Below are 45,907 nucleotides of genomic sequence, written 5' to 3'. Positions count from 1 at the left end.
CGCCTGTCATGCGCGGCCCTTGCGCTTTCAGGACTGCCGCGTCGCGCGCGCGTCCACGTTCTGCCAGCCCAGCTCGGCCGATACCGCATCGGCGCAGCGCTTGATGTCCGCGACCAGGGGGCTGTTCCAGCGCGCGTCGAACACGCCGGCCGCGCCGATCGCGGTGATCACCAGCACCACGTTGCCATTGGAATCGAACACCGGCGCGCTCAGGCCGTTGATGCCGGGGATGGGGTCGCCCACGGCGCGCGCGACGCCGCGCTGGCGCACCTCGCGCAGCGACTGCTCGAACTTCTCGGTATGGCTCAGCGTGGGCACCGCGCCCAGCCGCAGGAAGTCCTCGTGCAGCAGGCTTTCGATCTTCTTGGGCGGCAGCAGCGCCGCGAACACCTTGCCGGTGGCGGTGTTGGTCAGCGACATGACCGTGCCGGTGCGCATGTTCACGTGGATCGGGTAGTTGGATTCGTGCAGGTGCACGATGACCGGCCCCAGGTTGCCCAGCACCGCGATGGCGATGGTCTGTCCGGTGCGTTCGGCCAGCTCGCGCGTCATGGGCACGGCGATCTTGATGGGGTCGAGCCGGTGCAGCGCCGCCAGGCCCAGCTGCAAGGCCAGCGGCCCCAGCTCGTAGTGGCCGGAGGCGGGATCCTGGCGCACCAGGCCCAGCGTGCCATAGCTGACCAGATAGGCGTGGGCGTTGGCGCCGGACATGCCGGCGGCCTTGGCCAGCGCGCCCAGCGGCAAGGAAGAGGAATGCTCCAGCAAGGCCAGCAGCAGCTTGCCGCCGACTTCGATGGACTGGATGCCGCGGCGCCGGGGCGCGGCGGCCTGTGCGCCCGCGGGCGCCTGGCGTTTGCCGGAAGAGGTGTGGGCTACCATTTTGCTTTGTCGAACTCAGTTGTCTATGTTGGTAGTTTCGCTAATAGCGAACAGTATTGACATTATCGAACCGTCTGTCTACAGTCGCAACCATAACAAGGCCCGTCCGTTTCGAGCGGATGCGGGCCAGCCCCGGCGGGGCGATAAGTGGGTATGGAGACAACGTGGAAGATACTCGGCAATACGACTGCGACGTGCTGGTCGTGGGATCGGGCGCGTCCGGCATGGCCTCGGCCATCACCGCGGCCAGCGCCGGTTTGAAGGTCCTGATCATCGAAAAGGAGCCGCGCTTTGGCGGCTCCACCGCCCGCTCCGGCGGCTGGCTCTGGATACCCGGCACCGCGCTGGCGCGCGTGCAGGGCATCCATGAAACGCCCGACGAGGCCCGCGCCTACTTGCGTCACGAGGCTGGCGACAGCTACAACGGCGAGCGCGTCGACGCCTTCCTGGCGCACGGCCCCGAAGCGGTGGACTTCTTCACCGCCAATACCGACGTGCAGTTCGACATGCCGCTGGTGTTCCCCGACTATCACGCGGAAGCCGCCGGCGGAAAGCAGGGCGGGCGCTCGATGGTGGCGCGTCCCTACGACGGCCGCAAGCTGGGCACTCACGTCAAGGACCTGGCGCCCGCGCTGCCCGAGCTGACCGTGTTCGGCATGATGCTGGGCTCGGGCAAGGAAATCGTGCACTTCATGCGCGCCACGCGCTCGCTGGCCTCGGCCTGGTACGTGGCCAAGCGCCTGTCGCGCCATTTCCTGGACGTGCTCAAGCATGGCCGGGGCATGACGCTGACCAATGGCAATGCGCTGGCGGGCCGGCTGGCGGCCAGCGCATTCAAGCTGGGCATACCGCTGTGGCTGAACGCGCCGGCCAAGTCGCTGATCATCGAGGACGGCGTGGTGAAAGGCGCGGTGGTGCAGCGCGACGGCGCATCGGTGCGCGTGCGCGCCGCGCGCGCCGTGGTGTTGGCGGCGGGCGGCTTTCCCTACGATATCGAACGGCGCAAGCAGCTCTACGCCCACGCGCCCACCGGCGTCGAGCACTACTCGCCGTCGCCCATGGGCAATACCGGCGACGGCCTGCGCCTGGCCGAGAGCGCGGGCGGCAGCGTGAACACCGGTCTGCCCAATGCAGCGGCCTGGGTGCCGGTGTCGGTGGTCACGCGCAAGGACGGCAGCCCCGGCTACATGCCGCACTTCATCGACCGCGCCAAGCCCGGCGTCATCGCCGTCACGCGCAACGGCCGCCGTTTCACCAACGAGGGCGCCTCGTATCACGACTTCGTGCAGGACATGGTGCGCGCCTGCCAGGACGGCGGCGAGATCTGCGCCTGGCTGGTCTGCGACCACAAGACGCTGCGCAAGTACGGCCTGGGCAGCGCCGCGCCGTTCCCGATGCCGATCAAGCGTTATCTGCAGACCGGCTACCTGCTGCGCGGATCCAGCGTTGCCGAGCTGGCGCAACGCGCCGGCATCGATGCCGGCAGCCTGCGCCAGACGGTAGAGGCCTTCAACGCCGAAGCGCGGCTGGGCCGCGATCCGCTCCACGGCAAGGGCAGCAAGGCCTACAACCGCTACCAGGGCGACGCGCTGCACGGCCCCAATCCCTGCGTGGCGCCCATCGAACAGGGACCGTACTACGCGATCAAGGTCATGATCGGCGATATCGGCACCTTCGCCGGCCTGAAGGTCGACGCCGAGGGCCGCGTGACCGATGCCGGCGGCGCAGCCATCGACGGCCTGTACGCGGTGGGCAACGACGCCTGCAGCATCATGGGCGGCAACTATCCCGGCGCGGGCATCACGCTGGGTCCGGCGCTGACCTTCGGCTATATCGCCGGCCGCAGCATCGCCGGCCAGCTGGCGACCCGCAAGCCCACGCGCGCCGCGCAAGCCGAGGCCCAGGCATGAGCCGGGCCGCCAGGCGCGCGACGCACGCGCCCCGCATTCGCTGACGCGACGGAGAAACACATGGACAAGGAAGGACTGCTGCAAGGCAAGCTGGCGCTGGTGACCGGCGCCGGGCAGGGCAACGGCCGCGCCCTGGCGCTGGGGCTGGCCGCCGCCGGCGCGCGCGTGATGGCGGCGGACCTGCGCGCGGACAGCGCGCGCGACACCGCCGACGCCATCATCGCCGCGGGCGGACAGGCCTGGAGCCTGGCGCTGGACGTGACCGACGCCGAGGCCTGCGCGGCCGCCGCCGCCGGCGTGCAGCTGCACGCCGGGCCGATCGATGTGCTGGTCAACAACGCCGGCATCCTGATCCGCGAAGGCCTGGACAGCCCGCGCGCGGCCGAGAACTGGCGCCGCGTGCTGGACGTGAACCTGAACGGCAGCTTCAACATGATCCACGCCTTCCTGGGCGCGCTGCGCGCCACGCGCGGCGTGATCATCAACGTAGGTTCGATCGCCTCGTTCGCGGGCGTGGGCGCGGCGCTGGGCTATTCGCCATCCAAGGGCGGCGTGAAGATGCTGACGCAATCGCTGGCGCGCGACCTGGCCGCCGACGGTATCCGCGTGAATGCCATCGCGCCGGGCGTGATCGAGACGCCGATGACGGCGTCCACGCGCGAGGACCCGGCCAAGCTGGCCAGCTTCATGCAACGCATTCCGCTGGGCCGCGTGGGGCAGCCCGAAGACCTGGTCGGCCCCGCGGTATTCCTGGCTTCGTCCATGGCGCGCTACGTGACCGGCGTGTCGCTGCCGGTGGACGGCGGCTTCCTGGCGGTCTAGCCGCACGCCCGGCCACGCCGGGCCGCAATCCTTCATCGACACGCAGCACCTTCCATAAAAAACACAGGAGACAACGATGAACACCAAGGGGATCCTCTCCCGTCTTTCCAGAACGGCGGCGTGCATCGCGCTGGCCGCGGGCGCGCAGCAGGCGCTGGCCCAGGACATCAAGATCGGCTTCAACGGCGACCTGTCGGCCTCGCCTTCGGCGCAGAGCGGCCAGGCCGCGGTGCTGGGACTGAAGACCGCCATCGAGGACATCAACGCCGCCGGCGGCCTGCTCGGCCGCAAGGTGGTGCTGGTGGTGCGCGACGACCTGTCGCAGCCGCCCAAGTCGATCCAGAACATGACGGACCTCATCGACAATGAAAAAGTCGTGGCCGTGTTCGGACCGACCAACTCGGGCAACGCGCTGGCCTGGAAGCACATTCCCAACCAGAAGAAGGTGCCGGTGATGGGCGCCATCGGGTCGGGCACCGACATCACCAAGCCCATGCGTGCCGGCGCCGACAACTACATGTTCCGCGTCGGCATGGTCGACCGCGAACAGGTCGAGGGCGTGATCGATTACCTGAAGCGCAATCCCAAGGTCAAGAACGTGGGCTTCATGATCGAGACCACCGGCTACGGCCAGAGCGCGCTCAAGGACCTGGAGGAAGTGGGCGCGGCGCAGGGCGTGAAGGCCGTGGCGGTGGAAAAGTTCGGCGTGGCCGACACCGACATGACCTCGCAGCTGAACAAGCTGAAATCGGCCGGCGTGGACACGGTGGTGATCTGGGCGCAGAGCACGCCCATCGCCCACGTGTTCCGCAGCATGGAGAAGATCAACTGGTTCCCGCTGACGCTGACGTCCTGGGCCGCCGACAACATCGCGTTCTACGACACCGCCGGCAAGACGCTGTCGGAAAAACCGTTCTTCCTGCGCACCATCACCGACAACCGTTCGCCGGCGCAGCAGAAGCTGTACGACCGCGTCTCGGGCCAGATGACCTCGCCCACCGCCTTCGGCTTCCTGGCGCACGCCTATGACGGCATGCACCTGATGGCCATGGCGGTCAAGCAGGCCGGCTCCACTGATGGCGACAAGCTGCGCCAGGCGCTGGAAAACCTGCAGGGCACCTATGACGGCGCCATGAAGACCTACACCAAGCCGTTCTCGCCGACGGGGCACGACGCGCTGCTGGTGGGCGACTACAAGTGGGCGCACTGGCAGGACGGCAAGCTGGTTCCGTACGCGGACGACGTGACGCGCGCCGGCGCCAAGTAAGCGCGGGGCCGGGAAAGAAGAGGGGGCCATCATGATGGCGACGTTGTTGCAGGCGCTCGTCAGCGGGCTCGCCGTGGGAGGCGCGTATGCGCTGGTGGCGCTGGGATTCAGCATCACCTTCACCACGACGCGCACGCTGAATTTCGGGCATGGGGAGTTCGTGTCCGTGGGCGCGTTCGTCGGCGTGGGGGCCTTGTTCCTGCTGGCCGGCAAGCCGGCCACCACGGCTGCTTTCACGGGGCTGGACCTGACCGGCTGGCAGTATCTGCTGGCCGCCGTCGCGGCGGCGCTGGCGATGGGATTGCTGGGCGTGCTGCTGTACGTGTTCGGCGTGCGGCCCTTCGCCGCGCGGCCGGGCATGGCCTGGGTCATGAGCACGCTGGGTTTCGGCATCCTGCTGCAAAGCGCAGCCTTCGCCGTGTGGGGGCCGGCGCCCGTGACGGTGCCGGCGCCGTTTGGCGACGAGGTGATCCGCGTGTTCGGCGCGGGCGTGCGCACGCAGGAACTGCTGCTGCTGGCCGTGGCCGTCATCGTGATGCTGGCGTTCGACCGCGTCATGAACGGCAGCATGCTGGGCCGTGCGATGCGCGCCGTCGCCGCCAATCCGGCGGTGGCCAACCTGATGGGCATCAACGTCAACGCGGTGATGATCGGCGCCTTCTTCGCCAGCTCGGCGCTGGCGGGGCTGGCCGGCTTCCTGGTGGCGCCGATCACCTCGGCCTCGATTTTCATGGGGCTGGCGATCGGCCTGAAGGGCTTTTCCGGTGCCATGATCGGCGGCCTGACCAATCCGCGCGGCTGCGTGCTGGGCGGCTTCGTGCTGGGCCTGCTGGAATCCTATGTGAACCTGTGGCAGTCGCAGTGGCGCGAGGTGGCGATCTTCGCGCTGGTGATCCTGGTGCTGGCCGTGCGTCCCACGGGCCTCTTCGGCAAGCGCCTGGTGGAGAAGGTATGACGCGGCGCGGACAAACCCTGACCACGCTCGTGGTGGCGGCGGCGCTGGCCGCCTGCGCGGCGCTGGTGGACAACGACTACTACCTGCGCATCCTGTTCATGTCCTGCGTGTACTACCTGTGCGCGGCCGGCGTGAACGTGCTGGTGGGCTACGCCGGGCAGAAGTCGCTGGGGCAGGCGGGCCTGTTCGCCGCCGGCGCCTACACCGCGGCGCTGCTGACCTCGCGCTGGCAGGTGGATCCCTGGCTGGCGCTGGCGGCCGCGCCCGTGGTCGCGGGCGTGTTCGGCGTGCTGATCGCGTTGCCGTCGCTGCGGGTCAAGGGACCCTACCTGGCGATGGTGACGCTGGCCTTCGGCATCGTGATGGAGAAGATCGTCACCGAATGGGTGGACGTGTTCGGCGGCCCGTCGGGCCTGTTCGGCATCCTGCCGCCGACCTGGAACGGCAATCCGCTCAGCAACCAGCAATGGGTGTGGTTCGCGCTGATCCTGTGCGTGGCCACGCAGCTGCTGCTGGCCAACGTGCTGCAAGGACGCTTCGGCCGCGCGCTGCTGTCGGTGCAGGCCGACGAGATCGCCTCGTCGTCGGTGGGCGTGCGGGTCTATCGCGCCAAGGTCATCGCCTTCGTGGTGGCGGCCGTGACCTGCGGCATCGCCGGCGCGCTGGTGGCGCAGCAGAACCAGTACATCAATTCCGATTTCATCAGCTTCAACCTGTCCATCTTCATCCTGCTGCTGGTGCTGTTCGGCGGCGCGGGCTCGAAGGCCGGACCGGCGGTCGGCGCCATCGTGCTGACCGTGGTGGACGCGCTGCTGGCGCGCTGGCCGTCCGTGCAGCATTTCTTCTACGGCGCGTTGCTGCTGTTCGCGTTGTACGTGATGCCGGGCGGGGTGATGGGCCTGTTCGCGCGCCGTCCGCGCCGTGTCGACGAGGAGGATGCGCAACAGGGCGCCGCGCCGCCGCCCGCCGCGACGGCGACGCAAGACGCCGCCAAGCCGTGCGCGCCGGCGCGGGAGGACCTGCTGCTGGTGGTGGAAAATCTGTGCAAGTCCTATGGCGGCGTGAAGCCGGCGCAGGACATCTCGTTCTGCCTGCGGCGCGGGCACGTGCACGCGCTGATCGGTCCCAACGGCGCCGGCAAAAGCACGCTGATCAACATGCTCAGCGGCGTGGTCCTGCCCGACAGCGGCGTGATCCGCTATCGCGGCGCCGACATCGCCGGCGCGCGGCCGCACGCGATCTGCGCGTTGGGCGTGGGCCGCAGCTTCCAGAACCTGCGCCTGTTCGGCGAGTTGTCGGTGCTGGACAACGTGCTGCTGGGCCGCCACAGCCGCATGACGAACGGCTTCTGGGTTTCGCTGCTGGGCCTGCCCGGCGCGCGCGAGCAGGAACGGTTGGCGCGGGTGCGCGCCCGCGAACTGATCGCCATGGTGGGCCTGTCGCATCTGGCCGACACGCCGGCCGGCAGCCTGCCTTACGGCCTGCAGCGGCGCGTGGAGCTGGCGCGCGCGCTGGCGACCGAGCCCTCGCTGCTGCTGCTGGACGAACCCGCCGCCGGCCTGAATCCGCAGGAAACCGCCGAGCTGGGCGCCTTGTTGGCGCACATCAGCGCGACCTGCGGCATCACGCTGTTGATGGTCGAGCATCACATGGACCTGGTGATGGCGATCTCCGATCATGTGATCGTGCTGGACTACGGCGTCAAGATCGCGGAAGGTAAGCCCGCCGAGGTGCAGGCCGACAAGCGGGTCATCGAAGCTTATCTCGGCGCCGGCATGGCCTGAGGCGGGAACGAAATGCTGAAACTTGAATCCCTGCGCGTGTCCTATGGCGCGATCCAGGCCGTGCGCGACGTATCGCTTGAGATCCGCACGGGCGAGATCGTCACCATCATCGGCGCCAACGGCGCCGGCAAGAGCACGCTGCTCAAGGCCGTGGCCGGACTGGAGCCGGCCCAGGACGGCCGCATTACCTTCATGGACCGCGATATCACGCAGCTGCCCGCGCACCAGCGCGTCGGGCTGGGCCTGGCGCTGTCGCCGGAAGGGCGCGGCGTGTTCGCCGACCAGACCGTCTACGACAATCTGCTGCTGGGCGGCTATGCGCGGCGCAAGGACCGCGACGCCATCGCGGCCGGCGTGGAGCGGGGCTATGCGCTGTTCCCGCGCCTGCGCGAACGGCGCGACCAGCTGGCCGGCACGTTGTCCGGCGGCGAGCAGCAGATGCTGGCGATGGCGCGGGCGCTGATGTGCGAGCCGCGCCTGCTGTGCCTGGACGAGCCCTCGCTGGGGCTGGCGCCGCTGATCGTGCAGGACATCTTCGCGGCCATCCGGCGGTTGCGCGACGACGGGCTGACGATCGTGCTGGTGGAGCAGATGGCGAACCAGGCGTTGGGCGTGGCCGACCGCGCCTATGTGCTGGAGACGGGCCGCGTCACGCTCAGCGGGACCGGCGCGCAGCTGCTGTCCGACCCGAAGGTGCGCGCGGCCTACCTGGGATCGCATTGAGCCCGACGGGCCGCCGCGCTACCATGTCGGCGGCGCCGCGCGGGCGGCGCGCTTCATCCGCAACCCACCCTACGCGCAGGCCGACGCCGTGACGTCCCCAACCCTTGATGCGGGCAATGACCGCGTCGGCTTCATCTATCTGCAACTGCTGTTCGTCATGGCCACGTGGGGCCTGAACATCGTTGCGGTCAAGTACCTGACGCAGTACATGGACGCGCGCATCCTGGCGGCCGTGCGCATCGTCATCGCGCTGCTTGTCGTCACCCTCATCATCAAGGCGCGCGGCGGCCGCATTCCGAAGCTGACGCGCGCGCAGCTGGGCTGGCTGGCGCTGGCGGGATTCCTGGTGGTGTACGCGCACCAGGCGGCGCTGGTGGCGGGGCTGGGCCTGACCTCGGCCGCCAACGGCACGCTGATCATGGCCACCAGCCCCTTGCTGTCGGCGGTGTTGGCCGCGGTGTTCTATCGCGAGCGGCTGACGCCGGCGCGCGTGTGCGGCGCGCTGCTGGGCCTGGCCGGCGTGGCGCTGGTGGTGCTGGGCAGCGGCAAGGCGCTGGGCGCGGCCGGCTGGGGCGATGCCATGGTCTTCCTGGCGGTGGTGGTGTTCGTGTGCGGCGGGCTGGTGATCCAGCGCATGTCGCGCAGCATGGCGCCGCTGGCCATGCTCTGGTACATGTACCTGGCCGGCGGGCTGATGCTGGCCGCGCACGCCGGTACGGCGTCATCGACCTACCGGGCCGAGTCCTGGAGCATGGCGTGGTGGCCGTGGCTGGTGCTGATGTTCTCCGCCGTGGTGGCCTCGGGCATCAGCAACATCCTGTGGAACGGCGGCATCGCGCGGCTGGGCATCAGCCGCGCCTCGCTGTTCCTGAACTGGCTGCCGATATTCGGCCTGCTGTTCGCGGCGCTGTTCCTGGGAGAGAAGGTGGGCGCCACGCACGCGGCCGGGCTGGCCTGCGTGCTGGGCGGTACCTGGCTGGGATTGCGGCGCGGCGCCGGCGAGCCGGGCAAGGCCCGGCCCTGAGCGCGGCTCAGCGCGGACGCGAGAGCAGGCGCGCGGCCTCGATGGCGAAGTAGGTCAGGATGCCGTCGGCGCCGGCGCGCTTGAACGACAGCAGCGCTTCCATCATGACCTTGTCATGGTCCAGCCAGCCATTGGCGGCGGCGGCCTTGATCATCGCGTACTCGCCGCTGACCTGGTAGGCGAAGGTCGGCACGCGGAAGGCGTCCTTGACGCGGCGCAGCACGTCCAGGTACGGCATGCCGGGCTTGACCATGACCATGTCGGCGCCTTCCTGCAGGTCGGACGCCACTTCGCGCAGCGCCTCGTCCAGGTTGGCGGGATCCATCTGGTAGGCCATCTTGTTGGACTTGCCCAGGTTGGTGGCCGAGCCCACGGCATCGCGGAACGGGCCGTAGAACGCGCTGGCGTACTTGGCCGAGTAGGCCATGATCTGCGTGTGGATGTAGCCGTTCGATTCCAGCGCGCGACGCACGGCGCCGATGCGGCCGTCCATCATGTCGCTGGGCGCGACCATGTCCACGCCGGCCGCGGCCTGCGTCAGCGCCTGCTTGACCAGGATCTCGACAGTGGGCTCGTTGACCACATAGCCGTTGGCGTCGATCACGCCGTCCTGGCCGTGGCTGGTGTACGGGTCCAGCGCCACATCGCACAGCACGCCGAGTTCGGGGTAGCGTTCCTTCAGCGCGCGCACCACGCGCGGGATCAGGCCGTCGGGATTGGTGGCCTCGATGCCGTCGGGCGTCTTGAGCGCGGGATCGATGGCGGGGAACAGGGCCAGCACCGGGATGCCCAGCGCCACGCATTCCTCGGCCACCGGCAGCAGCGTGTCCAGCGAGTAGCGCACCACGCCCGGCAGCGAGGGCACGGCCTGCTGCAGCCCTTTGCCTTCGGCCACGAAGACCGGGTAGATCAGATCGTTGACCGTCAGCGCGTTCTCGCGCACCAGGCGGCGGGTGAAGTCGTCGCGGCGCAGGCGACGGGGACGGGAAACCGGGAACTCAGGGGTGATGATCTGCGGGCTCATGGTACGACCTTGGGGGAAATCCAATTCTCGATGTGGGAGGCGGCCTCTTCCAGGCCGATGCGCTCGGTGGCCGAGAAGGGGATGGTGTGCAGCGCGCCGATGTCCGCGAGATCCTTGCGGACCGCGAAGATGGTGCGCATGCGCTGGCCATACGGCAGCTTGTCGGCCTTGGTCAGCAGCGCCAGCACCGGGCGTCCGGTGGGGGCGATGAAATTGGCGAGGCGGCGGTCCAGCTCGGTGACGCCGCGGCGGATGTCGATCAGCAGCACGATGCCGGCCAGCGATTCCCGGTCGCGCAGATAACCGCCCAGGATGTCGGCCCACTTTTCCTTTTCGTTGCGGGCCACCGACGCATAGCCGTAGCCGGGCAGGTCGACCAGGAAGCCGATGTGGCCTTCGGGGTCCAGCGGATCGGGCAGGCCGAACATGTTGATCAGCCGCGTGCGGCCCGGCGTCTTGCTGGAGAAAGCCAGCCGGCGCTGGTTGCACAGCACGTTGATCGCCGTGGATTTACCGGCGTTGGAACGGCCGACGAAGCAGACTTCCGGCGCGCTTGCGGCCGGCAGCTGGTCGAGGCGGGCCGCGGAAGTGAGGAAGGAGGCGCGATGGAGGAGGGACACGGCAGGGCTTTTGGATACGGTTGGTTTCAGCCCCTATTGTATAATCCGGCGTTTGCAACAGTGGTCCCGTGCGCGGAGCCGTCTTTTTTGCCCACTGCCAGCAACGGTTTTCGGCAGGCAAAACTGGCAGAACAGGTTCGTTACGGCTTTCCAGGGTGTGCGGGCAGGCGTGGGCGCCATTTGCGCCTTGATCGTGCGATTGTCGCGAGGTCTTCATGAAGCGTGTGCTGTCCCGGATGTTGGTTGCGAGCGGGCTGTTGCTCGGCGCCTCCGCCTTATCTACCGCCAGTTTCGCCGCCGAGGGCGCGGCCGGTCCGGCCAAACCCGATGCTGCCAAAGGTGGCCAGCTGTTCGACCAGGGAGACGCCTCGCGCGGCATCATTGCCTGTGCCTCCTGTCATGGCGCGGCGGGCAACAGCACCATCCCGGTGAACCCCAACCTGGCCGCGCAACCCCACGAATACCTCGTCAAGCAGCTGACCGACTTCCAGGTCAAGCAGGGTGCCAAGCTGCCCGTGCGCAATGGCGCCGGCGGCAATCCGACCCCCATGACCGCCATGGCGCAGAACCTGACGCCGGCCGACATGCAGAACATCGCGCTGTACCTGGCGCAGCAGCCGCTCAAGCAGCCCGCCACGGCCGGCCAGGAGAAGCTGGTTGATCTGGGTCAAAAGATCTGGCGCGGCGGTTTGCCCGAACGCAACGTGCCGGCCTGCGCGGCATGCCATTCTGCCAATGGCGCCGGACTTCCCGGCCAATACCCCCGTCTGTCGGGCCAGTTCCCGATGTACATCGAAGAGCAGCTCAAGCTGTTCCGCAGCGGCGACCGCGCGAATGACGTGATGCACGCCATCGCCGATCGCATGTCGGACGCCGACATCAAGGCCGTGGCCGACTACGCCGCGGGCCTGCGCTAGCGGACCATCCTGCGCGCGGCTCGTCCGCGTCGTCAACACGGGCGCGAGGAACCAGATCGCCTCGCGCCAGTCTATGAGGGGGGCAGCCGACAGCGCGGTCCCCCTTTTTTCATGAATTCGACCCGTACCCATACCCGTCCCTCCCTGCGCAGCCTGCCCGGTGACTTTTTCGAGTTGCTCGGCTCGATGCGCTTTGCCGTCAGCCTGCTGATGTTCATCTGCGTGGCCAGCGTGGTCGGGACGGTGCTGCAGCAGAACCGCTCGTCCAGCAACTACATCGACCAGTTCGGTCCGTTCTGGTACGAGGTGTTCGACAAGTTCTCGATCTGGCACGTCTACAACAGCTGGTGGTTTCTGCTGATCATGGCTTTCCTGGTGGTGTCGACCACCGTCTGCCTGATCCGCAACGCGCCCAAGATGCTGCGCGATGCGCGCTCGTTCCGCGAGCACGTCCGCGCCAGCAGCCTGCGCGCGTTCCCGCACCGCGTCGAAAGCCAGGAACCCACCGACGTGCCGAGCACGGTGACGGGCCTGAAGACGCTCCTGGGACGCTTCGGCTACGCGGTGCGCGAGCGCCACGACGGTGACGGCGTGCTGCTGGCGGCCAAGAAGGGCAGCGCCAACCGCCTGGGCTATGTGTTCGCCCACGCGGCCATGGTCATCATCTGCATCGGCGGGCTGCTCGACAGCGAATTGCCGGTGCGCCTGCAGGTCATGTTCGGCGGCAAGAAGCCCATCGTCGAGAACATGCTGATCTCCGAGGTGCCCGAGAGCGGCCGGCTGTCGGTCAACAACCCGAGCTTCCGCGCCAGCGTGCTGGTGCCCGAGGACGGCCAGGCCTCCACCGCCGTGGTCATGGTGGGCGACGGCGCGCTGGTGCAGCCCATGCCGTTCACGCTCAAGCTCAAGAAATTCGTCGTCGATTACTACTCCACCGGCATGCCCAGCCGCTTCGCCAGCGAAGTGGTGGTCACCGATCCCGACACCGGCAAGAGCTTCGAGTCCACCATCGAGGTCAACGAGCCGCTGCGCTTCAAGGGCATGACGGTCTACCAGTCCAGCTTCGATGACGGCGGCAGCACGGTGGCGCTCAAGGGCTATCCGCTGGTGGGCGCGGGCGACGCCACGTTCACCGTGGACGGCACCGTGGGCAAGACCACCGAAGTGTCGGCCCAGACCGCGCGCGGTCCGCGCAGCATGGGCGTGGAGATCACCGCGCTGCGCCCGATCAACGTCGAGGACCTGACGCGCGGCGATCCCAAGGGCGGCAACCAGAGCTTCGCTGAGCACGTGGCCTCGGTGGCCGGCAGCGCCGCCGGCAAGAAGAACGAGAACCTGCGCAACGTCGGCCCCAGCGTCGAGTACAAGCTGATCGACGACGCCGGGCAGGCCCACGAATTCCAGAACTACATGCTGCCGGTCGAGCTGGACGGCGCCACGGTGTTCCTGGCCGGCGTGCGCAACAACGCGTCCGAGGCCTTCCGCTACCTGCGCATCCCGGCGGATGACGACAGCTCGGTCGCCGAATTCATGCGCCTGCGCGCCACGCTGGCCGATCCGGCGGCGCGCCAGGAAGCCGCGCGCCGCTTCGCCGAGCGCAACAGCCCGTCGGGCGCCGACCGCCAGCCGCTGCAGACGGCCGCCGAGCGCGCGCTGGAAACCTTCGCCGGCGGCGGCCTGCAGGCCGTGGCCGCGTTCCTGCAAGCCAACACGCCGCCCGCCGACCTGGAGCGCGCCGCCGACGTGGTGATCCGCCTGATCGGCGCCAGCATGAACGAGCTGCGCGCCATCGAGCGCGAGCGCGCCGGCCTGCCGCCGGTGGCGACCTCGGGTCCGGATGGCGAGCGCGCCGCGGTCTGGTCGCGGCTGGCCGTGGCGGCGCTGTCGGACCTGACGGTGTATCCGGCCCCGGTTTTCCTGTCGCTGGCGGACTTCAAGCATGTCCAGGCCAGCGTGTTCCAGGTCAGCCGCACGCCGGGCAAGAGCGCGGTCTACCTGGGCAGCCTGCTGCTGGTGCTGGGCGTGTTCGCGATGTTCTATATTCGTGATCGCCGCATCTGGATCTGGGTCAAGCCGCAGGATGGCGGCAGCGGCATCCTGGCCGCCATGACATCGCAGAAGCGTACACTCGACTTCAACCAGGAGTTCGAGCGGTTCAAAGCGGCGCTGCTGCGCCAGAAAAGGTCCTGAGGGTTCCATGTCCACGACGACCACCACCACGCATTCCTCCTCGCCTGAAACGCTGTGGCAGGACGGGCTGTCCGAAACCGGCGACGGCCGCGCCCAGCGCGGCCGGCCCGACTGGACCGACCTCGTGTTCTTCCTGCTGCTGTCGGCCGGCGCGGGCTATGCGCTCATGCGCCATGGCGGCGCCATGGACTACTACGAGAAGATCATCCTGTGCGGCACCGTGCCGGCGCTGGCCTGGCTGGGCTGGCTGTGGCGTCCGCTGCGCGGCCTGATGGTGGCCTGTGCCATCGCGGCCGGCGTGGCGCTGATGCTCTACGGCAACGACCTGGCGCGCGCCGAGCAGGTGTTCTTCCTGAAGTACCTGTTCTCGTCGCAATCCGCCATCCTGTGGATGAGCGCGTTGTTCGCGCTGGCCATGGCCTGCTACTGGATCGGCTTCTTCAGCCCCACGGCCGCCTGGTTGGGCACGGCGCTGACCTGGGGCGCGGTGTTCGCCGGCACCACCGGCATGCTGGTGCGCTGGCGCGAAGGCCACCTGATGGGCCCGGACCTGGGCCACATCCCGGTCAGCAACCTGTATGAAGTGTTCGTGCTGTTCGCGCTGATCACGGCGCTGTTCTACCTGTACTACGAACGCAAGTACGCCACCCGTGCGCTGGGTGGCTTCGTGCTGCTGGTGGTGACCTCGGCGGTGGTGTTCCTGCTGTGGTATTCGTTCACCCGCGATGCCGGGCAGATCCAGCCCTTGGTGCCGGCGCTCAAGAGCTGGTGGATGAAGCTGCACGTGCCGGCCAACTTCATCGGCTACGGCACCTTCTCGCTGGCGGCCATGGTGGGCTTCGCCTACCTGGTCAAGCAGCATGGCCAGACCTCGTCCTGGCTCAAGCTGGCGCCGCTGTTCGTGCTGGGCGTGCTGCTGTGCGCCGAACCCATGGTGTTCCGCTCGGAAGGCCTGTCGGCCACCTGGATGCTGTATTTCGGCATCGGCGCGGTGATCGTCGGCGCCATCCTGCTGGGCCGGCGCCGCATCGCCGCCGCGCTGCCGTCGCTGGAGGTGCTGGACGACATCATGTATCGCGCCATCGCCATCGGCTTCGCCTTCTTCACGGTCGCCACCATCCTGGGCGCGCTGTGGGCGGCCGACGCCTGGGGCGCCTACTGGCAGTGGGATCCGAAGGAAACCTGGGCGCTGATCGTCTGGCTCAACTACGCGGCCTGGCTGCACATGCGCCTGATCAAGGGCCTGCGCGGCACCATGGCGGCGTACTGGGCGCTGACCGGCCTGCTGATCACCGGCTTCGCCTTCCTGGGCGTGAACATGTACCTGTCGGGCCTGCATTCCTACGGCCAGCTCTGATCGGCCGGGATCGCGCTCCAGCAAAAAGCCCCCATGCGGGGGCTTTTTGTTGCCTGCCGCGCCCGGCAGCCCAGGCGCATGCGGTCCTTGCGCGTCAGGGCAGCGCAGGCGCGGGCGGGATGATCGGCTGCTGTTGTCTCTGCTGCTTGGCGGTCGACGGCGGCTTGCCATCGGGCGTCGGCATGTATAAAGGACCCTTGTAACCGCAGGCCGCGACCAGGCCGGTCGCCACGAGCGTGGCTACAATGCGAAGAGCCATGCGGCTAGATGCCAATTGGGACACTGGGAACTCCGTAATTCTTGCAGGCTCGATTATGACCGAAACCGAATTTCTTGCGTTGATCGACCAGGTGCTGAACAGCATCGAAAGCCAGGCCGATGACTGGGCGGCTTCGCTCGACGTCGATGTCGAAACCAGCCGCAGCGGCAATGTGCTGACGATGGTATTCGAAGACAACACCCACGTGGTGGTGAACAGCCAGGCCGCGATGCAGGAGCTGTGGGTCGCGGCGCGCAGCGGCGGCTTCCATTATCGCTTCGACGGACAGCACTGGAATGACACGCGGGGCGGTCCGCAGCTGCCGGACGCGCTGTCGCAGATCTGTTCGGCCGCCGCCGGCGTGCCGGTGACGATCCGCCTGTAGCCGTTCCCGCGGGGCATCGCGCCGTCCGCCGCGCGGGCGCCTCTCGAGGCCCTTGCCCGACCGGACGCGAACGCCCGTCGGGCGGCGGTCCGGCCATGAAAAAGCCGGCTCTGTCAGAGCCGGCTTTTTCACGTTCAGAACGGTATCTTCTGCGACCAGGGGGCGGAGCCCTGGGCGCCGACGCCCGGCGCCACCTTGATGCTGTTGTCCTCGCCGCCGCCACCCAGGCCGTTGAGGAACTCGCCCAGCGTGTCGGCTTGCGGCAGGCCCAGGCGGGCCACCGCCTGTCCCGGCGGGAATTCCGAGAAATAGTATTCGCCGTTCTCGACGATGATACCGTCCGGGCGGGGGCGCGGCTTTTCCTCGGGCACGCCCTTGAGCGCGGTCTGCATGTAGTCCACCCAGATCGGCATGGCGACGCCGCCGCCGGTCTCGCGCGAGCCCAGCGACTTGGGCTGGTCGAAGCCCAGCCACGAGGTCGCGACCAGCGAGGGCGTGTAGCCCGAGAACCAGGCGTCCACCGATTCGTTGGTGGTGCCGGTCTTGCCGGCGATGTCGTTGCGCTTGAGCAGCACGCGCGCGCGGGCGGCGGTGCCGTAGGTGGCCACGCCGCGCAGGATGTCGTCCATGATCCAGGCGGTGCGCGGATCGATGGCGCGGGCCGCTGCGTCGCCGGCCACGACCGGCTTGGACTGCATGATGACCTTGCCGTTGCTGTCGGTCACGCGGTCGATCAGGTAGGGCGTGATGCGGTAGCCGCCATTGGCGAAGACTGCGTAGGCGCCGGCCACCTGCAGCGGCGTGACCGAGCCCGCGCCCAGCGCCAGCGGCAGCACCGCGGGCTGGCGGGCCTTGTCGAAGCCGAAGCGGGTCAGGTAGTCCTGGCCGTACTGCGGGCCGATGGCCTGCAGGATGCGGATCGACACCATGTTCTTGGACTTGTACAGGCCCTGGCGCAGTGTCAGCATGGGCTCGTACTGGTTGCCGTAGTTCTTGGGCGTCCAGGCCTTGGAGCCGGTCTGGGCCGCCGACAGCTCGAACGGCAGGTCGGAGATCTGCGTGGCCGGCGTCAGGCCGCGTTCCAGCGAGGCGGCGTAGATGAAGGGCTTGATGTTCGAGCCCGGCTGGCGCCAGGCCTGGGTCACGCGGTTGAAGTTGCCGCGATAGAAGTCGAAGCCGCCCACCATGGCGCGGATGGCGCCGTCTTGCGGCGACAGGGCGACGAAGGCCGCCTGCACGGCCGGCAGGTTGATGATTTCCCAGTTGTCGCCGAACTTGCGGATGTAGACCACCGAGCCGCGCTTGATGCGCTGTTCGGGCTTGGCCTTGTCGTTCAGCGCGCGCGCCACCACGCCCAGCACCTTCTTGTCGGTGATGGTGATGATCTCGCGCGAGCTGCGCGCCAGCTTCACTTCGGTGGGGCTGGCCGACAGCACCAGCGCGGTCAGCAGGTCGCCGCTGTCGCTGAACTTGTCGAACACGCCGTCCAGGAAGTCGTCCAGCGCCTGCGGGTTGCTCTCGGTGCCGGCGGGCAGGTCGAGCTGCTCTTCCGGGCCGGGGTAGGGCGCGCGGCGGGTGTATTCCAGCACGCCCTCGCGCACGGCGCGGTAGGCGGCTTCCTGGTCCTTGGACTGCACCGTGGTGTAGATGTTCAGGCCGCGCGAATAGACGTTGTCCTGGTACACGTTGAACAGCAGCTGGCGCGCCAGCTCGGCCACGTATTCGCCGTGGATGGCGTAGCCGCCGGCGGGCGTGCCCTCGGCCGACTTCATCACGATGGGCTGGGCCATCGCCTGCTTGTACTCGGCCTCGGTCAGGTAGCCCAGCGACTGCATGCGGCCCAGCACGTAGCGCTGGCGCAGCTCGGCGCGGGGGCGGTTGGCGATCGGGTTGAAGCGCGACGGGGCCTTGGGGATGCCGGCCAGCATGGCGGCCTCGGCCGGCGTGATGTCCGACAGCTGCTTGCCGAAATAGGTGCGCGACGCGGCGGCGAAGCCGTAGGCGCGGTGGCCCAGGTAGATCTGGTTCATGTACAGCTCAAGGATCTGGTCCTTGGTGAGCTGGGACTCGATCTTGAATGTGAGCAGCAGCTCGTAGAATTTGCGCGAGTAGGTCTTTTCCGACGACAGGTAGAAGTTGCGCGCCACCTGCATGGTGATCGTGCTGGCGCCCTGCGTCTTGGACATGTTGACGAGGTTGGTCAGGCCGGCGCGCACCACGCCCACCCAGTCGATGCCGCCGTGCTGGTAGAAGCGGTCGTCCTCGGCCGCCAGCACCGCGGACTTCATCACGTCCGGGATTTCGTTGAAGCGCAGCACGTTGCGGCGCTCTTCGCCGAACTCGCCGATCAGCACCCGGTCGGCCGTGTAGACGCGCAGCGGCACCCGCGGACGGTAGTCCGTCATGGCGTTCAGGTCGGGCAGGTTGGGCCAGGCCAGCGCCAGCGCCATGCCGGCCAGCAGCACGCCGCACAGGAACAGGCCCGCGCAGAAAATGCCCGCCTTGACGAAAAATCGCAGGAACGGCGAACCGCCTTTGGCGGGCTTGTCTTTCTTGGAGGAATTCTGGGGCTTGCTCATCGCGGCGATTTTACGGGTATCTCAGGTCCCGCCTGGGAGCGGGAAGCCGGTTTCTGTAACAATATCGTTCAGTGTGGCACGCGGGCAACTGGCGGCAATGTGATAATTGCCGTCATGAACGTATCCGCAAGCTCATGTCCGGAGGCTGACCCGGACCTGGCGCCCTCCGGCGAGGCGCCCGAACTCCAGCCCTGCGCCGCCGAATGCGCCGGCAAGACCGTGACCCTGCCGCATGACCTGCCCGTGTTCCTGGTGGGCATGATGGGGGCGGGCAAGACAACCATAGGCCGCAGCCTGGCGCGCGCCCTGGGGCGCGACTTCGTCGATCTGGATCATGAGCTGGAGGCGCGTTGCGGCGTGCGTGTGCCGGTAATCTTCGAAATCGAGGGTGAGGCCGGTTTCCGTCGCCGGGAATCCGCCGCACTGGAAGAGTGTACCCAACGGCGCAACATTATTCTCGCCACCGGCGGCGGGGCCATCCTGGCGCCGGAAAACCGCCAGCGGCTGCACGAGCGCGGCATCGTCGTCTATCTGAGGGCCAGCGTGGATGAATTGTTCCGCCGCACCTGCCGCGACCGCAACCGCCCGCTGCTGGCTACGGCCGATCCCAAGGGCACGCTGCGCGACCTGATGACCCGCCGCGAGCCCTACTACCGCGAAGTCGCCGACCTGGTGGTCGAGACCGGTTCCACGCCCATCCAGACCCTGGTCAAGGGTCTGCTGCCGCAATTGCAAGCTTTCGAGAAGCGCACATGAATGTAGTCGAGGTCGACACTCCCGGGGGCAGCTACCCCATCCATATCGGCCCCGGCCGCCTGGACCGCCTGGACCAGTGCATCCCGGCCGACGCCACCGCCATCGCCGTGGTCACCAATCCGACCGTGGCGGCGCTGTACGGCGAGCGCGCCGAGGCGGCGCTGGCGCGCACCGGCAAGCGCGTGCTGCGCATCGAGCTGCCCGACGGCGAGTCCTACAAGGACTGGCAGTCGCTCAACCTGATCTTCGATGCGCTGCTGTCGCAGCGGCTGGACCGGCGCTGCGTGCTGGTGGCGCTGGGCGGCGGGGTGATCGGCGACATGACCGGCTTCGCGGCCGCCGTCTACATGCGCGGCGTGCGCTTCCTGCAGGTGCCGACCACGCTGCTGGCGCAGGTCGATTCCTCGGTGGGCGGCAAGACCGCGGTCAACCACCCGCTGGGCAAGAACATGATCGGCGCGTTCTACCAGCCGGTGGCGGTCGAGATCGATACCGACGTGCTGAACACGTTGCCGGCGCGCGAAGTGTCGGCCGGGCTGGCCGAGGTGATCAAGTACGGCCTGATCCTGGACCCGGACTTCTGGGCCTGGTGCGAACAGAACGCGCCCAAGCTGCGCGCGCTGGATCCGGACGCCGTGACCTACGCCATCCGCCGCTCCTGCGAGCTGAAGGCGCAGGTGGTGGGCAAGGACGAACGCGAGTCCGGCCTGCGCGCCATCCTGAACCTGGGCCACACCTTCGGCCATGCCATCGAGGCGGGCCTGGGCTATGGCGCCTGGCTGCACGGCGAGGCCGTGGGCTGCGGCATGGTGCAGGCGGCCGAGCTGTCGGCCGACGTGGCGGGCTTTGCGCGCGCCGACGTCGCGCGCGTGCGCGCGCTGGTCGAGGGCATCGGCTGCCCGGTCACCGCGCCCGACCTGGGCGCCGACCGCTGGCTGGACCTGATGCAGGTCGACAAGAAGACCGAGGGCGGCTCGATCCGCTACGTGCTCATGACCCGCATCGGCAAGGCCGTGACCCGCGCGGCGCCCGACGAGGCGGTGCGCGCCGTATTGGCCCGGACCACCGGCTAGATCGACAACCGTGACAGGAGACGGTGCAGTGCAGATGAACGAATTGGCTTCCTATGCATCCGACCCGTCCCGATCGCGCGGCCGGACCCATGCCGAGCCTCCGCCGGAAAATCGGACCGAGTTCCAGCGCGATCGCGACCGCATCGTGCATTCCGGCGCGTTCCGGCGGCTGGAATACAAGACCCAGGTCTTCGTCAACCACGAAGGCGACCTGTTCCGCACCCGCCTGACCCACAGCCTGGAAGTGGCGCAGATCGCGCGCACGCTGGCGCGCAGCCTGGCCCTGTCGGAAGACCTGACCGAGGCCATCTCGCTGGCCCATGACCTGGGCCATACGCCGTTCGGCCACGCCGGCCAGGACGAACTCAACGCCTGCATGCGCGAGCTGGCGCCCGAGGCCGGCGGCTTCGAGCACAACCTGCAGAGCCTGCGCGTGGTGGACGAGCTGGAAGAGCGCTACGCCGATTTCAACGGCCTGAACCTGTGCTTCGAGACGCGCGAAGGCATCCTCAAGCACTGCTCGGCGGCGCACGCGCGCCAGCTGGGCGCGGTGGGCGTGCGCTTCCTGGAGCGCACCCAGCCCTCGTTGGAGGCGCAGCTGGCCAACCTGGCCGACGAGATCGCCTACAACAACCACGACATCGACGACGGCCTGCGGTCGGGCCTGATCACGGTCGAGCAGATGCAGGACGTGGCCATCTTCGGCCGCCATCACGCCGAGGTGCTGGCGCGCTATCCCGATCTGCCGTCGCGCCGCGCCGTGTCGGAAACCATCCGTCGCATGATCAACACGCTGATCACCGACCTGACCCGCACCTCGCTGGCGCGCATCGCCGAGCATGCGCCGGCCAGCGCCGACGACGTGCGGCGCGCGCCGCCGCTGGCCGGCTTTTCGGACGAGATCCGGCGCGAGGCCGACGAGCTGAAGAAATTCCTGTTCGACAACCTGTACCGCCACTACCGCGTGCTGCGCATGACCGCCAAGGCGCGCCGCATCGTGCGCGAACTGTTCGCGGCCTTCCTGGACGACCCGCGCCTGCTGCCGCCCGACTATCGCCGGCCGGCCTTCAACGAACAGGCGCGCGCCATCGCCGATTACATCGCCGGCATGACCGACCGCTACGCCATCCGCGAACACAAGCGCCTGTTCGAGATGGCGTAGACACGGATCGGTCTCGGTCCCCATGGCGCGATTGCGCCGCATGCGACAGGTATCACCCCATCGGGATGCCATGGAGCCGGCTTTGCCGGTCCATAGGCATGCCCCCTTGAGGGGGAAGCGCGTTAGCGCTTCGGGGGTGGGCCTACCCCTCCAGGAAGCGCTGCGTCAGCAGCACCCAGTACGCCGCGCCCACCGGCAGGCTGTGGTCGTTGAAGTCGTAGCCGGGGTTGTGCACCATGCAGGCGCCGTGGCCGCTGTTGAAGCCGTCCGGCGAGCCATCGCCGTTGCCGACCAGCAGGTACGAGCCGGGCACTTCTTCCAGCATGAAGGCGAAGTCCTCGCTGCCGGTCAGCGGCCGCGTCTGCGGCACGACCTTGTCCGCGCCCACCAGTTCCAGCGCCACCTGGCGCGCGAAATCGGTTTCGGCGACGGTGTTGACCAGCACCGGATAGCCGCGCTTGTAGTCGATGGTGGCGCGCACCTGGTAGCTGGCGGCCTGGTTGTGGACCAGCTCGGTGATGCGGTCTTCCAGCAGGTTGCGCACGTCGCGGTCCAGCGCGCGCACGCTGAGCTTGAGCGTCGCTGTCTGCGGAATGACGTTGTTGGCCTTGCCGGCGTTGAAGGCGCCCACCGTGATCACCGACATGTGCAGCGGATCGACGTTGCGGGCCACGATGCTCTGCAGGCCCATGACGATGGCCGCGCCGGCGACCACCGGATCGGCGGCGCAATGCGGCATCGCGCCGTGCCCGCCCACGCCTTCCAGCGTGATGGTGACGTTGTCCGAGGACGCCATGGCCGCGCCGTCGCGCAGTAGCAGGTGGCCTTGCGGATGGCCGGGCATGTTGTGCATGGCGAAGATGGCGTCGCACGGATACTTGCTGAACAGCCCGTCCTCCATCATGCGCTTGGCGCCGCCCAGGCCTTCCTCGGCCGGTTGGAAGATCAGGTTCAGCGTGCCGTCGAACTCGCCATGCTTGGCCAGGTGATGCGCCGCCGCCAGCAGCATGGCGGTGTGGCCGTCGTGGCCACAGGCGTGCATGATGCCTTCGTTGCAGCTGGCGTGTTCCAGGCCGGTGGCTTCCTGGATCGGCAGCGCGTCCATGTCGGCGCGCAGGCCCAGGCGCTTGCTGCCCTTGCCGCGGCGCAGCTGGCCGACCACGCCGGTGCCGCCCAGGCCGCGCTCGACTTCATAGCCCCATTGCGTCAGGCATTGCGCCACCAGGTCGCTGGTGCGGAATTCCTGGTAGCCCAGCTCGGGATGACGGTGGATGTCGCGGCGCAGCGCGACGAATGCGTCGGCGCCCTGGGTAACGGTTTCAAGAATCGGATGCATGTCGGGGTTGTCTCCGTTTGAGTGTGTGGCGCGCGGGGCGGTCAGGGCGCGTCGGCCAGTTTCACATGGCTGGAAATTTCGCGGAAGCGCACGGTCTCGGCCTGGTACATGGCGTCGGCCTCGGCCGGGGTCATGGGCGCCGACACCTCGATGTTCTGCGTCTCCAGGCCGCGCTTGACCTCGGCGTCCTGCATCGCGGCGTTGAGCGCGGCGTGCAGCCGCGCCACCACGTCCGCCGGGGTATCGCGCTTGACGAAGTAGCCGGTCCAGGTGGTGAAGTTGAAGCCCTTGAGCAGCTCGCCCTCGTTGACCGAGGGCACGGCCGCCAGCGCGGGCAGGGCGCTGCGGCGCGGGCTGAGCGTGCCCAGCAGCTTGACGCGGCCCTGCTCGGCCAGCGCCACGTGCTGCTGCGCCAGCGGCAGGATGGCGAAATCGACCTGGCCGCCGCCCATGTCCTGCATCAGCGGCGCGCCGCCCTTGTAGGGCACGTGCATCATTTCCGCGCCGATGGTGCGCGCCATGTGTTCGCCCAGCACGTGATACAGCGAGCCCACGCCCACGCTGCCGAAGCTGAGCGGCTGCGTGGCCGCGCGCGATCGCGCCAGCTTGACGAGTTCATCGGCGTTGTTGGCCGGCAGGTCCTTGCGCGCCACGATCACCAGCGGCGCCAGGCCGATCATCTGCACCAGCTGGAAGTCCTCGCTCTTGAGCTTGACGCTGGCGTTGGCGAGGGGCGCCAGGATCAGTTCGTTGGGCGAGCCCTGGAACAGGTAGTAGCCGTCGGCGCGGGCCGACAGCACTTTCTGCGCGCCCAGCGCGCCGCTGACGCCGCCCAGGTTTTCCACCAGCACCGGCTGGCCCAGCTGCTTGGACGTGGGCGCCGCCACGACGCGGGCGATGGCGTCCGATGCGCCGCCGGCGGGGTAGGGGACCATCATCATGACGGGGCGGCTGGGGTAGTCCGCCGCGCTCGCGCCCTGGCTCATCAGCGTCGCGCCGAGCGCCAGCATACAGCCGGCCAGGCGCAGGCATCCGGATAGCGTGCCCATACTTGTTTCCCTTGAAGTGTTATGAGTATCCGGAATCCTAGGGACAGTGCTCGCTAGTTGTCTAACGACTTGTTATTCTGGGATGTAGAAAAAAAACTCATACTTGGACATGAACCTCAAGCAGCTGGAGCACCTGTTGGCCGTGGCCGAGGCCGGTTCGTTCAGCCGCGCGGCCGAGCGTCTGCACCTCACGCAGTCGGCGCTGAGCCGCAGCATTCGCCTGCTGGAGGAAGACCTGGGCACGCGGCTGCTGGACCGCATGGGCAAGCGCACCGAGCTGACGCCGCTGGGCCTGACCGTGGCCAGCCGCGCGCGCCGCATCCTGTTCGAATCGGCCGAGCTGCGCCGCAGCACCGACCTGTTGACGCAGGGCGGGCAGGGCACCATCAGCATCGCGCTGGGCTCGGGGCCGGGCGTGCTGCTGCTGACGCCGCTGCTGGTGCACGTGGCGCAGCAGCACCCGCAGCTGCGCATCGAGGTAATGCGCGGGTCGCAGGAAGCGCACCTGGGCATGCTGCGCACGCGCAGGCTGGATGCGCTGGTGGTGGACATCCGCGGCATCGCGCCGTCGGCGGACCTGCGCATCGAGCCGGTGTCGCAGATGCGCGCGGGCTTCATCTGCCGCAGCGGCCATCCGCTGGCGGGACTGCACAGGCCGCCGCGTTTCGCCGAGGTGGCCACGTACCCGCTGGCGTCCACCTTCCTGCCGGCGGATACCGCGCGGATCCTCATCGACCGCTACGGCATCGGCGCCGATCCCACGACCGCCGTGCGCCTGCGTTGCGAGGAGATCGGCAGCCTGCTGGAAACGGTGCGCGCCTCGGACGCGGTGTTCCTGGGCATCGTGGCGGCGGCGCGCGAGGGCATCCTGTCGGGGGAGCTGATCGAGCTGATGCTGGATCCGCCGCTGGACAGCCATGCGCAGTTCGCGCTGGTGACGCTGGCCGGCCGCACCGAGGCGCCGGCGATGGGACTGCTGCGCGCCTTCGTGAGCGATCGCCTGCGCGATTGAGCGCGCGCCGGTTTGGTGCGGACCGGCTGCGCGCCGCTTCGCGGCCAGGCGTTTCAGCGCGCCTTGGTTGCGGTCACGCGGCCGCTTCGGCCTGCGAGTCGCGGATCCATTCCTGCATGGCCGGGTGCGCCAGCACGGCATCCATGTAGGCGCGCGCGTCGCCGGTGACGCTGACGCCATAGGTGGTGAAGCGCGACACCACCGGCGCGTAGAACGCGTCGGCGATGGAGAAGGCGCCGAACAGGAAGGGACCGCCCTGGCCGAACTGCGCGCGCGCGTCCTGCCAGAGGTCCAGAATCCGGGAGATGTCCTGCCGGACGGCGTCGGAGAATTCGGCGGCGGGCAGGCGCGCCGCCACATTCAGCGGCATGGCCTGGCGCAGCGCGGCGAAGCCGCTGTGCATCTGCGCCGCCAGCGAACGCGCGCGGGCTCGCGCCTGGGGTTGCGCCGGCCACAGGCCAGCCTCGGGATGGCGGTCGGCCAGGTATTCGCAGATGGCCAGCGAATCCCAGATCGCGAATTCGTCAGCCAGCAGCACCGGCACCAGCCCGGCGGGCGAGACTTCGCCCACGCCGCGGGCGAACGCCTCGGTGTTGAACGCCAGCTTCTGCTCGGTGAAGGCAATGCCCGCCGCGCGCAGCGCCAGCCAGGGGCGCATGGACCAGGAAGAGAGATTCTTGTTGCCGATGATCAGGGTGTACATGTGTCGCGTGCTATGTGGGTGAAAAATCAGCCGGCCGTGCGGCGCAGCACCTTGCCCAGGTAGTGGCCGGTATGGCTGGCCTCGGTGGCCGCCACGGTTTCAGGCGTGCCTTGCGCGACCACGCGCCCGCCGCCGTCGCCGCCTTCCGGGCCCATGTCGACCAGCCAGTCGGCCGTCTTGATCACGTCCAGGTTGTGTTCGATGATGAGCACGGTGTTGCCGCTGTCCACCAGCTGGTTCAGCACCTGCAGCAGCAGTTCGATGTCGCGGAAGTGCAGGCCGGTGGTGGGTTCGTCCAGGATATACAGCGTGCGCCCGGTGCTGCGGCGCGACAGCTCCAGCGACAGCTTGACGCGCTGCGCCTCGCCGCCGGACAGCGTGGTGGCGCTCTGGCCCAGCCGGATGTAGGACAGGCCCACGTCGATCAGCGTGTGCAGCTTGCGCGCGATGGCCGGCACCGACTCGAAGTATTCCAGCGCCTGTTCCACCGTCAGGTCCAGCACCTCGCTGATGTTGCGGCCGCGGTAGCGGATCTCCAGCGTTTCGCGGTTGTAGCGCTTGCCGTGGCAGACATCGCAGGGCACGTACATGTCGGGCAGGAAGTGCATTTCCACCTTGACCACGCCGTCGCCCTGGCAGGCCTCGCAGCGTCCGCCCTTGACGTTGAAGCTGAAGCGGCCCGGATCGTAGCCGCGCGTGCGCGCTTCCGGCACGCCGGCGAACAGTTCGCGGATCGGCGTGAACAGGCCCGTGTAGGTGGCCGGGTTGCTGCGCGGCGTGCGGCCGATGGGGCTCTGGTCGACGCTGATGATCTTGTCGAAATGCTCCAGGCCCTGCATGGCCGCGTAGGGCGCGGGTTCGCTCTGCGCGTGGTGCAGCTGGCGCGACACGGCCACGGCCAGCGTGTCGTTGACCAGCGTGGACTTGCCTGAGCCGGACACGCCGGTCACGCAGACCAGCCGGCCGGCGGGGATGCGCAGGTCCACGTTCTTCAGGTTGTTGCCGGTGGCGCCGGTGAGCGTCAGCCAGGGCAGCTCGTCGTTGACCGGCCGGCGCTGCGGAATGGCGATGGCGCGCGCGCCGCTCAGGTACTGGCCGGTGAGCGAGGCGGGGTCGCGCTGCACGGTTTCGGGATCGCCCTGCGCCACCACCTGGCCGCCGTGTTCGCCGGCGCCGGGGCCCATGTCCACGACCCAGTCGGCCATGCGGATCATGTCCTCGTCGTGCTCGACCACGATCACGCTGTTGCCCAGATCGCGCAGGTGCTGCAGCGTGCCGATCAGGCGGTCGTTGTCGCGCTGGTGCAGGCCGATGGACGGCTCGTCCAGCACGTACATGACGCCGGTCAGGCCCGAGCCGATCTGGCTGGCCAGCCGGATGCGCTGGGCCTCGCCGCCGGAAATCGTGTCGGCGCTGCGGTCCAGCGACAGGTAGTTCAGGCCCACGTTGTTCAGGAAGCTCAGCCGTGCCTCGATTTCGCGCACGATGCGCTGCGCGATCTCCTGCTTGGCGCCGGCCAGGCTCAGGTCGCGGAACCAGGCCAGGCAGGCCGACAGCGGCATGGCCTCGACTTCGTAGATGGCCTGGCCTTGGCGTTCGCCGCCGCGCGGGTCCTGGCCGATCAGCACGTTGCGGGCCTCGGGCCGCAGGCGCGAGCCGCCGCAATCGGGGCAGGTCTTGATGTTGCGGTACTTGCCCAGCTCTTCGCGCACGGTGGCCGAATCGGTCTCGCGCCAGCGGCGCTCCAGGTTCGGGATCACGCCTTCGAAGGTGTGGCGCTTGACCGTGCTGCGGCCCTTTTCGTTCAGATAGACGAAGGAGATCTCTTCGTCGCCCGAACCGTACAGCACCTTATGGCGCACGTCCTCGGGCAGTTCCTCGAACGGCGCTTCGATCTCGAATTCATAGTGCGCGGCCAGGCTGGTGAGCAGCGAGTGAGTGAAGGCGTTGCGGCGGTCCCAGCCTCGGATCGCGCCGGCGGCCAGGCTCAGCTCGGGGAAGGCGACCACGCGCTTGGGGTCGAAGAATCCGACCTGTCCGATGCCGTCGCAGCTGGGGCAGGCGCCCATCGGGTTGTTGAAGCTGAACAGCCGCGGCTCCAGTTCCGGCAGGCTGTGGCTGCAGACCGGGCAGGCGTAGCGGCTGGAGAAGACCTGTTCGCGGCTGCTGTCCATGTCCAGCGCCAGCGCGCGGCCCTCGGCCAGCTGCAGCGCGGTCTCGAAGCTCTCGGCCAGGCGCTGCTTGCTCTCGGGCTTGATGCGCAGGCGGTCGATCACCACGTCGATGTCGTGCTTCTCGGATTTCTTCAGCGGCGCCATGCCGTCGATTTCCAGCAGCTGGCCGTCCACCCGCAGGCGCACATAGCCCTGCGCCTGCAGGCTGGCGCATTCGTCCTCGAAGCTGCCTTTCTTGCCGCGCGCGATCGGCGCCAGCACGGCCAGCCGGGTGTCGGCCGGCCAGGCCATCACGGCGTCCACCATCTGGCTCACGCTCTGCGCCTGCAGCGGCAGGCCATGGTCCGGGCAATACGGCGTGCCGACGCGCGCGTACAGCAGGCGCAGGTAGTCGTGGATCTCGGTGATGGTGCCGACGGTGGAGCGCGGGTTGTGGCCGGCGGCCTTCTGCTCGATCGAGATGGCCGGCGACAGGCCCTCGATCAGGTCCACGTCCGGCTTGTCCATCAGTTGCAGGAACTGCCGCGCGTAGGCCGACAGGCTCTCGACATAGCGGCGCTGGCCTTCGGCGTACAGCGTGTCGAAGGCGAGCGAGGACTTGCCCGAGCCGGACAGGCCGGTCACCACCACCAGCTTGTGGCGCGGCAGGTCCAGCGAGACGTTCTTGAGGTTGTGGGTGCGCGCACCCCGTATGCGTATCGTCGAGTCCATCGATTGCGTCCGTCGTCGTGGCATCGCAGGCCAACTTGGTACTATAGCGCGCCGAGTAGTCCCGCGTTCAAGGTTGGTCCGCCAGGTTTGCCGAGGGGCCGCTCCGAGGCCATTACCGTCCAATAATCCGCATGCCGGCAGAAACCAAACTGAAATTGACCCCTTCCGAGCGCCGCGCCAGCGTGGCGCTGGCGGGATTGTTCGCGGCGCGCATGCTGGGGCTGTTCCTGTTGCTGCCGGTCTTCGCGGTGGCGGCGCGCGGCCTGCCCGGCGGCGACGATCCGGCCCGCGTGGGCCTGGCGCTGGGCATGTACGGCCTGACCCAGGCCTTCATGCAGATTCCCTTCGGGCTGGCATCCGACCGCTGGGGCCGCCGGCCCGTGGTGATCGCCGGCCTTTTGCTGTTCGTGGCCGGCAGCGTGGTCTGCGCCCAGGCGTCGGACGTGTTCTGGATCACCATCGGCCGCGCCATCCAGGGCGCGGGCGCCATTTCCGCCGCCGTCACCGCCTGGCTGGCCGATGCCACCCGCGACGAGGTGCGCACCCGCGCCATGGCCATGGTCGGCGGCTCGATCGGCCTGTCCTTCGCCGCCTCGCTGGTGCTGTCGCCCGTGCTGGTGGGCTGGTGGGGGCTGTCCGGCCTGTTCTGGACCATCGCCTGTCTGGGCGTGGTGTGCCTGGCCGTGGCGCGCTGGGTCGTGCCGGTGGTGCCGCGCACCCAGGCCCGCGCCATGCAGGCGGCCCGGCCGCGCGAGGTGCTGCTGCATCCCGACCTGTTGCGGCTGAACTTCGGCGTATTCGTGCTGCATCTGGTGCAGGTGGCGCTGTTCGTGGTCGCGCCGGCGCTGCTGGCCAAGGTCGGCGGGCTGGACGCGCGCGAACTGTGGAAGGTCTATCTGCCGGTCATCCTGGTGTCCTTCGTGCTGATGGTGCCGGTCGTGTTCGTGGCCGAAAAGCGCCGCGCCCATCGCGGCGCCCTTCGGGCGGCCGTGGCCGGACTGGCGCTGGTGTGCGCGCTGCTGCCGATGGCCAGCCAGGGCTTCTATGGCTTCGCCATCGCCCTGACGGGTTTTTTCGTGGTGTTCAACGTGCTCGAAGCCTTGCAGCCGTCGCTGGTGTCGCGGGTGGCGCCGGCGGCCTACAAGGGCCTGGCGCTGGGCTTCTACAACACGGCCCAGGCCGCCGGCCTGTTCACCGGCGGCGCGCTGGGCGGCTGGCTGGCTTCGCACTCGGGCACCAACGCGGTCTTCATCGCGGCGGCGGCGCTGGCGCTGCTCTGGCTGGCCGTTACCTGGGCGCTGCGGCCGCTGGCCTAGCGTTCGGGGCGGCGGATACGCCAGAAAGTCGCGGAACGCGCCGCCATCAGGCGCGAACATCCGGCAAATCGGCGGACCGCAGAGATAGATTTGTCACGAATGGCGTTGGCGCGGCAGGCGCTTTTCGTCGATAATAGCGGGATCAATTTACGGTTTCATACTGTGCCGCCGGTCATCATCATGGTGACCGGCGTGTTTCATGAAGCCGGTCTTCAACATCGTTTTTTTATGTTGTTGCCGGCGCGCTCGCGGCAACGCGTGGGCGCAAGGCCAACAACAGAGGGACATCGGCATGGCATCGGTCAACAAAGTCATACTCGTCGGCAACCTGGGTCGCGACCCGGAAGTCCGCTACAGCCCGGACGGGGCGGCAATCTGCAACGTGTCCATCGCCACCACCTCCCAATGGAAGGACAAGGCCTCCGGCGAACGCCGCGAGGAAACCGAGTGGCACCGCGTGGTCATGTACAACCGCCTGGCTGAAATCGCCGGCGAATACCTGAAGAAGGGCCGTTCGGTCTACATCGAGGGTCGCCTGAAGACCCGCAAGTGGCAGGACAAGGACACCGGCGCCGACCGCTACAGCACCGAAATCGTCGCCGACCAGATGCAGATGCTGGGCGGCCGCGAGGGCGGTGAAGGTGGCGGCGGCAGCTACGGCGGCGGTGGCGGCTTCGACGAAGCCCCGCGCCAGCAGCGCGCCGCGCCGGCCCCGCGCCCGGCGCCCCAGCAGCGTCCCGCTCCGCAGGCCGCCCCGGCCAGCAGCGGCGCCAACCTGGCGGACATGGATGACGATATTCCGTTCTGAACGGCATCCGATCGCATCCCCCAAACCCGGCAAGTCGATGACTTGCCGGGTTTTTTATTGCCCCGGCAGGCTGCGCGGACAGCCTGTGCATATCCCTGTGGACAAGGCAGTGGGTAGCCTGTGGAAACGTTGTGTATTAACTGTGTCGCGTGGCCCGTATTTTCTTGCTAAAACGTAATCCCTGGGTTTGGCTCATGTCACCGCAGCCTGCGTAGAGTGTTTCAGATTCGTCGACAAGTCGACGGCCTCCATTCGAGACTCCTGCGCATTCCATGTCTGATCCTCATGTGACTTGCCGTCCTCGCCGCTACGGCAAGGACGGCCTGTGAAGACTTCCGCTACGCCGGCCGCCCGGCGATCCCGGCCCGTCGCTCAGCGCCTGCTGGCCAGCCGCGCCGTGGCCAGGATCCTGCGCAACCTGTACCGCTGGACGCATTCTCGCGCGCTGCGTCATAACCAGGTGCTGTGGCCGCTGTTGCGTATCGAGCGCGATGGCCAGGGCAGGCTGGCGCATTGCGCCATGCGCTGGGGCGTCACGCCCGCCCAGACCGCTTTTTCCAGCATCCGGCGCCCTGCGGGCGATGTCGCCCACCTGATCCTGAGCGGTCCGTCGGTGGCCGATATCGACTATTCCGAACTGGACCTGCCGGCGGTGATGGGCGTGAATGGCTCCATCGCGCTGCGACGCAGCCATCCGCACCTGCGTTTCGGCTACTACGCGATGCTGGACGCCGGCTTCGTGTCGCGCCGCCGCGACCTGGTGGCCGACGTGCTGGCGCAAGACCTGCTGCTGTTCGTCACGCCGGAGGTGCTGCGCTGGATCGCGCAGCTATTTTCTCCAGAGAACATTCGTTGCCGCATCACGGTCTTCGAGGAAGTGCACCAGCGCGCATACCAGCCCCGCGCGCAGCCGGAACAATTGGCGCGGACGCTGCGCGGCGACCTGGACCTGGTGCTGTTCGATGCCCATGCGCCGGTGCATCCGCTGGGCTTCAGCCTGGATCCGGCCCGCGGGCTGTTCGGCGGCGGCACGGTGGCCTATAGCGCCTTGCAACTGCTGGTCTGGCTGGGATTCCGCACGCTCTATCTGCACGGCCTGGACCTGCGCGGCGCGAGCACTTCGCCGCGCTTCTACGAGTCCGCCGATGCGCGCCTGCCGAGCGCGCTGGACAGGCAGTTCGACTCGCACATCGAGCCCGCTTTTCGCGGCGCCAGCCGGTTGCTCGGCTTGCGCGGCCTGCGGATCTACAACCTGTCGCCCGACAGCGCCCTGGATGAGAGCGTGTTTCCCAAGCGCCACTGGACGACGCTGAAGCGGCACGCACTTCCGTCCTGATCCCGCGGCGCGGCGGCAACCCCTGTTCGTTCAAGGCCACTTCATGCGCATTCTCTATACCAATTTTCACCAGGCCGACGGCGGCGGCCATACCACCTACGTGCTGTCGCTGGTGCGGGCGCTGCGGTCCGCGCACGACATTGTGGTTGCCGCGCCGGCCGGCAGCCGCCTGTTTCTGGAAGCCTCGGGCATGCCGGGCGTGCGCGTCGTGCCGATGGAGTTCAAGGGCGGCTTGCTCTCAGCCTGGCCACAGATCCGGCGCATGCGCGCGTTGCTGAAGATCGAGCGCTTCGACCTGGTGCACGTGAACGGCGCGGCCGATCACCGGCTTTGCATGCTGGCGAGCACGGGACTGCGCGGCGGGCGTCCGGCGATCGTCTACACGCAGCACAATTCGCGTTCCGGCCGCAGCCTGGGCGCGGCGTTGCGGGCTCGCCTGGCCACGGATCGCGTGATCTGCGTCAGCGAACATACCCGGCGCGGCCTGACGCGCTCTCCCTACGCGGGCTGTGGCTTGCGCACGGTGAAAAATGGGGTCGACGTGGACTATTTCACGCCGGCCACGCCGGCACAGAAGACGCTCGCCCGCGAACGCTGGCTGCCGCCATCGCAGACAGGCTGCCTGGTGGTCGGCAGCAATGCCGGCACCGCTGCGTACAAGAACTGGCCTGACATGCTGGAAGCCGTGGCCATGTTGCCTGGCGCGCTGCGCAGGCGGATCGTGGTGCTGATCGCGGGCGAGCCGCCGGACGAGGACCAGTTGCGTTGCGTCGAGTCGCTGGGCATGCAGGACCGCGTGATCTTCGTCGGCCTGCTGGGGGATGTGCGCTCGTTCCTGGCGGCGCTGGACCTGGGTTTCGTGTTGTCGTCCCGCCTGGAGACCATTTCCTTCGCTTGCCGCGAAATGATGGCCATGGGCTTGCCCGTGGTGGTGAGCGATGTTGGAGGCCTGCCGGAAAATGTGGAAGACGGCGTGGACGGCTGGGTCGTGCCGGCGTGTGCGCCGGCGGCCGTGTCGGAAGTGCTGCGCGAGGCGCTGCGCGAACCCGAGGCGCTTGAGGTCATGGGCGAGGCCGCGCGCGCCAGGGCGCTTGCCGAGTTCGGATTGCCGCGCTTTGTCGCGCAGACACAGGCGGTGTATCTGGAGGCGCTTGATCTGCCGCAGCCCAGCCGCCTGTGGCCCATCGGATGGTTCGCCTTGGGCGCCGCCACGTTCTGGGTCCAGGACCTGCTCATTTGAGGGCCGGCCTGGTGCGCCGGCAGTGGCGAAATATGTTGTTTCACAATAGCCGCTTGCGTTGTCTATCTACTAGTAGGTAATATTCATCCATCGACGCAGCGGACCAACAAGCCCGCAAGGTCGAATCCAGAAATACAGTGGCAAGCAGCAAATTTTTTTACCCTAAGCATCTATCTATAAGTAGATAGTCAAAAACAGCAAGACCTGATTCCAACCGGAGATCCCTCATGAAGACCCTCGTATCCGCCCTGATCCTGTCCGCTTCCTTCATCGGCGCCGCCCAGGCTGGCGAACTGGACTACCCGCCCGCGCTGGACACGCACAGCAGCGTGACGCGCGCCCAGGTCCAGCAAGAACTGGCCGCGGCCCGCGCCAACGGCGAGCTGGTGTCGGGAGAAGAAGGCTACGCCGTCGCCACGTTCGTCCAGACCGGCGACAAGACCCGCGCCCAGGTACAGCAAGAGCTGGCTGCCGCCCGTGCGCAAGGCCTGACCGAAAGCGGCGAGCTGGACTACCCGCCCGTCCGCGGCTGATCATTTCTCTTGACACCTATCTATAAATAGATAGTTTCATGCGCCCAATCATGCGCAACCCGTTTACTGGAGATCCCTCATGAAGACCCTTGTTTCCGCCCTGATTCTTTCCGCCACGTTCATGGGTTCGGCCTACGCCGGCGAGCTGGACTATCCGCCCGCCCCGGATACGCAGAGCAGCCTGACCCGTGTCCAGGTCCAGCAGGAGCTGGCCGCGGCCCGCGCCAACGGCGAGCTGGTGTCCGGTGAAGAAGGTTATCCCGCCACCGCCTACGCCCAAGCCGGCAACAAGACCCGCGCCCAGGTGCAGCAAGAGCTGGCTGCCGCCCGCGCGCAAGGCCTGACCGAAAGCGGTGAACTGGATTACCCGCCCGTGCAAGGCTGAGCACCATGCAAGCAAGCGCGAGCCTCGGGGGGCGGGATGGCTATCCCGGCCGGGGCTCGCGGGCGCGCAGTTTTGCAGATCGAACGCGTAGCGTTTACGACGATGACGAACCGATCTATTAGTAGGTAATATTCAGCCATGGATACCCCGACCTCCGCCAAGTCTCCGGCCGCTTCCTCGGCCAATACCCGCGACCAATTGCTGGCCCACGCCGAAAAGCTGATCCGCACGCGCGGCTGCAACGGTTTCAGCTATCGCGACCTGGCCGAGCATGTGGGCGTGAAGACGTCCAGCATCCATTACTACTTTCCTGGCAAGGACGACCTGCTGTACGAAGCGGTCGAGGCATACAGCGCCCGCGCGCTGGCGGCCGTGCGCGCCATCGAACAGTCCCTGCCCGCGCGCGCGCAGCTCGAGGCCTACCTGTCGCTGATGGAGTCGCGTGCCTGTGATTCCGGCGAGTTGTGCCTGGGCGGCATGCTGGCCGCCGAAGTCATGACGCTGCCGGAGCGGGTGCGCGGCGCGCTGCAAGGATTTTTCCGCGCGCATGAGGCCTGGCTGGCGCGCGTGCTGGCCGAGGGCAAGGCACAGGGCACCCTGAAATTCAACGGCACCGCCGAGTCGGCGGGCCGCGCGGTGTTCGCCACCGTGCAGGGCTGCATGCTGGTGTCGCGCCTGTTCCAGCAGCCGCCCGCGTTCTGCGAGGCCATCGGCGCGCTCTACGTGCCGTGCAAGGACTGAGGCGCGGCGCCGCTACCGTTCCGTTCTTCCCTGATCCCGGCCGCGACGCGCATGCTCGCGGCCGTGTTCATTGGCGTCGCCAATCCGGGCGATGGGTGGCCTAGCGCAGGGACTGCAGCACGTCCGTGCTGCCGCGGGTCTGCATGCCCAGTTCGCGCATGCGCTGCAGGAAGGCGGTCTGCCCCGCGTTGAAACCCGGCACCGGGCTCATGCAATCCGTCAGCAGCACGATGCGCGACAGCTTGCCGCCCGGCAGGTGCTGGGCCAGGTCTTCGACCGTGGCCTTGACGCAATGGCTGCCCGCCTCGCCCGCGATCAGCAGCAGTTCGGCGCGGTCCAGCGCATCGAGCAGGCCGCGATTGAGCTGGGTGCGGGGATCGTCCGGGTCCGGCACCTCGGCCATCAGCGCGCTGTAGTGCTCGGTCCAGGGATTGGTGCCCTTGGGCACCTTGCGCACGATGTGCTGGCCCGCGTCTTCCCAGCGGCTGTAGGCCGCGCGCACGTCGGCATGGACGTTGTGGCCCCAGCTGCCGATCTCGCAGTGGATCGGCCACACCATCAGCGTGTAGCGGTTGCGCGCTTCCAGCTCCTGCAGATAGGCCAGCGTGCGTGGCAGGTCGTCGTCGTGGCGGGGCAGGAAATTACCCGCGCGGACCTGGGCGGCGGTGATGGACGTGAAGGGCGCCACCGGCCGGCCGTCGCCGGTGCGCCAGAAGGTCGGGTGCGCGATGTCCAGGCGATGATGCGAATCCAGCGTCACCGTGATGGCCGTGAGCGCGGGCGCGGCGGCATCGATGAAGCGGGCCAGCCGCTGCATGTCGGCGTGCGCGCCGGCCACGGGCAGCGCCGGTTTCACGGGCTGCCCGCTGAGCGGATCGACGGGCAGGTAGGCATCGGGAAGGTCGCAAAAATCATTTTGCGGATCGACGATCAGCAGCTGTACGGAACGGGACATGACGCGGTTCGGAGGGGAAGTTCCTGCAATATAGAACGGGATGCGCGCCATGCGTTAGAACAGCACCAGGTGTTCCGACCGGTCCGGCAACTGGCGCGAGAGCGCGCGCAGCGCACACCAGGCCTGCGCCAGCACCGCGAGGACGACGATGACGACAAGAATCCACATGGCTCTATCCTTCTTAAATTCGCACGATCGTGCGAAATTGATTGCAAGAAACGCCGGCACGGGCCGGCGCGGGTTGGGTCTTACTCGATGTAGCTGAAGCTGCGGTAGGTGGAGATCAATCGTTCATACGCCCTGCGCACCCGCTCGTGGGCCTGCGGATCGCGCAGGAAGCGCGCGTCGTGCATCAGGCCCACCATCAGGCTGTAGATCTCGAACACCAGTTGCTCCGGATCGGTGTCGGGGCGCAGATGGCCGGCTTCCAGCGCCTGGCCGGCGGTACGCACCAGCGCCGAGCGCCACCGTCGGACATTGTTTTCCAGCAGCGGCCGCAACGGCGATTCGCGGTCGTCGTATTCGAAGGCGCCGGCCACGTAGATGCAGCCGGTCAGCGTCTCCACATTGCAGGCGCGGTCTATCCAGTGCCTCACCATCGCGTTCATGCGCGGCAGGCCGCGAGGCTGTTCCAGCGCCGGGGTGAACACGGCGGCGACGAAGCGGCGGTCGTACTCGTCCAGCACGGCTTGCAGCAGCGCTTCGCGCGAACCCACGCGCGAGAACACGCCGCTCTTGCTGATGCCCAGGTGCTTGGCGACTTGTCCCAGCGACAGGCTCTCCAGCCCCTGGGCGGCGGCCAGGTCCAGCGCGGCGTCCACGATGGCCGCGTAGGTGAGTTCGCTTTTTTCCGTTTTGGCAGACATGAGCAGAATTTAGCACGACCGTGCTAAAAGAACATGACTTTAAACGGGGGCGGTTGAAAATCGGCGGCAGGCGCGACGCACCGCGTCGGCAATGCGAAGCGCCCGGCGGGCAGGCAGGACATTGGAGAGGCGTCGGCGATCGGCGCCGGGACTGGTGGCCGAAAAAAAACCGGACAGCTTGCGCCGTCCGGCTTTCTGGCGATACCGCGTCGCTCAGGCCCGCGCGGCCTTGAACTCCTGGCGGTACTTGTGCAGCAGCGGCTCGGTGTAGCCGTTGGGCTGGGTCAGCCCCTCGAAGACCAGCGCGCAGGCCGCCTTGAAGGCCAGCGAGGTATCGAAATGGCCGGCCATCGGACGATACAGCGGATCGCCGGCGTTCTGGCCGTCCACCACCTTGGCCATGCGCTGGAAGGTCTCCATGACCTGCTCGCGCTGCGTCACGCCATGGCGCAGCCAGTTGGCGATGTGCTGGCTGGAGATGCGCAGCGTGGCGCGGTCTTCCATCAGGCCGACGTTGTGGATGTCGGGCACCTTGGAGCAGCCCACGCCCTGGTCGATCCAGCGCACCACATAGCCCAGGATGCCTTGCACGTTGTTGTCCAGTTCCTGCTGGATGTCGGCGGCCGACCACTTGCCGCGGTCGCCGACCGGCACGGTCAGCAGCCCGCCGAGCAGTTCGTCGCGCACGTCGGTCAGGCGGATGCGCTCGAGTTCCTGCTGGACGGCTTGCACGTCGACCTGGTGGTAGTGCAGCGCATGCAGCGTGGCGGCCGTGGGCGAGGGCACCCAGGCGGTATTGGCGCCGGCCTTCGGGTGCGCGATCTTCTGCTCCAGCATGGCGGCCATCAGGTCGGGCATGGCCCACATGCCCTTGCCGATCTGGGCGCGGCCGCGCAGGCCCGTGTCCAGGCCCACCAGCACGTTGTTGCGTTCATAGGCCGCGATCCAGGCGGTGGACTTCATGTCGCCCTTGCGCAGCATCGGGCCGGCTTCCATGCTGGAGTGCATCTCGTCGCCGGTGCGGTCCAGGAAGCCGGTGTTGATGAAGGCCACGCGTGGCGCGGCGGCCGCGATGCAGGCCTTGAGGTTGATGCTGGTGCGGCGTTCCTCGTCCATGATGCCCATCTTGAGCGTGTGGCGCGGCAGGCCCAGCAGGTCTTCGACGCGGTCGAAGATCTCGCTGGCGAAGGCGGCTTCGACGGGGCCGTGCATCTTGGGCTTGACGATGTAGACCGAGCCCGTGCGGGAGTTGAGCTTGTTCTTGCGATCCTGCAGCGCGGTCAGGCTGGTGACCACGGCGTCCAGGATGCCTTCGGGAATCTCGCGGCCTTCGCGGTCCAGCACGGCGGGGTTGGTCATCAGGTGGCCGACGTTGCGCACGAACATCAGCGAGCGGCCGTGCAGCGTCAGCGCCGAGCCGTCCGGCCGCGTGTACTGGCGGTCGGCGTTGAGCTTGCGGGTGAAGGTCTTGCCGCCCTTGCTGACCTGCTCGGTCAGGTCGCCCTTCATCAGGCCGAGCCAGTTGCGGTAGATGTGGACCTTGTCCTCGGCGTCCACCGCCGCGACCGAATCCTCGCAGTCCATGATGGTGGTGAGCGCGGCCTCGAGCAGCACATCCTTGACGCCGGCGGCATCGGTGGCGCCGATGGCGTGGCCGCGGTCGACCTGGATCTCGAAATGCAGGCCGTTGTTCTTGAGCAGGATGGCCGACGGCGCGTCGGCCTGGCCCTGGTAGCCGATGAGCTGCGACGGCGACTTCAGCGTCGTGGCGCCGCCGGCCAGCGTCACGCGCAGCTGGCCCTTGTCGATGGCGTAGCCGGTGGCGTCGGCGTGCGAGCCCTGCGCCAGCGGCGCGGCCGAATCGAGGAAGGCGCGGGCGCGCGCGATCACGGCGCGGCCGCGCTCGGGGTTGTAGCCCTTGCCGTCATCGCCGGGCGTGGCCGGAATGGCGTCGGTGCCGTACAGCGCGTCGTACAGGCTGCCCCAGCGGGCGTTGGCGGCATTGAGCGCGTAGCGCGGATTGGAGACCGGCACCACCAGCTGCGGACCGGCCTGTTGCGAGATCTCGGTATCGACGTTTTCGGTGGTGGCGCGCACCTGGGCGGGTTGCGGCAGCAGGTAGCCGATGCCTTCCAGGAATTTCCGGTAGGCGGCCGGGTCGGCGATGGGGCCGGGGTGCGCGCGGTGCCAGGCGTCCAGCTCGGCCTGCAGGCGGTCGCGTTCGGCCAGCAGGGCGCGGTTCTTCGGCGCCAGGTCATGCACCAGCGCCGAGAAGCCTTGCCAGAAGCTGGCGGCGTCCAGGCCGGTGCCGGGCAGGGCTTCCTGTTCGATGAACTGGTTGAGATTGGCCGCCACTTGCAGGCCGTGATGCTCGATGCGTTGCGTCATGCTGATCTCTGACTGAGGGGTATGGCTGGACGGCGCCGCGAGGGGCGCCGGACGGATCGGTCATCGCACATGATCGTCCGCGCGCGTGCCGATGTCCATACGAAAACCCGCTGGTCATACCAGTTTGTTTACGCCAGCTTGGGCAAAAATCAATTTTTTATGGTTTCATATCAGCGACTTACAGATGGATGATGCAAGGCGATCGTGCCGGACGGCCGCTTGGTCATACCACTGGTCCGGAGTGGGCATGTACGCGGAAACCGAAGAAAAACCCCGCCAGGTGGCGGACGAAGTGGCCGAGCGCATCGAGCGCCTGATCCTGGACGGCGTGCTCAAGGCCGGCCAGGCCCTGCCGTCGGAACGGCGTCTGACCGAAAAGCTGGGCGTGTCGCGCACGGCGCTACGCGAAGGCCTGAAGCTGCTGCGCGCGCGCGAGATCATCCATACCTCGCAGGGCAAGGGCTCGTTCGTGGCCCAGATCTCCAAGGTGGACGCCGGGCCGCTGATGCACCTGTTCAACTCGCAGCCGCGCACGCTGTACGACCTGCTCGAGGTGCGCTCGCTGCTGGAAGCCGAGTCCGCCCGGCTGGCCGCGCTGCGCGGCACCGAGGCGGATTTCATCATGATCCGCCGTCGCTATGACGAGATGATGGCCGCCCAGGGCAGCGAGACCGACGCCGCCACGCATGCACACCTGGATCACGCCTTTCACCGCGCGATCTGCGAGGCCTCGCACAATCCGGTGCTGGTGCATACGCTGCAATCGCTGACCGACCTGCTGCTGGGCTCGGTCTTCGCTTGCGTCAACAATCTTTATCACCGCGAGCCGGAAAAGAAACTCATCGACCGTCAGCACGCGCGCCTGTACAACGCCGTGATCGCGCGCCAGCCCGAGCAGGCACGCCGCGCTGCCGCCGAGCACGTGGACAGCGTGCGCCAGAGCCTGGCGGACATCGAGCAGGAAGAGCAGCGCCTGGTGCGCGCGACGCGGCGGCTGGAGGGCTGGGCATAGCCAGGCCGCCGCACGGGATTCGATACAGGTCTTGGGGTCCTGCGCCTGGTGTGCTGCCGCGCAGATACGCCCGCACGAAATCCACCCCTGAGTCTCCTTGACGTTGTTGCGAGCCCTCGCGATGCCTGTGAGTATCGCGCGGTGCGCGCCTGGCCCGCGTTCATGGATGCATTTCGTTGGGCACATGCATCTGTGGGGCTGTGATTTGGGAAAAATCCCAGTCATCACTAGGAATGGTTAGAAAACTGGAAACCGTTTCTATGTAATCGTCGTTTGCACGCATGGCCGATGCTAGGGTTCCCGTTCACCTTTGATAATCATTCTCAATTGAGAGAACGACAGGGAGAGCGGAATTATGAGTGTGTACAACCAATCGCGCCGGCGCACGGCGGCGAAACCACGCCGCATCGGCAAGGCGCTGCGCGCGACCTCCTTCGCGATAGCAGGAGGCTTGTCGTCGGTCATCGCGCTGTCCCTCGGGACCGCGCAGGCGCAGGGCTTGCCCCAGCAGGGCAATATCGTCGCGGGTTCGGGCGCGATCTCGTCCCCTGACTCACTGGCCAGCCATATTTCCCAGATCAGCGACAGGCTGGTGATCGATTGGGACAGTTTCAATATCGGCAAGGACAAGCAGGTCGTCTTCAGTCAACCCGGCGCGCAGTCGATCGCGCTAAACCGGGTGATCGGCTCGCAGGGTAGCCAGATCCTGGGACAGTTGACCGCTAATGGCCAGGTGTTCCTGGTGAACCCGAATGGCGTGTTGTTCGGGCCGAGCGCGCGCGTCGATGTGGGCGGGTTGGTGGCGTCGACCTTGTCCTTGGGTACGGAACGGTTCATGCAGTCATGGCTTTCCAATGAATTCTCTGGCGGAAGTGCGCCCGGTTCCGTCCTGAACCAAGGTGTCTTGAACGCGGCGGATGGGGGCTATATCGCGTTGTTTGGTGGGCAGGTGTTGAACCAGGGCGTCATCAAGGCGGATCTGGGCACCGTCGCGTTGATGGCGAACCGTAAAGTCTGGATGATCCTCGATCAACCTGGCTCGCCGGGGAACTCCAAGGGGCCGCGTTTCGTTGGTGAAGTTAAAAGCACGCCGAATGTGCAGGCCAGCAACAGCGGCTATCTGCGGGCGCAAGGCGGCTTGGTGCAGATGGAGGCGCGCGCCAGTCTGAATCCTCTGCAGGCGGTCGTGAACAACCAGGGTTTGATCGAGGCGCAGACACTTGATGGGCGCTCGGGCAAGATCATATTGAACGGTGGCCGAGCGGGGACGATGATCGTCGCGGGTACGCTGGACGTTAGTTCGGCGTCTGGCGATGCGGGCGTTGTCAGGATGGATGGGCATACGATTCAGCTTGGTGCTTCGATGTTGGGGCGTGCGACTGGCGCGGTTGGCGGCGGAGGAAGTATTGAGGTCCAAGGCAGGCAGATCCAGATGACCGCCACCAGCTCGGCGGATATGGAATCAGTCAGCATGGGCGCGGGCCTGGTGGCTTTGAGGGCGGATGAAATTGCGATCGGCCGCGATGTCCAGGCCACAGGCAGCGAGATCGACGCCAACCGTATCAATCATCTGCTACGCAAGAGCAACGTATTTCTGATGTCTGAGCGGGGTGATATTCGCGTTGCGGATGCGATAGATTGGAATTCGGACCGTGTACTGGTGCTGACAGCGCTTGGGGATGTCAAGCTCGACGCCTATGTCAAGGTGGCGGGTCGGTATGCAGGTCTGGTGCTTCAGCCGGGCAGCGGGAGAGATTACGTCCTGGCGCCTGGCGCGAGGGTGACGCTGTCTGGCGAACACGCCGGCTTCATGACCGGCAGCATGAGCTACACGGTGATCCGGAACGCCAAAGAGTTGCAAGCCATTGATCAGAATCGAGGGGGGCTCTATGTATTGGGCAACGACATTGACGCTAGCGAAACGCGGAATTGGAACCTAGGAGACGGGTTTCGACCGCTGGCGCAGAACGGCGCATTTAGCGGCGTATTGAATGGCCTGGGCAATGAAGTGAAGGGCCTGTACATCGCGGCTGCGTCCGATTCCACACCAACTGCGTTCATCGGCATGTCCAGCGGAACCATCCGAAATCTGGCGCTGAAGGATTTGTCGGTGTTGGGGGCAGGTCAGTACATAGGTGGTCTGGTGGGCCAGAATTTCGGTCGAATTGATCGTGTTTCCGTGACGGGACACGTGCTTGGCAATCCCAAGCGAGCCGTCGTCAATGAATACATTGGCGGTCTGGCTGGCTTCAATCAGGGGAGCATCAAGAATGCTTCCTTCAGTGGCAAGGTATCGATACCAGACAGTCAGGGCATAAACCGGTTAGTCCTTCTTGGCGGTTTGGTCGGGTCGAACAATGGTGAGATCCAGCATTCCTTTACCGACGCGTCCATCAGCGTGGGCGGGCAGGCTCGCGTCCGAGCCGGCGGATTGGTGGGCGACAATGAGCGCCAGGGCCGTATCGTGAGTTCCCGCGCATTTGGGGAGGTGGTATCCCCCGGCGATATTGGCGGCTTGGTGGGCTTAAATAGAGGCAGCATTCAGGATGCCCACGCTTGGGGTAATGTCAGCGACGGCGCGACGCTTGGCGGGCTTGTGGGCACGAATGTCGGCTCCATAGAAGATTCTTCCGCCGTTGGAATGGTCAGCTCGAATCGTGAGTACGCCTTTGCCGGCGGGCTGGTTGGTGAAAATAGCGGGCGAATCACGCGTAGTCACGCTGTGGGAGCCGTGCAAGCCGGGTACTTTGCCAGCCACATGGGCGGCCTGGTTGGTCGCAATCTGGGAGGCTCCATTTCACAGGCATCAGCCAGCGGCGATGTCGGCAGGGGTTCGTCAGGCCAGGAGGCCCGCTATGTCCAGGCAGGGGGGCTGGTGGGAAGCAATGAGAGTATCTACTCCTATGACCGTCTCCTGGGGCGTTATGTGATGAAGGTGGCTGTGATCGCCGATTCGCAGGCGACCGGCAACGTCGAGGCACGAGGCGACGATGCCGTTCGGGTAGGCGGGTTGGCCGGCTACAACACGGGTTTGATCACCAACTCGTATGCCAAAGGCAAGGTGAGTGGTCAGGGAACGCTAGGCAGCCTGGTTGGCCTGAACGCCTTCGTGGATCGTCAGGCATTGGCCGACATGCTCGGGCAGGATCTCGAGGAATGGTCGTTCGGCCCCTTGAGCACGATCCGTCAATCCATGGGCAGTGGATGGGTCAATGGGATTGCCGGACCGCAGGTCGGTATCAACGACGGCGTCGTGGAGTAAGCCACCCTCGCGGCCAGGATTCCCGAAAGACATCCTGGCGCGATTGAACCGCGGGACGGGATCCCTCCAGGATCTCATCCCGCGGTTTTTCATTTCGAAGTGCAAGCGGATCGGGCGCGGCCACGCGCAGTGGCCGCAATCAGGCGTCCCTCACCGCCCCGCCACCGCCGCGCCTTCCAGCGCCAGCGGCTGGCCCGCATAGATCCGGCCAAAGCGATTCTCAAGCAGCGTTTCCAGCCTGATCATCTCCTGGCCGACAAAACCGCGTTGCGGCAGCGCGCCCTGCGTCACCAGGTCCAGCGCCGCGCAGATGCCGGCGGCGGTCGACAGCTGGATGGCGCTGAGCCGGTGGCCGTCCACGTCGGCGCCGAACACGCGGATCGGATACGACTCTTCTTCCAGCCGGCCGTGGCGGTGGCCGGAGGCCGAGGCCAGGATCACGATCACGTCCTGCTCGGTGGTGGGGATGGCGGTCTCGAAGATGTCCTTGAGCAGGTCGCGCCGGTCGCGCAGCCGCAGGTCGTTGAGCAGCAGCTTCATCAGGTTGCAGTGGCCCGGGTAGCGCACCGACTTGTAGTCCACGTTGCGCGCGCGGCCCAGCAGGGTGGCGGGCAGGGTGCCCAGTCCGCCGGAGGTGTTGAAGGCTTCGTATTCGACGCCGTCCAGCGCGAAGGTCTCATAGCCTTCCAGCGCGGGCACGCTGCTGAGCTGGCCGTCGACGATGGCTTCGCAGGGGTTGCAGTATTCGTTGATCAGCCCTTCCGTGCTCCACGTCAGGTTGTAGCGCAGGCTGTTGGACGGATAGCGCGGCAGCGCGCCCACGCGCATGCGCAGGTCCAGCAGCGTGTCGAAGCGGCGCGCCAGCGCGTTGCCGACGATGCCGATGAAGCCGGGCGCCAGGCCGCATTGCGGCATGAGCACGCTGCGCGCGTCGGCCGCCAGCGCCTGGATGGCGTGGGTGCTGGCCACGTCCTCGGTCAGGTCGAAATAGTGCACGCCGGCCTTGGCGCACAGGCCCGCGACCGCGATCGCACGGTGAAAGGGCAAGGCGTTGAGCACCGCGTGGCGGCCTTCGATGGCGCGCGCCAGCGCTTCGTCATCCGGGATCAGCCGGGTTTCGCAGCCCAGTTCGGCCACGGCGGCGAGCCGGGCCGGATCCTGGTCGGCCACCAGGACCGAATAGTCGCCGCTGCGTTCCAGCATCAGGGCGATGGCGAAACCGATTTTTCCGGCGCCCAGCAACAGGACGGGTTTGGTGGCGGTGGACATGAGGCGTCTCCTGCGGATAGGGAGCGGGTTGGGATGGCCTCATGCTATGCCTGGGTACTGTCGATTTGTAGAGCACAAAACGCCGTAACGGCCATATGTAATGTTGTTTCGACGAAATCAGACATCAAATCGACAAAAACAAAGCCCTTCCGCCTTGCGGCGGAAGGGCTTTGCTGCGCCTGGGCCGGACCCGTGAGGGTAGGTCCGGCGCGCGGCGGCTGGATCAGCTGCCCAGGGGCGGGTAGTCCAGGTTGCCGTAGGTCACCAGGCCGGCCGTCTTGGCTTGGGCCAGTTCGTTCTGGACTTCGGCGCGGCTCAGCGTGCTGGCTTGCGACTGGGCGACGGGCGGGTAGTCCAGGTTGCCGAAGGTGACGACGCCGGCGGTCTTGGCTTCAGCCAGCTGGGCTTGCACTTGCTGCGAGCTCAGGCTCGACGTCTGGGCGATGGGGGCGGGGTAGCCTTCTTCGCCGAAGGTGTATTGGCCCGACACCTTGGCCTGTTGCAGCTCGGCCTGGACCTGGGCGCGCGACGGGCCGGTTTCAGCGGCTTGGGCGCCGGCGGCGATGACGGACATGGACAGCATCAAAGCGGTAGCAAGGGTTTTCATAGCAGACCTCCATTTGTCTTGAGCTTGGGATCCGAACCTCGGGCCTGATTGCGGGGGGTTCGCTTGCTGTGTCCCGATGAGATGCATTCTGTGCTCAATGTCTCCCCGGATAAACCCTGATTCCCTGAAAACATCTTTCCAAAATCAGTACTAATAGAGATAGATTCCACCAAATGGATCCATAGGTGGCGATATTTCCAATGAATGACATGTAGCGAATGGGCGACACCGGGAGGGCCGCGGTCGCGTTGGAGCAGCGGGATGGGTGGGGTCAGGCTGCTGGATGGCCGGCGGCGGACTCCAGCCGGCGCGACGGCTGGCGCGTTCAGCGCCGCCTTGCCTCTTGTCGTCGATGCCGGCGTGGGCGCCGCGGCAGCCATGCGGCGCCGACCGGCAATACCTTTCTCCTATACACATCTCCGAGCCCACGAGACGCAACACGGAAAATCGGAAGCCGCCTTCTTCTTGAAAAAAAAAAAACAAAATTCCATGGCCGGCTTCTGTTTGCGTGTCCGCTA

General features: G+C 67.2%; 39 protein-coding genes. 25 read left to right on the top strand and 14 right to left on the bottom strand.

Annotated features, from left to right (window positions below; translation table 11 throughout):
• Positions 1-27: 27 nt before the first annotated feature.
• Positions 28-879 (bottom strand): IclR family transcriptional regulator, encoded by an 852-nt coding sequence (locus AC6LJ9_RS18730; protein WP_249204800.1) that lies wholly within the window; start codon positions 877-879, stop codon positions 28-30.
• A 164-nt stretch (positions 880-1,043) separates the two neighbouring features.
• Between AC6LJ9_RS18730 and AC6LJ9_RS18725 the strand changes: the two genes are divergently transcribed.
• The 7 genes from AC6LJ9_RS18725 to AC6LJ9_RS18695 all read left to right on the top strand — a co-directional run bounded on the left by AC6LJ9_RS18725 (position 1,044) and on the right by AC6LJ9_RS18695 (position 9,364).
• Complete coding sequence (locus tag AC6LJ9_RS18725) at positions 1,044-2,789, top strand: FAD-dependent oxidoreductase (protein WP_498148735.1); 1,746 nt, start codon at positions 1,044-1,046, stop codon at positions 2,787-2,789.
• A gap of 60 nt (positions 2,790-2,849) precedes the next feature.
• Complete coding sequence (locus AC6LJ9_RS18720; RefSeq protein WP_498148734.1) at positions 2,850-3,611, top strand: SDR family NAD(P)-dependent oxidoreductase; 762 nt, start codon at positions 2,850-2,852, stop codon at positions 3,609-3,611.
• Between the two features lie 76 nt (positions 3,612-3,687).
• Complete coding sequence (locus AC6LJ9_RS18715) at positions 3,688-4,878, top strand: ABC transporter substrate-binding protein (RefSeq protein ID WP_498148733.1); 1,191 nt, start codon at positions 3,688-3,690, stop codon at positions 4,876-4,878.
• Between the two features lie 31 nt (positions 4,879-4,909).
• Entirely contained in the window at positions 4,910-5,833 is a 924-nt protein-coding gene (locus AC6LJ9_RS18710) for a branched-chain amino acid ABC transporter permease (RefSeq protein ID WP_212312772.1), read from the top strand.
• Positions 5,830-7,617 (top strand): branched-chain amino acid ABC transporter ATP-binding protein/permease, encoded by a 1,788-nt coding sequence (locus AC6LJ9_RS18705; protein WP_498148732.1) that lies wholly within the window; start codon positions 5,830-5,832, stop codon positions 7,615-7,617. The genes AC6LJ9_RS18710 and AC6LJ9_RS18705 overlap by 4 nt, the downstream gene beginning before the upstream one ends.
• 12 nt (positions 7,618-7,629) lie before the next feature.
• Entirely contained in the window at positions 7,630-8,340 is a 711-nt protein-coding gene (locus tag AC6LJ9_RS18700) for an ABC transporter ATP-binding protein (protein ID WP_498148731.1), read from the top strand.
• A gap of 148 nt (positions 8,341-8,488) precedes the next feature.
• Complete coding sequence (locus tag AC6LJ9_RS18695) at positions 8,489-9,364, top strand: DMT family transporter (protein ID WP_498148736.1); 876 nt, start codon at positions 8,489-8,491, stop codon at positions 9,362-9,364.
• A 7-nt stretch (positions 9,365-9,371) separates the two neighbouring features.
• Here the strand turns inward: AC6LJ9_RS18695 and hemB are convergent, their stop codons facing one another.
• Together hemB and yihA are read right to left on the bottom strand one after the other, a co-directional pair.
• A complete protein-coding gene (hemB, locus tag AC6LJ9_RS18690; RefSeq protein WP_498148730.1) occupies positions 9,372-10,388 on the bottom strand; it encodes a porphobilinogen synthase in 1,017 nt (338 codons plus the stop codon).
• Positions 10,385-11,008 (bottom strand): ribosome biogenesis GTP-binding protein YihA/YsxC, encoded by a 624-nt coding sequence (gene yihA / locus AC6LJ9_RS18685; protein ID WP_103271705.1) that lies wholly within the window; start codon positions 11,006-11,008, stop codon positions 10,385-10,387. The genes hemB and yihA overlap by 4 nt, the downstream gene beginning before the upstream one ends.
• Positions 11,009-11,223: 215 nt before the next feature.
• Here yihA and AC6LJ9_RS18680 point away from each other — a divergent pair, with 215 nt between their 5' ends.
• From AC6LJ9_RS18680 to ccsB, 3 genes are all read left to right on the top strand, one after another.
• Entirely contained in the window at positions 11,224-11,925 is a 702-nt protein-coding gene (locus AC6LJ9_RS18680; RefSeq protein ID WP_103271704.1) for a c-type cytochrome, read from the top strand.
• 111 nt (positions 11,926-12,036) lie between these two features.
• A complete protein-coding gene (locus AC6LJ9_RS18675; protein WP_212312764.1) occupies positions 12,037-14,115 on the top strand; it encodes a cytochrome c biogenesis protein ResB in 2,079 nt (692 codons plus the stop codon).
• A 7-nt stretch (positions 14,116-14,122) separates the two neighbouring features.
• Complete coding sequence (ccsB, locus tag AC6LJ9_RS18670) at positions 14,123-15,472, top strand: c-type cytochrome biogenesis protein CcsB (protein WP_498148729.1); 1,350 nt, start codon at positions 14,123-14,125, stop codon at positions 15,470-15,472.
• Positions 15,473-15,566: 94 nt separating this feature from the next.
• Here the strand turns inward: ccsB and lptM are convergent, their stop codons facing one another.
• Positions 15,567-15,731, bottom strand: coding sequence for an LPS translocon maturation chaperone LptM (lptM, locus tag AC6LJ9_RS18665; protein WP_498148728.1), 165 nt, complete (start codon positions 15,729-15,731; stop codon positions 15,567-15,569).
• Positions 15,732-15,786: 55 nt separating this feature from the next.
• On the opposite strand from lptM, the gene cyaY reads away from it, so the two are divergent.
• The gene (gene cyaY, locus AC6LJ9_RS18660) at positions 15,787-16,116 is read left to right on the top strand and encodes an iron donor protein CyaY (protein WP_103271701.1); all 330 of its coding nucleotides are present in this window, start codon (positions 15,787-15,789) and stop codon (positions 16,114-16,116) included.
• 134 nt (positions 16,117-16,250) lie between these two features.
• Here the strand turns inward: cyaY and AC6LJ9_RS18655 are convergent, their stop codons facing one another.
• On the bottom strand, positions 16,251-18,695 hold the full coding sequence (locus AC6LJ9_RS18655; RefSeq protein WP_212312761.1) for a penicillin-binding protein 1A: 2,445 nt from the start codon (positions 18,693-18,695) through the stop codon (positions 16,251-16,253).
• Between the two features lie 114 nt (positions 18,696-18,809).
• Here AC6LJ9_RS18655 and AC6LJ9_RS18650 point away from each other — a divergent pair, with 114 nt between their 5' ends.
• From AC6LJ9_RS18650 to AC6LJ9_RS18640, 3 genes are read left to right on the top strand one after another with little or no spacing between them, the layout of a single operon-like run.
• A complete protein-coding gene (locus AC6LJ9_RS18650) occupies positions 18,810-19,451 on the top strand; it encodes a shikimate kinase (protein WP_212312760.1) in 642 nt (213 codons plus the stop codon).
• Positions 19,448-20,524, top strand: coding sequence for a 3-dehydroquinate synthase (gene aroB / locus AC6LJ9_RS18645; RefSeq protein ID WP_498148727.1), 1,077 nt, complete (start codon positions 19,448-19,450; stop codon positions 20,522-20,524). The genes AC6LJ9_RS18650 and aroB overlap by 4 nt, the downstream gene beginning before the upstream one ends.
• Positions 20,525-20,558: 34 nt before the next feature.
• Positions 20,559-21,686: a deoxyguanosinetriphosphate triphosphohydrolase gene (locus AC6LJ9_RS18640; protein WP_498148726.1), complete on the top strand. Its 1,128-nt coding sequence runs from the start codon at positions 20,559-20,561 to the stop codon at positions 21,684-21,686.
• Between the two features lie 142 nt (positions 21,687-21,828).
• On the opposite strand, the gene AC6LJ9_RS18635 is transcribed toward AC6LJ9_RS18640, so the two are convergent.
• Complete coding sequence (locus AC6LJ9_RS18635; RefSeq protein ID WP_498148725.1) at positions 21,829-23,022, bottom strand: M20 aminoacylase family protein; 1,194 nt, start codon at positions 23,020-23,022, stop codon at positions 21,829-21,831.
• Between the two features lie 41 nt (positions 23,023-23,063).
• The gene (locus AC6LJ9_RS18630) at positions 23,064-24,071 is read right to left on the bottom strand and encodes a tripartite tricarboxylate transporter substrate binding protein (RefSeq protein ID WP_498148724.1); all 1,008 of its coding nucleotides are present in this window, start codon (positions 24,069-24,071) and stop codon (positions 23,064-23,066) included.
• Positions 24,072-24,180: 109 nt separating this feature from the next.
• On the opposite strand from AC6LJ9_RS18630, the gene AC6LJ9_RS18625 reads away from it, so the two are divergent.
• A complete protein-coding gene (locus AC6LJ9_RS18625) occupies positions 24,181-25,083 on the top strand; it encodes a LysR family transcriptional regulator (RefSeq protein WP_498148723.1) in 903 nt (300 codons plus the stop codon).
• A 73-nt stretch (positions 25,084-25,156) separates the two neighbouring features.
• Here AC6LJ9_RS18625 and AC6LJ9_RS18620 read toward each other — a convergent pair whose 3' ends face one another.
• A complete protein-coding gene (locus AC6LJ9_RS18620; protein WP_498148722.1) occupies positions 25,157-25,786 on the bottom strand; it encodes a glutathione S-transferase C-terminal domain-containing protein in 630 nt (209 codons plus the stop codon).
• Between the two features lie 26 nt (positions 25,787-25,812).
• Entirely contained in the window at positions 25,813-28,671 is a 2,859-nt protein-coding gene (uvrA, locus tag AC6LJ9_RS18615; RefSeq protein ID WP_498148721.1) for an excinuclease ABC subunit UvrA, read from the bottom strand.
• 131 nt (positions 28,672-28,802) lie between these two features.
• Between uvrA and AC6LJ9_RS18610 the strand changes: the two genes are divergently transcribed.
• The 7 genes from AC6LJ9_RS18610 (at position 28,803) to AC6LJ9_RS18580 (ending at position 35,030) form a co-directional block, all read left to right on the top strand.
• Positions 28,803-29,987 (top strand): MFS transporter, encoded by a 1,185-nt coding sequence (locus AC6LJ9_RS18610; RefSeq protein ID WP_498148720.1) that lies wholly within the window; start codon positions 28,803-28,805, stop codon positions 29,985-29,987.
• 292 nt (positions 29,988-30,279) lie between these two features.
• Positions 30,280-30,795, top strand: a complete 516-nt coding sequence (ssb, locus tag AC6LJ9_RS18605; protein ID WP_103271690.1) for a single-stranded DNA-binding protein — start codon at positions 30,280-30,282, stop codon at positions 30,793-30,795.
• Between the two features lie 325 nt (positions 30,796-31,120).
• Positions 31,121-32,131 carry a WaaZ-like lipopolysaccharide core biosynthesis protein gene (locus AC6LJ9_RS18600; protein ID WP_498148719.1) on the top strand — a complete coding sequence of 337 codons (1,011 nt, stop codon included), beginning with the start codon at positions 31,121-31,123 and terminating at the stop codon, positions 32,129-32,131.
• A gap of 43 nt (positions 32,132-32,174) precedes the next feature.
• The gene (locus tag AC6LJ9_RS18595; protein WP_498148718.1) at positions 32,175-33,371 is read left to right on the top strand and encodes a glycosyltransferase; all 1,197 of its coding nucleotides are present in this window, start codon (positions 32,175-32,177) and stop codon (positions 33,369-33,371) included.
• A 227-nt stretch (positions 33,372-33,598) separates the two neighbouring features.
• Positions 33,599-33,904 carry a DUF4148 domain-containing protein gene (locus tag AC6LJ9_RS18590; protein WP_212312737.1) on the top strand — a complete coding sequence of 102 codons (306 nt, stop codon included), beginning with the start codon at positions 33,599-33,601 and terminating at the stop codon, positions 33,902-33,904.
• Positions 33,905-33,983: 79 nt separating this feature from the next.
• On the top strand, positions 33,984-34,289 hold the full coding sequence (locus AC6LJ9_RS18585) for a DUF4148 domain-containing protein (RefSeq protein WP_498148717.1): 306 nt from the start codon (positions 33,984-33,986) through the stop codon (positions 34,287-34,289).
• A 138-nt stretch (positions 34,290-34,427) separates the two neighbouring features.
• On the top strand, positions 34,428-35,030 hold the full coding sequence (locus AC6LJ9_RS18580) for a TetR/AcrR family transcriptional regulator (RefSeq protein WP_498148716.1): 603 nt from the start codon (positions 34,428-34,430) through the stop codon (positions 35,028-35,030).
• A 100-nt stretch (positions 35,031-35,130) separates the two neighbouring features.
• Here the strand turns inward: AC6LJ9_RS18580 and AC6LJ9_RS18575 are convergent, their stop codons facing one another.
• From AC6LJ9_RS18575 to AC6LJ9_RS18565, 3 genes are all read right to left on the bottom strand, one after another.
• Complete coding sequence (locus tag AC6LJ9_RS18575) at positions 35,131-35,985, bottom strand: cysteine hydrolase family protein (RefSeq protein ID WP_498148715.1); 855 nt, start codon at positions 35,983-35,985, stop codon at positions 35,131-35,133.
• A gap of 248 nt (positions 35,986-36,233) precedes the next feature.
• On the bottom strand, positions 36,234-36,851 hold the full coding sequence (locus AC6LJ9_RS18570) for a TetR/AcrR family transcriptional regulator (protein ID WP_498148714.1): 618 nt from the start codon (positions 36,849-36,851) through the stop codon (positions 36,234-36,236).
• Positions 36,852-37,064: 213 nt separating this feature from the next.
• Positions 37,065-39,239, bottom strand: a complete 2,175-nt coding sequence (locus AC6LJ9_RS18565) for a malate synthase G (RefSeq protein ID WP_498148713.1) — start codon at positions 39,237-39,239, stop codon at positions 37,065-37,067.
• 247 nt (positions 39,240-39,486) lie between these two features.
• Here AC6LJ9_RS18565 and glcC point away from each other — a divergent pair, with 247 nt between their 5' ends.
• Complete coding sequence (gene glcC, locus AC6LJ9_RS18560; RefSeq protein ID WP_498148712.1) at positions 39,487-40,251, top strand: transcriptional regulator GlcC; 765 nt, start codon at positions 39,487-39,489, stop codon at positions 40,249-40,251.
• Positions 40,252-40,606: 355 nt separating this feature from the next.
• Positions 40,607-43,513, top strand: coding sequence for a two-partner secretion domain-containing protein (locus AC6LJ9_RS18555; protein WP_498148711.1), 2,907 nt, complete (start codon positions 40,607-40,609; stop codon positions 43,511-43,513).
• A gap of 150 nt (positions 43,514-43,663) precedes the next feature.
• On the opposite strand, the gene AC6LJ9_RS18550 is transcribed toward AC6LJ9_RS18555, so the two are convergent.
• Together AC6LJ9_RS18550 and AC6LJ9_RS18545 are read right to left on the bottom strand one after the other, a co-directional pair.
• Positions 43,664-44,782, bottom strand: coding sequence for a saccharopine dehydrogenase family protein (locus AC6LJ9_RS18550; protein ID WP_498148710.1), 1,119 nt, complete (start codon positions 44,780-44,782; stop codon positions 43,664-43,666).
• A gap of 223 nt (positions 44,783-45,005) precedes the next feature.
• Positions 45,006-45,389, bottom strand: coding sequence for a DUF4148 domain-containing protein (locus tag AC6LJ9_RS18545; RefSeq protein WP_212312720.1), 384 nt, complete (start codon positions 45,387-45,389; stop codon positions 45,006-45,008).
• Between the two features lie 261 nt (positions 45,390-45,650).
• Here AC6LJ9_RS18545 and AC6LJ9_RS18540 point away from each other — a divergent pair.
• Positions 45,651-45,907: hypothetical protein (locus tag AC6LJ9_RS18540; RefSeq protein ID WP_498148709.1), on the top strand; the 257-nt coding region annotated here is incomplete at its 3' end.

The sequence above is a fragment of the Achromobacter sp. 1011811831 genome (genome assembly GCF_059760905.1).
Note: the sequence above shows the minus strand (reverse complement) of the source record. Positions and strands in the feature narration are given on the sequence as shown.

Coding starts and splice junctions, on each gene's coding strand:
- AC6LJ9_RS18565 (WP_498148713.1), bottom strand. CDS start 39,239: ATGACGCAACGCATCGAGCATCACGGCCTGCAAGTGGCGGCCAATCTC.
- AC6LJ9_RS18715 (WP_498148733.1), top strand. CDS start 3,688: ATGAACACCAAGGGGATCCTCTCCCGTCTTTCCAGAACGGCGGCGTGC.
- AC6LJ9_RS18640 (WP_498148726.1), top strand. CDS start 20,559: ATGAACGAATTGGCTTCCTATGCATCCGACCCGTCCCGATCGCGCGGC.
- AC6LJ9_RS18655 (WP_212312761.1), bottom strand. CDS start 18,695: ATGAGCAAGCCCCAGAATTCCTCCAAGAAAGACAAGCCCGCCAAAGGC.
- AC6LJ9_RS18705 (WP_498148732.1), top strand. CDS start 5,830: ATGACGCGGCGCGGACAAACCCTGACCACGCTCGTGGTGGCGGCGGCG.
- AC6LJ9_RS18610 (WP_498148720.1), top strand. CDS start 28,803: ATGCCGGCAGAAACCAAACTGAAATTGACCCCTTCCGAGCGCCGCGCC.
- AC6LJ9_RS18585 (WP_498148717.1), top strand. CDS start 33,984: ATGAAGACCCTTGTTTCCGCCCTGATTCTTTCCGCCACGTTCATGGGT.
- AC6LJ9_RS18730 (WP_249204800.1), bottom strand. CDS start 879: ATGGTAGCCCACACCTCTTCCGGCAAACGCCAGGCGCCCGCGGGCGCA.
- AC6LJ9_RS18710 (WP_212312772.1), top strand. CDS start 4,910: ATGATGGCGACGTTGTTGCAGGCGCTCGTCAGCGGGCTCGCCGTGGGA.
- ssb (WP_103271690.1), top strand. CDS start 30,280: ATGGCATCGGTCAACAAAGTCATACTCGTCGGCAACCTGGGTCGCGAC.
- AC6LJ9_RS18595 (WP_498148718.1), top strand. CDS start 32,175: ATGCGCATTCTCTATACCAATTTTCACCAGGCCGACGGCGGCGGCCAT.
- AC6LJ9_RS18620 (WP_498148722.1), bottom strand. CDS start 25,786: ATGTACACCCTGATCATCGGCAACAAGAATCTCTCTTCCTGGTCCATG.
- AC6LJ9_RS18545 (WP_212312720.1), bottom strand. CDS start 45,389: ATGAAAACCCTTGCTACCGCTTTGATGCTGTCCATGTCCGTCATCGCC.
- lptM (WP_498148728.1), bottom strand. CDS start 15,731: ATGGCTCTTCGCATTGTAGCCACGCTCGTGGCGACCGGCCTGGTCGCG.
- hemB (WP_498148730.1), bottom strand. CDS start 10,388: ATGAGCCCGCAGATCATCACCCCTGAGTTCCCGGTTTCCCGTCCCCGT.
- ccsB (WP_498148729.1), top strand. CDS start 14,123: ATGTCCACGACGACCACCACCACGCATTCCTCCTCGCCTGAAACGCTG.
- AC6LJ9_RS18630 (WP_498148724.1), bottom strand. CDS start 24,071: ATGGGCACGCTATCCGGATGCCTGCGCCTGGCCGGCTGTATGCTGGCG.
- cyaY (WP_103271701.1), top strand. CDS start 15,787: ATGACCGAAACCGAATTTCTTGCGTTGATCGACCAGGTGCTGAACAGC.
- AC6LJ9_RS18700 (WP_498148731.1), top strand. CDS start 7,630: ATGCTGAAACTTGAATCCCTGCGCGTGTCCTATGGCGCGATCCAGGCC.
- uvrA (WP_498148721.1), bottom strand. CDS start 28,671: ATGGACTCGACGATACGCATACGGGGTGCGCGCACCCACAACCTCAAG.
- AC6LJ9_RS18720 (WP_498148734.1), top strand. CDS start 2,850: ATGGACAAGGAAGGACTGCTGCAAGGCAAGCTGGCGCTGGTGACCGGC.
- AC6LJ9_RS18590 (WP_212312737.1), top strand. CDS start 33,599: ATGAAGACCCTCGTATCCGCCCTGATCCTGTCCGCTTCCTTCATCGGC.
- AC6LJ9_RS18580 (WP_498148716.1), top strand. CDS start 34,428: ATGGATACCCCGACCTCCGCCAAGTCTCCGGCCGCTTCCTCGGCCAAT.
- AC6LJ9_RS18625 (WP_498148723.1), top strand. CDS start 24,181: ATGAACCTCAAGCAGCTGGAGCACCTGTTGGCCGTGGCCGAGGCCGGT.
- aroB (WP_498148727.1), top strand. CDS start 19,448: ATGAATGTAGTCGAGGTCGACACTCCCGGGGGCAGCTACCCCATCCAT.
- AC6LJ9_RS18650 (WP_212312760.1), top strand. CDS start 18,810: ATGAACGTATCCGCAAGCTCATGTCCGGAGGCTGACCCGGACCTGGCG.
- AC6LJ9_RS18570 (WP_498148714.1), bottom strand. CDS start 36,851: ATGTCTGCCAAAACGGAAAAAAGCGAACTCACCTACGCGGCCATCGTG.
- AC6LJ9_RS18635 (WP_498148725.1), bottom strand. CDS start 23,022: ATGCATCCGATTCTTGAAACCGTTACCCAGGGCGCCGACGCATTCGTC.
- AC6LJ9_RS18680 (WP_103271704.1), top strand. CDS start 11,224: ATGAAGCGTGTGCTGTCCCGGATGTTGGTTGCGAGCGGGCTGTTGCTC.
- glcC (WP_498148712.1), top strand. CDS start 39,487: ATGTACGCGGAAACCGAAGAAAAACCCCGCCAGGTGGCGGACGAAGTG.
- AC6LJ9_RS18675 (WP_212312764.1), top strand. CDS start 12,037: ATGAATTCGACCCGTACCCATACCCGTCCCTCCCTGCGCAGCCTGCCC.
- AC6LJ9_RS18550 (WP_498148710.1), bottom strand. CDS start 44,782: ATGTCCACCGCCACCAAACCCGTCCTGTTGCTGGGCGCCGGAAAAATC.
- AC6LJ9_RS18575 (WP_498148715.1), bottom strand. CDS start 35,985: ATGTCCCGTTCCGTACAGCTGCTGATCGTCGATCCGCAAAATGATTTT.
- AC6LJ9_RS18555 (WP_498148711.1), top strand. CDS start 40,607: ATGAGTGTGTACAACCAATCGCGCCGGCGCACGGCGGCGAAACCACGC.